26 protein-coding genes (1 of these 26 running past the window's edge) are annotated in these 57671 nt (G+C 51.1%); 21 read left to right on the top strand and 5 right to left on the bottom strand.

Going from position 1 to position 57671, the window contains the following annotated elements; genetic code table 11:
• Positions 1–331: 331 nt before the first annotated feature.
• Positions 332–1318, bottom strand: coding sequence for an MATH domain-containing protein (locus E1189_RS26305; RefSeq protein ID WP_408014769.1), 987 nt, complete (start codon positions 1316–1318; stop codon positions 332–334).
• A gap of 234 nt (positions 1319–1552) precedes the next feature.
• Here E1189_RS26305 and E1189_RS18650 point away from each other — a divergent pair, with 234 nt between their 5' ends.
• The 9 genes from E1189_RS18650 (at position 1553) to E1189_RS18690 (ending at position 12198) form a co-directional block, all read left to right on the top strand.
• A complete protein-coding gene (locus E1189_RS18650) occupies positions 1553–1801 on the top strand; it encodes a hypothetical protein (protein WP_155162320.1) in 249 nt (82 codons plus the stop codon).
• 267 nt (positions 1802–2068) lie between these two features.
• Positions 2069–2557, top strand: coding sequence for a GspH/FimT family pseudopilin (locus tag E1189_RS18655; protein WP_155162390.1), 489 nt, complete (start codon positions 2069–2071; stop codon positions 2555–2557).
• Positions 2557–2949, top strand: a complete 393-nt coding sequence (locus E1189_RS18660; protein ID WP_155162322.1) for a type IV pilus modification PilV family protein — start codon at positions 2557–2559, stop codon at positions 2947–2949. Before E1189_RS18655 ends, E1189_RS18660 begins: the two co-directional genes overlap by 1 nt.
• Entirely contained in the window at positions 2946–3845 is a 900-nt protein-coding gene (locus tag E1189_RS18665) for a PilW family protein (RefSeq protein ID WP_155162324.1), read from the top strand. The genes E1189_RS18660 and E1189_RS18665 overlap by 4 nt, the downstream gene beginning before the upstream one ends.
• A complete protein-coding gene (locus E1189_RS18670; protein ID WP_155162326.1) occupies positions 3842–4276 on the top strand; it encodes a hypothetical protein in 435 nt (144 codons plus the stop codon). The genes E1189_RS18665 and E1189_RS18670 overlap by 4 nt, the downstream gene beginning before the upstream one ends.
• A 296-nt stretch (positions 4277–4572) precedes the next feature.
• Entirely contained in the window at positions 4573–8538 is a 3966-nt protein-coding gene (locus E1189_RS18675) for a pilus assembly protein (protein ID WP_196221518.1), read from the top strand.
• The gene (locus tag E1189_RS25610) at positions 8535–8927 is read left to right on the top strand and encodes a type IV pilin protein (protein WP_155162330.1); all 393 of its coding nucleotides are present in this window, start codon (positions 8535–8537) and stop codon (positions 8925–8927) included. Before E1189_RS18675 ends, E1189_RS25610 begins: the two co-directional genes overlap by 4 nt.
• Positions 8928–9167: 240 nt before the next feature.
• Positions 9168–10613, top strand: coding sequence for a hypothetical protein (locus tag E1189_RS18685; RefSeq protein ID WP_155162333.1), 1446 nt, complete (start codon positions 9168–9170; stop codon positions 10611–10613).
• A 37-nt stretch (positions 10614–10650) separates the two neighbouring features.
• Positions 10651–12198 carry a hypothetical protein gene (locus E1189_RS18690; protein WP_155162335.1) on the top strand — a complete coding sequence of 516 codons (1548 nt, stop codon included), beginning with the start codon at positions 10651–10653 and terminating at the stop codon, positions 12196–12198.
• Here E1189_RS18690 and katG read toward each other — a convergent pair whose 3' ends face one another.
• Entirely contained in the window at positions 12199–14418 is a 2220-nt protein-coding gene (gene katG, locus E1189_RS18695) for a catalase/peroxidase HPI (RefSeq protein ID WP_155162337.1), read from the bottom strand.
• A 372-nt stretch (positions 14419–14790) separates the two neighbouring features.
• Between katG and E1189_RS18700 the strand changes: the two genes are divergently transcribed.
• The 11 genes from E1189_RS18700 to E1189_RS24010 all read left to right on the top strand — a co-directional run bounded on the left by E1189_RS18700 (position 14791) and on the right by E1189_RS24010 (position 52925).
• Entirely contained in the window at positions 14791–16200 is a 1410-nt protein-coding gene (locus E1189_RS18700) for a TolC family outer membrane protein (RefSeq protein WP_155162340.1), read from the top strand.
• Positions 16201–16202: 2 nt separating this feature from the next.
• A complete protein-coding gene (locus E1189_RS18705; protein ID WP_155162342.1) occupies positions 16203–16988 on the top strand; it encodes a hypothetical protein in 786 nt (261 codons plus the stop codon).
• A gap of 1 nt (position 16989) precedes the next feature.
• Positions 16990–17838, top strand: coding sequence for a hypothetical protein (locus E1189_RS18710; RefSeq protein WP_155162343.1), 849 nt, complete (start codon positions 16990–16992; stop codon positions 17836–17838).
• Positions 17839–17860: 22 nt separating this feature from the next.
• Entirely contained in the window at positions 17861–18811 is a 951-nt protein-coding gene (locus E1189_RS18715) for a radical SAM protein (protein WP_155162345.1), read from the top strand.
• 4 nt (positions 18812–18815) lie between these two features.
• Positions 18816–19580: a SapC family protein gene (locus E1189_RS18720; protein WP_155162348.1), complete on the top strand. Its 765-nt coding sequence runs from the start codon at positions 18816–18818 to the stop codon at positions 19578–19580.
• A 235-nt stretch (positions 19581–19815) separates the two neighbouring features.
• Positions 19816–44409, top strand: a complete 24594-nt coding sequence (locus E1189_RS18725) for an LEPR-XLL domain-containing protein (protein ID WP_196221519.1) — start codon at positions 19816–19818, stop codon at positions 44407–44409.
• Between the two features lie 300 nt (positions 44410–44709).
• Entirely contained in the window at positions 44710–46341 is a 1632-nt protein-coding gene (locus E1189_RS18730; protein ID WP_196221520.1) for a GAF domain-containing protein, read from the top strand.
• A complete protein-coding gene (locus E1189_RS18735; protein ID WP_329602114.1) occupies positions 46305–48479 on the top strand; it encodes an efflux RND transporter periplasmic adaptor subunit in 2175 nt (724 codons plus the stop codon). Before E1189_RS18730 ends, E1189_RS18735 begins: the two co-directional genes overlap by 37 nt.
• The gene (locus tag E1189_RS18740) at positions 48472–50385 is read left to right on the top strand and encodes a preprotein translocase subunit SecA (protein WP_155162361.1); all 1914 of its coding nucleotides are present in this window, start codon (positions 48472–48474) and stop codon (positions 50383–50385) included. The genes E1189_RS18735 and E1189_RS18740 overlap by 8 nt, the downstream gene beginning before the upstream one ends.
• Before the next feature lie 12 nt (positions 50386–50397).
• Positions 50398–51138 carry an efflux RND transporter periplasmic adaptor subunit gene (locus E1189_RS18745; protein WP_155162364.1) on the top strand — a complete coding sequence of 247 codons (741 nt, stop codon included), beginning with the start codon at positions 50398–50400 and terminating at the stop codon, positions 51136–51138.
• 182 nt (positions 51139–51320) lie between these two features.
• Positions 51321–52925, top strand: a complete 1605-nt coding sequence (locus tag E1189_RS24010; protein ID WP_230460521.1) for a hypothetical protein — start codon at positions 51321–51323, stop codon at positions 52923–52925.
• A gap of 53 nt (positions 52926–52978) precedes the next feature.
• Here the strand turns inward: E1189_RS24010 and parE are convergent, their stop codons facing one another.
• A complete protein-coding gene (gene parE, locus E1189_RS18755; RefSeq protein WP_155162366.1) occupies positions 52979–54865 on the bottom strand; it encodes a DNA topoisomerase IV subunit B in 1887 nt (628 codons plus the stop codon).
• A gap of 180 nt (positions 54866–55045) precedes the next feature.
• A complete protein-coding gene (locus E1189_RS18760) occupies positions 55046–55672 on the bottom strand; it encodes a YqiA/YcfP family alpha/beta fold hydrolase (RefSeq protein WP_155162368.1) in 627 nt (208 codons plus the stop codon).
• 455 nt (positions 55673–56127) lie between these two features.
• Here E1189_RS18760 and E1189_RS18765 point away from each other — a divergent pair, with 455 nt between their 5' ends.
• The gene (locus E1189_RS18765) at positions 56128–57351 is read left to right on the top strand and encodes a hypothetical protein (protein ID WP_155162371.1); all 1224 of its coding nucleotides are present in this window, start codon (positions 56128–56130) and stop codon (positions 57349–57351) included.
• Between the two features lie 106 nt (positions 57352–57457).
• On the opposite strand, the gene grcA is transcribed toward E1189_RS18765, so the two are convergent.
• On the bottom strand, positions 57458–57671 hold the 3' portion of the coding sequence (gene grcA, locus E1189_RS18770) for an autonomous glycyl radical cofactor GrcA (protein ID WP_230460522.1). It continues 170 nt past the right edge of the window; the window shows 214 of its 384 coding nt (coding positions 171–384); its start codon lies beyond the right edge, outside the window; its stop codon occupies positions 57458–57460.

Raw genomic sequence — 57671 nt, forward strand, 5'->3', positions numbered from 1 at the left:
GCACCAGATGCTTGCTCCCTGAGCAGTAACGGCCACTAACGGAATGTGTCGCAGTGGTGGTTTTGCGTAGCCCCTCGGAATTATGGATAGCATGATGATAACGAATAATACTGTTAGAAGGACTTCTGTTGCGTACCTGTCACTCATCACTGGTCTCACATCCGCTTCAATAGGGAGGGTTATTGTAGTTCCCGTTCTAGAGGCTTGGGGGAGGCTTTGAGTGTTGCCGCCCGCTACGTGACCAGAGTTGTGACGCAAGCAAGAAAGACGCCGCCAGACTATGCGAAAGCAATGGTGCGGGTACTTATTGAAGCTCTGATGTATGCCGAAGCTACCGGAGTCGTTCATCGTGACAGATGCGAAGGCTATGTAATGTGGGTGGATCCTGGATTACCACCTCAAAAAACATCTGATCGTCCACAACATACCATGGTTGATCATCATCGGCGTGAATGACATCAACGTCATCAACGTCATCACTGCTTTTTTTGAATCTTAATGCCGAAAGGGGAATAAACAATGGTATGCCGGCGGCTATATTCATTTCCGTCACCGGCCGTTGAAACGCACAACTTTTCAAGTTGGTAAGAAAAGTGGCCTGAAGGTTTTGACGGCCTGCGATATGGGGAGACTGATCCAGTAACCTTATGGTAATCATCTTATTGATAGGCCACTCCAACAGTTGATCGTAGTCATGTCGCATAATGACAACAAAGATAGAAAGATGAGTGCCCTTTCCCATACCTTCGCCGTTCATGTAAAGCCGCAGGCTAAGTTTGTAACCATAATCATCGGTATAAAACGGGGCGCTACGGATAGAGGTCACCCGCCCTGCTTTGGACTTCTCCATAGCGTCACTCACATTTGGAACAGGCCATATAAAGCGGCCATTGGTCGTCTTTACTTGCAGGCTTTCTAGCTCATTGTCACGGTCGGCCCGATACGGCCAAAGATTTTTCGTTTGTAGCAGGGCACTGTTTGGCCAAGATAATTGTAACGGTAAAGAAAGTTTGGGTACTGTGAATGCTGGAGTCATGCCATGGGGCGTGGGCTGGAGTGGCGTGTTTGGTTTAGGGTGATGCATTTCACTGGTTAGAAAAGACGAAGTCCCTTTGATGAACCTGTTGGCTGCCTGAATCCTCTGCTTTGATATTATCGGTTTTCCGTACCAGCTGCTGACCCCCTGTACGGCAGCGGCAGCCAACGCAATGTGGAGGAACCGGACTGGTGGTTTTGCGTAAGTCGGTGGAGAGGTAAATAACACAACGAGAGCATATAAAACGGTGAGAAAGGACTTTATTACGCACCTGTCGTTCATGGCGGGCTCACATCGCTCATTGTTGCTCAATAGGGAGGGGGGTAGTGTAGTCTCAGTACAAGAGCTGTGAGGGACATTCGGAATTCTGTCTATACCCTGCAGGGCATAAAGTGCACTATTTAACGAGTAGTCATTTGTTGTACTTGACAAGGATTAACAAAAAAGAAGACGATGTACGCATAAATACGTACGACACTGCCTGGCTATAGCAGGCAGCGCGCGGGGAGAAGAATAATGAATAAGCCGTTCATCAAGCCTCAGCCTGACATGGAATACACTCCTGCAACGGACAGCATCGCTATCAACACATCGGTGAAACGCCTTGAAAGCATTATTGCCGATGCTCAGGCGGCTGGGGAAAGTGTGAACAAGCATCTGGCCGCACAGCTTCGTGATAAGAAAATTACCAAGGTTGAAGCCATCGAAACCCTGATGTATGCCGTCGCGCTTGGCGAATCCTCAGGGAATGCAACCTTCCACTGATTTACCTGAATCGGGTCACTCTGTGGGGGCAGGGTGATTTGATACTGGCCTGAACGCCAGGTGTGTGTGGAGCCCGGACGGGAAACTGTCCGGGCTTTTTGTTGCTTCCGACACCACGCTGTTTTGTTCTTCATGGCCATTTCATAACTGTTCTTGTAGTTATCCAAAAGCAACAGGATAAGCGGTTCCATATACACGACAGGTGGGGCTTATAGTGCCATTGTTCTTCGGTATAGTGACAGCAAACAAAAAGTAGAACACATCATAATGAAAAGTGGTTTTCGGGGGTGGCGGGCCAGCGTTGGCTTTACCCTTGTCGAGTTGATGGTGGTGATGGCGGTTCTTGCGATTTTAGCAGGCGTCGTTACGCCATCGTTCACCGACATGGTTGTGCGCAACGGTGTGTCCACCCACACCAATAAGATGATTTCTTTGTTACGGTATGCCCGTTCCGAGGCGATTTCCCGGCAAAACAGCGTTGTCTTGTGTAATGGCAATACCGACGGCTCGGCCTGCGGCAACTCCACAGATATTGTTCTTGTGGTGGATGAAGCTGATGGCACTGTGCTTCTGGTCTCCCCTCCCATTCCCCGGCAGGTGGTTACTCAACCCGCCAACCTGAACATTCGCTTTGAGCCAAATGGTTCAACCTCAAACAGCGGTGAGATCAATTTTCAGAATAAGGGTGGAGACTCCATCGCCACGTTGAGCGTAACCAGAGCAGGCTTGGTAATGAACATGGGGGAGGGCTCGTAATGAAGGCACACTCCGGTTTTTCCCTGATTGAACTACTGGTCAGCCTTTTGATTCTGGCCATAGGCGTATTAGGCATGCTGCGGCTGCAAACCATGTCTGTGCAATCCAACATCGCTTCCGACCAGCGCACTATGGCGCTGCTGATACTGGATTCTGTTGAGCAGCAAATTCTTGATGGGGATGATGTCTGTAAAGATGACGGGCTGGATGAAGCCCGTGCCAACCTCGCTCTTATAGAACCCGGCGCTACCCTCGAAATTGCTGACAACTGCCCGACCGATAAGGATGGCAATATCTCCCTGTATACGATTCAGATTCAGTTTTCGGAAGTAGGCGGTTTCAATATGGGCGGTCAGGATGTTGTGGTTCTTGAGCGGAGGGTACAGATATGAAAACCACTCAGTTTGGTCTCTCCCTTATTGAATTAATGATTGTTCTGGCTCTCAGTACTTTATTTATGCTGGGCATTACCCGGTACTCTGTTGATTCTGTGCAAACTGACCGGGTTGCATTTGCCATGTCTGAAAATCAGGACAGCGTGCGCACTGCTATGGATATGCTGCGTCAGGATGTGATGATGGGCGGTTTTAAAGGCTGTAATTCCAGTGCGATTGCAATTGAAGAGACGATACCTGCCTCTAATGATTCTGAAGATGGCTCTAACTCTATCGACTGGCAGGATCGCATGGCTCGTTTGGAATCGGGCGTAGTGGCAGTGGACGGCGGTATTGATACAGCACGCTTGATTCCGTTCCTTAATCCTAACCCTGATATCATCCTGTCTGATGATCTGTTGACAATAAGTTTGCCTAAGAAGCATGAAAAGTCCGGTTTTCCAAAGCATGATGATACTGACGATAATCAACTGATATTGGCGAACTGCAATAATTTTCAGCTGATAGATCCTCCTGCCATTAAAAACGGTGCTAAACAGTTCACTCTACAGATTGCGGTTTCGCCTGAATTCTTCAATCGTGCGGAAGGTTCAACCATGCCGAGTACGCGCCTCTACAGCTATCAAGAATCGCGCTACAGATACTCCGATTTTATTTATGAAGATGAGGATGAAAATCACATCGGTGGGCCTTCTCTGTGGGTCAACGATGAAGCCCTGATTACAGGCCTGCAAGCCAACGGGCTTGCTATTGAACCCAATGCCACAACAACGCGGTTTTCTGTGCGGTTGAATATGCAGACGCCCATGCAAAAGGATAATGACGACAACCAACCAAAGGCCGGGGTGTATCAATCCAATATGACGGCCCTGAACCGGAGATTGACCCAATGACATCATCCCAGAATGGCGCCATTTTGATGATTTCTCTGGTGATGCTGTTGGTGGTCTCCATGATCGGTATCGGCGGTGTCTATAACTCCAAACTGGGTCTGGCCCAGATGAATACCATGAGGGATTCAAGGGAGCTGTTTGCCGGAGGCAATAACCTGATTAACCGGGGGCTGAAATCACTGATGGCGTCTGCAACCATTGATGATGAACCTGCCCTCACACCGTCTGATAACTCCCATGTCTCTGGCCATCTCACATACGAAGATTTGGGCAAATGCCTTGGCCGGAACAACAGCTTTGAATTTACATTCCGCTGCAAAGCCATGAGTGCGGAAGTGGGGTTTGATACCGAGGGTCACGGTAAAATTGATGATGACAGCCCTCGCCGTGAAGTTTCCCTTATGTATCAGTACATCGAATTTGCGCAGTAGGCAGGAACATAATGAAAATATTAAATCGGGGGCTGATGTCGTTTGTCTCAGCTGCTTTTTTCAGCTGTACGCTGATTGCTGCCCATGCTGATGATACGGAGATTTTCTTTGGGGGAGCTGCGTCTGATAATCAGGTTATACTGCCGAATATTCTTTTTATTATCGACAATAGCGGGTCTATGACCTGGCCAATAGGAGATGGTTCGAGACGGTCGAGGATGCAGGTGCTTAAGTCATCGTTCGAGACCCTTATGAATTCAACTTCTGAAATTCCCATGAGGGCCGGGCTGCTGCGAATGCATAACAATAATCGTCGCTCGGATATGCAGCCGGGTGTTTATCATACAGTTCAGGATATTCACGATCCTTTGAGTGAAGGTATTACGACCGTTCCTTACATTGCCCAGTCATCCGATGATGGCTTTCAGTGGCCTGGAGGAGGTGTTGATCGGGGCTCATCTTATCTGAGAGTTGCCATAGATGACGATAAAGTCAGCCAGGCAGGTATTCGCTTTTCAAATGTGCTCGTTCCCCATGGTGCCGTCATTAAATCGGCAAAGCTTGAGTTCTCTTCTGAGACAGATGAAACATCTACGCCGACTTTTGATGTGTACGGAATTAGTCATGTGAATCCAGATACATTCTTACCTCACCTCAACAGCATAGGTTCTCGCCCTTTAACCCGTGCCTCAACGGCATGGACACTGTCCCCCTGGAACAAACGGGATGAGTTCGGCGATGAAATGAGGTATGCCGTTGATGTCAAAGATATTGTTTCTGAAGTCACTGCAAAAGCCGGTTGGTGTGGTGGCAACGCTATGGGGTTTGTTATTAAAGGCAACACCGGGGGAGATGAGGGTAAGCGGCTCATCTCCTCCTATAACTCCGATAGGACGGAACCGTCGTTAATTATTGATTATGAGTATGACTGGGAGAATCCTTCTGCGTTCCCGGGCACCGGTTGCCAGCTGATTACAGTCAATCGTACGTTGGCCACAGGAGACGAAGATGCTCAGGAGTTTTCTTACGATACCCGGCTTAACGAGAATTATCTGTATCTGGCTAATGGTGACGTTGGTCTCAGATACCTGAATCTTCCTCTGGCTAAAGGCGCCTCTATTGAGGAAGCCTATATTGAATTTACGGCATCAGAGAACAGTAGCCAACGTTTTGCTACCCATATCAGAGCTCATGATGTGGGGAATTCGGAAGGTTTTACAAGGCATAAAGATTCCATTGTTTCAAGACAAAGAACACCGGCGGGTGCCTGGTGGCCCATTTATGATGACTGGTGGGGGAAAGGGAAAGTATACCGTACACCAAATCTTGCACGGGTGATTCAGGAGGTTGTGGCAAGAGCAGACTGGAAGCCCGGCAACCCTCTGTCATTGATAGTTACCCGCGCGGGTGATCATAGTAAGGATAGAGTTCACCCAAATCAGCGAGGCGTTTATTCCCGGAACAATTCTATTGTTCATAGCCCCCGACTTGTTCTCAAAGTTCAACACCAGAGTTTAGATGACACCAATGGGATTACAGTAAAAGACCGGCTGGTTTCCCATGTGAGTGCGCTATCGTCTCGAAGTGGTACACCAACAGTTTATATGCTGACGAAAGCTCAGGAATATTTCTCCAGTCAGGCAACTACCCCTATTACCAATAGTTGTCAGGCAAACCATATTATCCTGTTGTCTGATGGTGAGCCGAACTCCATGAATAAGACCATTGCTGACAGAGTGACAGGCCTGACTGGGAAGGCGTGCACAAACAGCCGGGACATGGCTGACCATATGCAGTGTGGCAGGAATCTGACTGAGTACATGGAAACAACCAATCAGCGCCCTTCTTTAGGTGGTGACACAACCATTACCACTCACACCATAGCCTACGCCAGTGGTGGTGATGCAAAAGACTTCCTGAAAGGCATCGCGTCCCCCAGAGGGAAAGACGGAAAGCGTTTCTATGAGGCCAACAATGCCAATGATCTGCTAAAGGCCTTTGACTCGATTATTCAGGAAATTCTTTCCAATGAAGCCAGCTTTGTAGCACCAAGTGTGTCTGTAAACCAGTACCGCAGCTACCAGCACAATAATGAGCTGTATTACGCGCTCTTTACACCTGAAAAAACGACAAACTGGAGCGGAAATCTCAAGAAATACCAACTGGCCGCCCGGCAGGATAAAACGTCGGGGCAGGTGACCTATTACCTTGCCGATGCGAACGGGAAAGAGGCCGTCAATCCTGAAACCGGCAGTTTCATCAGTTCATCCCGGTCCTTCTGGTCCGCCAACGATGATGGTGGCAGCACCCGGGCGGGTGGTGCTGCCTTTCAGTTGCCCCTACCTGAGGAACGTTTGCTCGTAACCGATATCGGAGCCTCCAGGGATTCTGTGTTAAAGGAGCAACGCGTTGAACCAGGTAACACGTCTATTACCAAAGCTGTTTTGGGGCATACGGGAATGGACGATGCAGAAAGGCGCGAAATCATTCGCTGGGCCATGGGCTATAACGCGGCTGGTACCAAGCCAAGGAAGCAAATCGGAGACCCACTCCACTCCCAGCCTGCAATGATCTACTACGGCTGTAGAAATGGTCACTACAAAGATTCAGATAATAAAAAGGCAGGGTGCAGAACATCGGCTGATGACCTGATCTCCATTGTCTTTGGCACCAACCAGGGCATTTTTCACGCTATTAACGGTCAGAACGGTAAAGAACAGTTTGCTTTCTTCCCTGAGGAGTTGATGCCTAACCTGCGTCGTTTTAAGAATAATGACAGCCTTGAAAACTCCGTTACGCGCACCTATGGCATTGATGGCAGCCCAACTATCTGGCGCCACGATGCTGATAGTGATGGTGCGATTACAATCCCACCGAAACCCGGTAAAAAGCCTGATCACGTATATGCCTATTTCGGTTTACGCAGAGGCGGCAGCAGCTATTACGCGCTGGATATCACCGATATCAATAACCCTAAATATCTGTGGAGAATCGATTCCTCAAAGGCAGGGTTTGAAGAAATGGGGCAATCCTGGTCCAAGCCCAAACTGACTAGCTTAATGGTTGGTAAAACGCCCACAAAGGTTCTGATTTTTGGAGCAGGTTACGACACTACAAGTAATGACAAGGAAGGCGGTGTCCGTACCCCGGATTCAACGGCCAATGCCGTTTATATTGTGGATGCCAAAACAGGCAAATTACTGTGGAAGGCGACTGCTAATTCCAACGCTACTGCCGGTAATAAAGGCATGCTCGTCCTGCCCAAAATGAAGTACAGCATTCCCGGAGATATCGCGGCTATTGATCTGAATCTGGATGGTCAGGCCAACCAGCTGGTGTTTGCAGATATGGGCGGCCAGGTGTGGCGTTTATTTATCGATAATGAAGCTTCCTATCACTCTGGAAAGCTACATGTTGAGCCTTTTGGGGGTATCGGAAGGGACAAGAATGATATTGAAAAAGCTGGTGGTGTGGTTGCGGATATCAGTGGCACATACAATCGCAATAACCGCCGGTTCTACATGCGCCCGGTGATGGGCATTACCAAAGCCGGTGACCGGGATATGTTTACCATTGCCATTGGCTCCGGCCACCGTGCGAAGCCCTTGAGCACGGTTGTGAAAGATCGTATTTATGTACTGAAAAGCGCCGCGATCTTTAACAACCCAAAACCTGAAGAAAGGACGGTAACAACGTTGACAGAAAAGGATCTGTACGATGCCACATCCGACGATATCAGCAGCGACAATGAGATCAAGCGAGACGATGCAAAAATGCGACTCTCACTGTCCTCTCTGGGTGCGAACGGGAATCTTGATTTCCAGAGTGATGGTGGCTGGTACATCACCATGGAAGAACCCGGAGAAAAAATCCTCTCAGATATCTCCCTGATTAACGGAAATATCTCTTTCGTCAGCTACGAACCGAGAGCAGCGTCCAACAGCTGCAACCCTGTTATCGGCGTAAACCGTTTCTATCGGGTGAACGTATCCGATGCTTCGGCCGCCGGGGAATCCCGCTCGGAGGAAATCAAGAACACAGGCATTATCTCCTCCACCCGTTTTGTGGTGATGGACTCCAGTGAGCTGGCTGGTGACCTGGAAGATATCGAAGGGCTGGTGCCTGTTGAGTGTGTCGGAACCACCTGCATTGCTACAGATCAGGATTCCACTATTTTCCCAACAGGCTGGATGGACAGAGTGGTGAATCGCAAGGCATCAGCCAGCAAGGATTCCGGCACTGACACAGAGGACAGCCAATGAAAGGCTTTACACTGATTGAGCTGATGATAGTAGTGGCTATCATTGGCATCCTGTCGGCTATCGCCTATCCGTCCTATCAGAACTATGTGGTGCGTAATGCCTGCATTGATGGCAGGGGGACACTGGTTGCAGCGACTGCATCTCTGGAGCGTTACCGGGCCGAAACACGCACCTATGCCACAGCGGTTGCCGGTACCCACTTTCCAGATCAGTCTCCCATAGACAGCAACACTCCCAATTACACGATCGCGTTTGATGGCAATGCAACCGTAACAGCAACAGCCTATACCCTGAAAGCAACGCCACAGCGTAATGGCTTCCCGGAGATCACCATCAGTCAGAATGGCTTGGGTACAGTTCAGGGTCAGCCCGTTTTTGAGTGTGGGTAAAAAGAGGGCTGGGTTAATCTTTTGAAGAAGGGCCTTCTACAAGGGCCTGCATCATGAGCATGAGCTTTTCCGTAACCGCCATATAAATCTGATGGTTAGGATTGGATCAAAAAAGTATAGATGAAGTCACACCGCCACCCTGTTCAAGAGTATCCAGATTTTTTTGTTCTGTTACAAAATATTGGGAACTCTATCGGAGTGTGTCTGTCACAGTGCGTGACATTCAGCAGAGTCGGTATCATGAAAACATCCATTCCTGTGTTACTCGCTGCATTACTGGCAGCGCCTGTTTCCACTTATACCCTGAGTGCTCCCTCTAGTGAAAGAGAGCCGGTGGATAACGGCTACCTTGAATTTCCCGGCCGTGTGAATATCCGGTTGATGGATAAAGCTCTTCTGGAAGCAGAGTATCTATCTGTGTTGCGGGACAGAGATCAGCGTGCCCATGATTTCCTGTACTCCGCAACTGAAACTCTCCACGAAGGCTTTCTGGAGCTGCAGGAAACTCTGCAAACCCTGCAGCAACAATCCGATGAATCCTTAACGGGGGCTATTTCTGTTCAGGATTTTCTGGCTGCTGCGCGGGCCTGCAAGCAGCAAGTGGCCTTTCTGGAAGATCGCATCGCCGGGCTCAGTGCCTTTCCTGCTTTGAGAGAAGAGGCTGTCGCCGAACTCTCCGGGACTCTCCATATGGGAGCATTGAAAGATCATTATCTGCAACAACTGAAAAGCCTGGCTGAGAAAGCTCATAGCATGAGTTTTCGTCTGAAACTTCCCAGTGGTGTTCTGCAGGAACAGGTGGGAATTGAAACAGAAAAACTGCGGGGCATGAAACTGTTCAGCGCTGATCAGATTACTGACATGCAGCGGCAGGTGCTCAGAAAAAAAGCCATGAGCACCCGTGAACGGAACACTATAGATCAAAGTATCAATGCTTTCACCCGCGATGCATTGCAGACATTTGTCAGCACATTTGGCACTTCAGAGCGCTACAGATCAAGCTCCGACAGCCTTGGCCGTTATAACGCAGCCAATGCTTTGAGAGAGGCGTTCTGGGCACGTTTTTATATTCGTGCCACCTACGGTATCAAGATAGGCACGATTCCGGTGAACTATGGCAAGCAGATTCTTAACGCTGATTATCTGTTGAGCAGCATCACTATCGGGCCGGTTACTGTATGGGCTGAAAGCCATCTGGTTACCGCCCTCAATCTGGCCACCGAAGCCAGCGCCACACTGCACAATAAGGGTGCTCACTGGGCCACAGAAACCCTGCGCAGTTTCTTAACCACACTCACAGGTACAACCGCTTCCGAAGAGGCCAAACGCATTATCATCGACATGGTGCGTATGGATATCGAGCAGGAGCTGGCGCTGGGCAAAAGCGGCGGTTTGAAAAAGGTGCGGGCTGCTTATCGTGACCTGTACTACACCTCCGATGAACAAAAAGCTCAGGTGAAGGCGCGGGAAAACATCGTATTTGGTGACGAAGATGATGACGACCTCGAAGCTGATGTCGGTGTTGTGGAAGCCGGAACTCTCAAGGGTGTGATCAGCCAGTGCATCAATGTGCTTGAACAGATAGAAGTGCGGCTGGATGAAGCCAGAAAACTGCAGGCTTCACTGGCGCTTTTAAAAGCGGATAACCCGGTAGCTGCAAAGCGCAAGAAGCGCTCCTCTCTCTAACTCTACTCGCTGCTTTCAGGAAAGTCCGGAGTCCGTCATGAACATCTTTTTAAGAGCATGCCTGTGGCTGGCTCTGGGAATTGCTTTCAGGTCTTACGGGTATGACAACTTTTGTGTTGAGAAGCGCTGGGAAGCCAGTCGCCCCAGTGCATATTGTCAGGGCCTGGTGATACCCGCTCACAAAACCCGCAATTTCATCAGCGAACAGCTGCAATGCGACAGCGGCAGCAGTGCCTATACGCGAGGCCCCATTCCCTTTGATGAAGAGGAATGGCGAGATTTGCACAACACAGACCCTGCTGCCGCAAAAGAGATGCTGCGTTCACTGCCCGCTCCCCAGTGGAGCGGAACAGTGAAGTACAGCGCCTATTTACACTGGTCATGGGAGGACTGTCAGCTGGTGACCAGCTTTGCCTGTGGCTCCGATAAAGTGTGTCGTACAACGACAAACAAGGATGGCGAGTCAGAAGAATCTTGCCGCAAAGAGCCGCGCACCTGTTATCTCGATGTGACAGTCTCTGAAGTGGAGCACTGCAGCCATGAGGCTCTGACCTACAGCGTGGATTACCATCGTATTGATGCAGGCAACAATGAATACCTTGCCCGGCTCGCCAATGGCTTTGACTTATTGCCCGGTGAAGAGGAAGAGGTGACGGTGGATAATGGTGTGGGGTATTTCCACTCCGCACGTCTCTTGCCAAAGCTGTCGGTAGGAGAGCCTCGTAATAACTACGTAACCACAAACTCTGCAACAGATGGATTTGTGTGCCGTCAGCACAGCAACTACCACGTGGACTTTGTCCTGACCTCCAATGGTCGCGTTCAGTCCCGCTCCGGCAATGCCTTCTCACTACCGGAGTCGTTTGATGGGGAAAGGCTTCCACCACTGGAGTGGCAAGATAAAGCTTATCCTGCCGTTTTTCGGGTACAGGATTACTCCTCAGCCAGCCTGAATGAGTTTGCCCGCGACTCAAACGATATTTTCAAGAACATCCGGGTGCGTATTCAGCTTTACGATAAATCCGGCTTTGGCTGGCCTGTTGCACGCAATACGATCTATGTGGAACAAGACGGAGCTACCAGACAAACTCTGAATGCATTGTCAGAGAATCAAAGTGTTCGCCGTTCCCAATTATGGGAGTTGATGCTGGCAACAAACAGTGTAGATCCAAGAAAGAATCTTTATCGCAACTACATACCCTGGTTCGTTTATTACCCGGCGCGTCTGCTGCTTCCGGCTGAACAACTCAGTTATGAGAATATGCCCAGCCCGGGAACAGACTACGAGTTACGGCTAACGGTGTATCAGCGGGGATTGGCGATCTATCATCAGGCCTGTGAGGATGACCCCAAGGCCTGGGATTGCCGGTTTTACGCGGGAGGAGGATGGTTCAGCCCAAGCCGCTATGAAAGTGGGCACTATTCCAGCAAAAGCCTGAATGTGGGTTTCACAACCCCCGACAATGTGAATGTCAGAAGCTACTGGCCGATGTTCTGGAACACAGTAAATGCTATGGGAACATCAGCCTTTATTGGCGCAGCGGCCTATGGTGCACTACGCATAGCCGCTCGCCTCGCTCGCTAGTTAAACAGCCTGTGACTTCAGATCAAAACGATCCAGGTTCATCACCTTGGTCCAGGCTTTCACAAAGTCATGCACCAGCATCTGTTCACCGTCGGCGCTGCCGTAAACTTCTGCCAGAGCACGCAGTTCAGAGTTGGAGCCAAAGACCAGATCGGCACGGGTTGCTGTCCACTTGTGGGCACCTGTCGTGCGGTCTGTGCCTTCGAAGGTTTGACTGTGCTCATCCACTGGTTTCCAGGCAGTGCTTATATCCAGCAGATTGACAAAGAAATCATTGGAGAGGGTGTCTTTCTTCTCAGTGAACACGCCGTGCTTGCTGTTATCAGCGTTTGTGTCCAGCATCCGCAGGCCACCGATCAGTGCTGTCATTTCCGGAGCGCTGAGGGTGAGCAGCTGGGCTTTATCCACAAGCAGATCTTCGGTGGATACGGTGTAACGGGTTTTCTGGTAGTTACGGAAACCATCGGCGGCAGGTTCAAGCACAGCGAAGGACACTACGTCGGTTTGTTCCTGAGTCGCATCGGTACGTCCGGCGCTGAATGGCACCTCTACAGCGTAACCGGCATTCTTCGCTGCCACTTCCACGGCCGCAGAACCACCAAGCACGATCATATCCGCAAGGGAAATCCGCTTGCCGTCGGTTTGTGAGTCGTTGAACTCTTTCGCGATGTTCTCCAGCGCCTCCAGAGTGTTTGCCAGCTGCAGAGGCTGGTTAACTTCCCAGTCTTTCTGAGGAGCCAGGCGAATGCGTGCACCGTTAGCACCACCACGCTTGTCGGAACCACGGAAAGTGGAAGCGGAAGCCCATGCTGTAGACACCAGCTGGGAAACCGTCAGGCCTGCTGCGAATACTTCTTTCTTCAGCTTTTCAATGTCCTGCTCATCAACCAGAGAATGGTCAACGGCTGGAACCGGGTCTTGCCAGATCAGCTCTTCGCTGGGCACTTCTTCACCGAGGTAAAGTGCACGGGGGCCCATATCTCTGTGGGTCAGCTTGAACCAGGCGCGGGCAAAGGCCTTTTCAAAGGCATCAGGGTTGGCCAGGAAGTGGCGGGAGATTTTTTCATAAGCCGGGTCAACCCACAGTGCGATGTCGGTTGTCGCCATCATGGGGGCGTGGCTTTTGGATGGGTCGTGGGCATCGGGTACCGTGTTGTCTGCGGAGGTGCCTACAGGCTTCCACTGAACAGCGCCAGCAGGGCTGGTGGTCTTTTCCCACATGTAACCAAACAGCGTTTCGAAGAAGCTGTTATCCCACTTGGTGGGAGTCGGAGTCCAGGCACCTTCCAGGCCACTGGTTATGGTGTCACCACCTTTGCCACTGCCCATGGTGTTCTTCCACCCCAGGCCCTGTTCCTCCATGGGCGCACCTTCCGGCTCGCGGCCAACGTGCTGGTCGGGGTCGCCTGCACCGTGGGTTTTACCAAAGGTGTGGCCACCGGCAATCAGGGCTACAGTTTCTTCGTCGTCCATTGCCATGCGGGCGAAGGTTTCACGGATATCTTTGGCGGCTGCCATTGGATCAGGCACACCATTAGGGCCTTCAGGGTTTACGTAGATCAGACCCATCTGCACAGCAGCCAGGGGGTTTTCCAGATCACGGTCGCCGCTGTAGCGCTTGTCTCCCAGCCACTCGGTTTCTGTGCCCCAGTAAATATCCTGTTCAGTTTCCCACACATCAGTACGGCCACCGCCAAAGCCAAAGGTTTTCATACCCATGGATTCCAGCGCACAGTTACCTGCGAGAATCATCAGGTCTGCCCAGGAAATTTTCTTGCCGTACTTTTGTTTGATGGGCCACAGCAGACGACGGGCTTTGTCCAGGTTGCCGTTATCAGGCCAGCTGTTAAGTGGCGCAAAACGTTGCGTACCTGTGGATGCGCCGCCACGGCCATCGCCTGTACGGTAAGTGCCGGCACTGTGCCAGGCCATGCGGATAAACAGCGGGCCGTAGTGGCCATAGTCCGCAGGCCACCAGTCCTGGGAATCGGTCATCAGGGCATAGAGGTCTTCTTTGATTGCTTTGAGATCGAGGCTCTGGAACTCTTTGGCGTAATCAAAGCTGTCGCCCATCGGATCGGACAAAGATGAATGCTGTCGTAGAATATTCAGATTGAGAAGGTTAGGCCACCAGTCACGGTTGTTGGTGCCTTTGCCGGTCGTGGTATTGCTGTTGCTACTTCCACCATTATGGAAGGGGCATTTGCTTTCAGTTGTCATACACAATTCTCTATATACGTAGTGGTTAGGTGGAAACCCTGCTAGTTATACCTAAACGACTGTTGATTGAAGAATAAGATTTTTATATCGGGTTGATAGGCATATTAGACCGAAAGCTATCTTGTTGGCGGTTGTATTGAACATGGCATAATTGTCACTGTATTTCGTAAAGGCTTATGCTCTGGTCGGAATAAATTGCATTTGGCTTTCTGGGCTTTGTATCTTCTTCCTCTGTCTGTATGACCATGAAGCCCGTAATTATAGGACGTGCGTACTTGTATTTGTTGTTAAAGGATTTTATAAAAGTGAAATGACAGGTCTAAAGATAATTAAACAGTAAATTTTACTGCCACAGAAAAGGCTGGGTTACTAATGATAATTACAAAAAAGCCTGAGTTTGCAGTTTATGTGAAAGCGTTAGGCTTTTGTCTGATGAGTTCAGGCATCGCTCAAGCCGACAGTCTTATTGATATATATCAGCTTGCCTTAAAAAATGATCCCGCTTATTTAGCCGGTGTTCATAAATATGGTGCAGATCAGGAAGGCTATATTCAGGCACGTGCCAACCTTCTTCCTACCATCTCGTTTGATGCCAGCCGTACCGAAAACCAGCAAGAAATTAAAAGCTCTGATAATCAGGTGTTTGGTTCCGGCTCAACCAAATATCCCACCACGGAATACACACTTTCCATTGATCAGTCTGTATACAGTTACGCCAACTGGGCACGGTTGCGTCAGGCAGAGTCTCGTAATGAAAGTTATAAAGCAGAGTTGAATGTTGTAGAGCAGGGGTTATTGTTGCGCACTGCTGAGGCGTATTTTGCGGCTCTCGCCGTTTATGAAGAGCACAGTTATATCCAGGCTGAAGAAAAATCTGTTCAGCAACACTTTGAACTTATCGAAGCTAAGCGCAAAGATGGCCTGGCGCGGCAAACCGACTTCCTTGATGCCCAAGCGCGCTATCTGCAAACCAAAGCCCGGGGGCTGGAAATCCGCAGTCGATTGAAAGACAGTCTGGAAATGATCGGAGAAATGACTGGGGAAACTCCAGCCTCTCTGGCTCTGCTTAAGAAGGATATGGCCATGCCCGGCCCTCAACCTGCACAATCATCCGAATGGATTGCAACCGCGCTGGAATACAATCCGGAGATTAAAATCCGCATCAGCAATGTGGATGCTGCCCGTGAAGAGGTGAAGAGCCTGAAGGGCGGCCATTACCCTACACTGGACCTCAACCTCAGTTACAACAATAACGCGACGGAAGGTTCTCTCTATGGTGGTGGTAGTGAAGTGAGTTCCACCACGGCAACGCTGTCGCTTAATGTACCGATCTATTCCGGTGGCCTTGTATCGTCTCGGGTAAGAGCAGCCACTGACCTTCTCAGCCGTACTATGCAAGAGTTGTCGTTAGAACAGCGGGCTGTGAAGCGCAGAACGCTCTCGGCCTTTGACGGAGTGAACACAGATATTGCCAAGGTGAACTCTCTGGCAAAGTCTGTGGAATCCTACGAGCTGGCAGTACAGGCAAAGCGTATTGGTTTTGAGTCCGGCATTACGACCAGTTTAGCGGTGCTGGATGCAGAGCGTGATCTGTTTCTGGCTCGCAGTGAATATTCACGGGCCCGTTACGGTTATATCCTCAACACCTTGCGGTTGAAACGTGCGGTGGGTGTGCTTTCTGCCGCCGATCTCGAGCAGGTGAATGGTTTTCTGGGCAAAATCAGCGGCGGTGTAACGCTGTTGTCTGATTTTCAGGATGCCGAATTACTGGCCGTGGAGTAAGTATGCTCGCCGCTCCCGTGATCGAGCAGTTCGTTACCTCTCTTGAGGAACCTTATGGGTTTGAGCGTTCTATGAAATTACGCTCAGGTCAGCTGGTGGACGATCGCTGGCTGATGAGTCTTCATAAACTCTCTCTCGGTTCCGATCCTGAACAAGGGTTGCTCCGCCTTGGTGAGCAGTTGCAGGCCCCAGCCGAGGCGTTGCAGTCATGTCTGAATGCTCTGCCTGAAACGGATGTTGTTCATTTTGGCTATGAAGGCGGAGAGAAGACGGTCTGTAAACTCTATCTGGAGTTCGCTTCGCAGATACGGGAATTGATGGAGGCAGGCCCTCTGCTTCAAGCTGCGAAAGTTCACCATTCGCTGAAGTGGAACCCTTACGACTCCAGTCAGCATGCATTTAACGACTATTGGCTTCTTCCTGAATCTTCCCCCGAATCGCTGACTGAAAACCTCCTTCGTGTTTTTAAAGGCTTCAGCTCTCCCGCTGTGATATTTGTTGATCGTGTACTTAAACGGGCAGCACTCAAAAATATTATGTGCCTGAAGGTCACAGAGCCTGATACCGGCAGACACTCTTATGATTTCAATCTTTATGACGCGGAATTAACGCTGGCAGATATTGCTGATGATGTGTACCAGCTTGGCTCTGCCTTTCATATTCACAGTTCACGGCTGAAAAATTGGCTGGTGGATAATCAGAGCTGCGAGCTGGGGCATATTTCAACTGGCCTGGAAAGCGACGGCAAGCCCTTTGTGACGCTCTATTTTGGTATTGAGGCGCGATAGTATGGAATACGCTCAGGCTGATGACCCCTGTCTTGATTTTTGCCTGTGGCCTTATGAGCCACTGGTGCCGCAGAGTGCTCGGCTGCGTTCCGTTAATCTGTTGTATAACTCCTTTCGTCTTGCCGGTGCTGAACACCTGATCGAACTTTGTCAGGTTATTCGTAAGGAGATTGGTGATTTCCAGACGGTGTGGGGTATCAAGCAGTCAGAGCAGGGATTGAGCTGGGAACTGTATTTTTATGATTATCAGCGCCTTGAACGTGCCGTGTCTGCCTCCCGGCTCATTGAGATTCTTTCTCCCTGGTTTCGTTGTGATTTGAAAGTGAATGAAAGTAGCCCCTACTTTATGTTCTCCATTGACCTTGAGCGAGACACTTTGGTGAATCGTCACACTCTGGAAGAAGTGAATATTTATATTGGCAATGCTGGCAGTCAGGTGTCGTCGGGTATGAGTTACTGTTTGAATGCCAATGGCCTGCGCTTCGATAATCTCTACAGCTTTTTTGATATGAAAAACGAGCGGGATGATGTTTACGCCAAGCTCACCAGCTCGGTGCATCTTGATTGGCAGCACTTTCGCCCGGAGCAAGTATTGTGGCCGGAGCTCATGGATTGTCAGACGGCGGTGATCGCTAATAAGCGTTTAAGCGACGGTGTTTACTTTTCCCGAATTACTGTCGAGCAGCTGTTGTTTTTCTTAAGTGTGGTGAAGTTTTCAGCAAATCATGTTGCTTATGTTTATCTTAATAGAGAATTTTTCCGTCATTTGTTGTTCGATGTGGGATTCGATTATACGATGACAGACAACAGAATAATAATTACAAAGTGCGCCTACTACGGTGTTTTTTAGAAGCGGGGTGCTCTAAAGGAACATGAAAACAGGGCAGTTCAATAATAACGATTATGTCTCCGTGACCATGGAGTTTCGGTGCAACCTCAAGTGTGAACACTGCATGATTGAGGGCACAATGGATCGTCTTGTTCCCCAAACCCTGCAACGCTTTCACGAGATTCTCACTTTTAACCGTGAACACAAACAATGGAAAGGGCTGATTCTTACAGGCTCGGAAATTACTCTTCGTAAGGATTTGCCAGAACTGGCCCGCCAGGCCAAAGAGGCTGGCTTTCAGCATGTGCGCATTCAAACCCACGGCATGCACCTTCATCAGAAAAGCTATTGCGACACTTTGCTGGATGCCGGGATTGATGAGTTCTTCGTCAGTGTGGCTGGCAGCGATGCCGAGAGTCATGACCGTATAACCGGCATGATTGGTGCGTTTGACCGGATGATGCAAGGGCTGCGTTATCTGGACTCGTTTGGTCATGTATCACTACTGACCAATACTGTGGTTACTGCCAGCAGTTATCAGTTGCTGCCAGAACTGGTTGCCAGTCTGAGCCACCTTAAACGGCTGCAGCAAATGGAATTCTGGGCGTATTGGCCAATGCAGGAAACCGATGAAAAAGATTTGTTGGTGCCCCATGCTCAAACCCTGCCTTACCTGAAAGCGGCTATCGCTAAAGCCTGGGAGCAGGGGCGCAGTGTTGAGGTAAAGAACTTCCCGGAGTGTATGTTGGGAGATATGTCAGACGTGCTGATGAATGATCAGCCAGAATTGCATATCGACCCGGCCTTTTGGGATGAGTTTATGCGCAATGGTTTTTACCAGTGCACTTACCAGGAGCAGTGCCACTCTAAGCAGTGCCTTGGTTTGAACAGTGCCTATATCAAGAAATACGGCTGGGAAAAGTCACTTCTCAGCCCTGTCGGTGCAGCAATAGCTCCAACAAACCTACCCTGGGAAGAGCAGAAAGAGGTATAACAGCATGGCCAAACAGTTATTGATTTACAGCCAGGTTCAGCCTGTATCCAGCCAGCGTCATAAAAACTGGTCTATCAAACGGCTGACCGATTTCGAATTTTGCCGGGATGTAAACTCCCTGCCACTGATGGCGGTGGAATTCCCCAACGCTGCCAGTGATATGAGTATTGTTTTCACCGGTCAGGATGATCAGATTATGCCGGTGGTGATTCTCGGAGTGCGGGAGCAGGAAAATCTCTACCTGAACGACGAAGGTCAGATGACGTCACGCTATGTGCCAGCCTTCCTGCGTCGTTATCCCTTTGTTTTCTCCAGCTCCGACGATGGTGCGAACTTTACCCTGTGTCTGGATGAGTCTTATACCGGTTGTAACGAAGAGGGCGCAGGGGAGCGTCTGTTCGATGCTGAGGGTGAAAAGACCCAGTACCTCGATAACGTGCTGGCCTTCCTGAAGGAGTATCAGGTGCACTTCAATCGTACCCGTAACTTCTGTGCCAAGTTGAAAGAGCTGGATTTGCTGGAACCCATGGGCGCCCAGTTTACTCAGCCTGACGGTGAAAAAATGACCCTGACCGGCTTTATGGCGGTCAACCGTGAAAAACTGAAGGCGCTGCCCGCTGAGCAGCTGGAAGAGCTGCACAACACAGATGCTCTGGAGCTGATTTATATCCATCTGCAATCCATGCGGAACTTCAATCGCATGTTGGAGATGGTGGCTGATAAAACCAAGGATGAAGGCTACGTTAAGTCAGAAGACGTACCTGCTTAGTACGCGATCTATCAGACTCCTGATGATACGTAGAGAGTCGGTGTCGCAGTAGGGAAGTTGCCTGACGCTAATAATAAATCGAATAAAAGAACACGGAAGCGCATATATGGCCTACCCATTTCCGGCAGCAGCCCAGAGCACACTGTCACGCTTTAAGCACAGTGTATTGGCAGCAGGAAGAGGGATGTTGAATCGGTCTCGAGCCGACTCTCGATTAGCTCACCGGCAACCGCCCGTGAGCCGCTCGGGCCTGCCTGCGCAACACCGGTTTACCTTTGAAACCCTTGAGCCGAGACTGCTGTTCTCGGCTGACCCAATGACGGCTGCCATGCAGCCTCAGGAACTGAATCATAACGTTCAGGATGGCGCCAATGAACTGTTGCTGCGGGTAATTCAGCAAGATCAAACCTCTGTGCTGCAGGTTGTGGATAATGCCAAATCCGGTGCACCCGTCGTTTACGAAGCCAATCTGGATGCAAAAAACCACATCACCATAACGGGTACCTCCGGCGACGACACTCTTATTCTGGATAAGAGCGTAACGGCTCTGGCGGATGACACTCTTCTCATTACTTTTATTGGCGAAGGTGGCACCGATACGGTGGTTGGCCCTGAGGATGATACTCAATGGGAGCTGACCGGCAGTAAGGCTGGTGCTGCCGGTGATCTGACCTTCAGCGGCGTTGAGAATGTTCTCGGCGGTAATGGTGATGACACACTGTCGTCCACTATCAGTGACGAAAACACCTGGACGATTTCTGACAATAACTCGCTGAATCTCGCGGGCATCTCATTCACAGGCATCGAAAACATAATCGGTGGCGCTGAAGGTGTACTGGATTTCTCTGGTTACAGCATTGGCGTGACTGTTGATCTGGACGCTGGCATAGCTACGGGTTTTGAAAGCGCAAGTGGCTTTAAATCCATTACCGGTTCTGATCACGATGATTATCTTGCCGGTAATAGCGGAGATAACACCATTGATGGCCGTGGGGGGGACGATGCGATCAGCGGTAGTCTTGGTGCCGATAACCTGATTGGTGGCACGGGCGTTGACACAGTGTTCGAAACCCGCGATGCCAACTTCATTCTCGAAGACGACAAACTCACCATTGATTCGGAAGAAAACACTCTATCCGGTTTTGAAACCGCATCCCTCACCGGTGGCGCGGGTGATAACTCCCTTGATGCGTCCAAATTCACTCTGGGCGGCGTTACGCTGGATGGTGGTGCGGGCGCTGATTCGCTCAAGGGTACGGCCGCAGACGATACGCTGACCGGTGGCCTTGGGGTTGATGCGATTGATGGGCTTGGTGGCACTGACACCCTGTGGGAACAGCAGGATGCCAACTTCGTATTAGCCGATGTTTCTGCCGACGATTTTACCGCTGAACTGACGGTCACCTATGCTGACATGACCAGCGACAAAGACAGTCTGGTAAATATTGAAACCGCTTACCTCGCTGGTGGCTTAAGCAACAACATCCTCGATACTTCGGCCTTTACGCTGGGCGGCGTAACTCTCGCTGGTGGAGCAGGCAACGATACCCTGAAGGGCACTGATAAAGACGATCTCTTAAATGGTGGCACCGGTGCTGATGATATTCAGGGTAATGGTGGCGTTGATACTTTGATTGAGAGTGGCAACACTCGTTATATTCTTACGGATACCAGCCTCGACTCCGCCACCGGTGTGGATGCGATCCAAACCATTACTCTTACAGGTGTCAGTGATGGCTCCTTTACCGTCACCTTCCGTGGAGAAACCTCCGAAGCCATTGCCTATGATGCCTCCACGGAACAGATTGCTGATATCCTTGGTCTGATCACTGGCCTTCACAGAGAAAATATTCAGGTAACCGGCACACCCGGTGCATGGCAGATTCAGTTTATTGGTGACCTTGGCTCACAGGATATTGAAGAGCTGGTCGTGACTGAAACTTTCTCAGCAGGCAGTGCAGCTGTCGCCACTGTTCAGAAAGGCGACAGCAACAGTGAAGTTCAGACAATCACTTTAGAGAATGTCTCTGACGGTACCTTCACTCTTTCATTTGATAGTCACACGACAGACAACCTGAATTACAATGCAACAGCTGATGAAGTGTCCTTAGCCTTACGTCAGCTCAGCAATATTGGCCACGAAGACGTAATCGTAACCAGCTTCGTCGATGGCTGGATTGTGACGTTTACCAATAACCTTGCCGCAATGGACATCAATGCGCTGACGGTGAATGGTGATTTCAACACTGGAGGCACGGCAACAGTCACCAGTGTTGATGGCGTTACCCATCTCGATACCCTCAGTGAAATCGAGAAAGCTGAACTTACCGGCGGTGCCAGCGGCAACCTGATGGACGCTTCTGGCTTCTCAGGCACAGTTAAGCTCTATGGCGGCGAGGGTATGGATACCCTGATAGGCGGCAGTGGTGCCGATGAACTCTACGGTGGCGGTGAAGCGGATACCCTCACCGGAGGTGGTGGTTCCGACATCATCGACGGTGGCGACGGCATCGATACCCTGATCGAAACCCACGATCAGGATATGGTTCTTACCAACCTCACTCTGACCCACGGTTCAGAGACTGACACCCTTTCCCAGATCGAACTCGCACAACTCACGGGCGGGGCTAGCGCAAACACCATTGATGCCTCCGGCTTTACCGGCCTGGGAATAGATACCTTTGTGCAGTACCTCGGCAATCAGTCTGGCCTTGGAACTATTGGTGGCACAGACTTCACTGTGACACTGGCCGATGGCTCCGCGGTGAATGTGAATCTCACCCATGCAGTCACTTTGCAGGATGTGCTGGATACCATTGCTGCAGCAGATACTTCAGGCAATCTCACAGCTTCTTTGAATAATGCACAAACCGGCATAAACCTGACTGATACATCAACCGGAACAGGAGCGCTGACTGTTGCTGACGTGGGCACTTCCCAAGCCGCCTCTGTGCTCGGCATTCTGAAAACAGGCTCTGCGGGTTCACTTTCTGGCAATGCCATTATCTCTGGTTTCGTGAAGCTGGATGGTGGTGCCGGTAAAGATACCCTGAAAGGCACTATCGGTAACGACTTCCTGACCGGCGGCGCAGGCGATGACGCCATCGATGGAGGCAGCGGCAACGACACACTGGTAGAAAGCCGGGATGCTAATATCACCCTGACAGACACCAGTCTGGTAACTGTAATTGGTTCACTCACAGAAACTGACACCCTGACGTCTATTGAAGGCGCCGACCTTTCCGGTGGCGCAGGCGCCAACACTCTTGATGCCAGCGCCTTTACTTTAGGCAGTGTGATTCTGCGCACCGGCGGCGGTGTGGATACCCTGAAAGGTTCCGCCAGTCACGACGACAAGTTTTATGTGGATGTCACAGGCCTGACAGCAGGAACCGACAAGGTCACTGTTAATGTGGGCGGTGGTCTGGATAACGAGATTATTGTCTCTGGCATGGATTCCAGCATCACCCAGCAGGATTTTGAGTGGGTCACGTTCACCGGTGATGCAACGTACACTGTCAACACCGGAGCTACCGCCAAGCTTGAAGGGAATGTTGATGTCGGTGGCATGAATATCAAGATTGCTGCCAGTAAAGTTGTGATTAAGGGTTACACCATAGATACCAGCCATGGGGACAAGGCTGGCGATATCACCATCAAGGGTAAGGAAATTATCATTGATGACGGGGCGCAGCTTATTGCTCTGGCCTCTTCCGATATCAGTAACTCAGTACACGGTGATATCACAATTCTTGCTGAATCCCGCCTGCTGCCATGGACCTCCGGCTGGTACAACTACGATCATCTCACTGCCAAAATTACCATCGGTAAAACAGGCGATACCTTGTTGCAAGGCGGCAATGTCACTGTTGCCTCTGTAGTCAACAGCCAAAACTATCTGTCGCAAAGCAATTCCAATAATAACAACTGGTTCCAGGAAAACGGCCTGCAATTAGCGGAAAGCCTGATTGAGTTCAGTGAAAGTCTGGCGCTGCTGGCTGCGGTGTCCCGTGCTGTGTCCGTAGCGAAGGTGGATATCGGGGCCTTTGCCCATATCGAAGCGAAAGCCTCAAACGATACCACTCAAAACACCGGCAATATCTCTGTTGCGTCGTCTTCTCTGGCTCAGGCCAGCGCCAAGCCTTACTCGTGGGGCTTTGCTGCTTCAGTGGGCATTATCGAAAACACCTCCAAGGTCACTATCAGTGGAGAGCTGGTTGCAGACAAAGATGTCTACATCCATGCCGATGCCAAGAATGTGATGGACGTGGAAGCCAACCCCACCAAACTCTCCAAGATGGCAGGCTCGGTGGCGGTGAGCGTGCTTCAGTCTACGGCAGAAGCCAATCTGGAAGGCAGTGGCAGTATAGATGCCGGTGGCAATCTGAGCTTCACCAGCAATACCTCGGAAATTAACACCACGGTCGCCCGTTCCGTTGCTGGTGTGAAAGGCAAACTGGGTGTGGCTATTGCCGTTGCTGTGGATGAAACCAACACCCGTGCTTATCTCGATGGCACCGTCACGGTTAAAGGTAATATCGACGTAGACGCCAGTCAGGATGACAATATTCTGGATGACAATGGTGCACTGTCAGGTATCGGTGCCAACGGTAATATTGGTGCCGTGGCGGACAATATTGTGGGTGTTGGGTTGTTGTTCCTCTCTCCACCAACCAGCCCGGGCATTAAGGCCTTTGCCGGTGTAGGTACCGACTCTAAGGGTGATTACCTGACCGATGCCACCAAGTCCCAGAAGAGCCGCATGTCAGACCCAATCAAGGCCGCAGGTGCTGGTTGGCTCTCTGGCAAGTGGAACTGGTTTAATGAGTGGTGGAATGCCGACTCGAAAGTTAAAACCAAAGGTGATGCCTACGATATCGCGGCGGCCATTGCTGTGCATGTGGACACCAACAAAGTCGAAGCGCGGATTGGCGATGGCGATGTTGATTCAACGAACAGACAAACTGTGCAGGCGGATGGCAGCATAACGGTTAAAGCCAAGCTGGAATCCCGCCCCAGCCTGACCGCTGATTCCAAAGCTATCGACTACGGCGCAGCCACGGGTGATGAATCCCGCTTTACTACCGAAACCGGCGTGTCTGCCGCTTTCGCCACAGGCTTTTTTAATAGTCAGTCCAAGGCGTATATCAACACCGATGCGGTGGTTGATGCCGGTGGCAATTTAACGGTTGATGCCAAGACCCTGAATCAGATTGATCCCAACAGTCTGTGGGGCGCTAACCTGATTACGCCTTTGCTGGAAGACAATCCCAAGGCGGATTACAACCATAACGATACCAACGCCACTCTGAAAACTGGAACGTTGGTGAAAAGCCAGCAAGGTTCTTACTATGAGTACATTAGCGACGTTGTTAAGAGTGATGTCGATCTGAATGATGAAAATTTTGAGGATGCCCAATACTGGCAGGAAATTAACCCTGTTCAGAACAAAATCGGCGAGTTCATAACAACTGCGACCACCTATCTTGACTCTAATCTCGGCCTGGATGACCACTTGATTGATTCCTGGACAGCCTCCCGTGCTGATGGTCAGAAGAAAGCAGGGGCGGGTTCGGTCGCTGTGCTGCTCATGCACCAGAATGCCGATGCCACCATCAAAAGCGGCGCGTCCATCAACCAGAATCAGACCATTAAGGACCTTGCCACTGAGCAAAAGGTTACGGTGTCGGCCACCAATATTGCCCATATGGTAAACCTTGGTGGTAACTTCCAACCTCCCGGTATTACGGGCGATACAGATAAACCCGCCACCGATGATGATAAAGACAAGTCCTACACCGGCTGGAAGCCTAAAACGACAGCAGGCGGCTATGGCTCCAAATCTGCAGAGGATGGCAGTGCCGTAGGCCTGGCACTACTTGGTTATTACTTCGAGAATACCACCACCGCCAAGATAGAAGACGGCGTAACCCTGTATGCCGACAGCCTGAAGGTAGATGCCGACAGCACAATTATGTCAATCACCTTTGGCGCCTCCGGCGGGCAGGCCGACAATGTGGCCTTTAACGGTTCCATGGTCGGCACTATTGTTCAAAACACTACTGTTGCCCAGATTGAAGATGGAGCCACGATTACTGTTGGTCTGGGTGATGCCGATGGCAGCGGTAACTCTCTGCTGGTACAGGCGGAAGACACGGTTTATGTATTCAGCGTGGCGGGTGCCATTGCCAGTTCAGAAACCACCGGTGTCGGTGCGTCCGTCGCTATTAACTATATCGAGCGTGATACGGAAGCACTGATTGGCAGCCGTTATGGCGACAATGATCGCTTTAGCAGTGGCGGCCTGACGGTAGACGGCGATGTAAAACTGTTTGCCCAGAATGATGGTATTGCTGCCAGTGTGGCGCTGGCGGGTGCCAAAGTCTCCAAGAGCCCTGCGGCGGACCAGGATACGCCTCCTCAGGATACGAGCTCCGGCTATTCTGACGACAGCAGTGGTTTAAGCAACTCCGATGGCTCCAGCACAACCAGCCCGGAGCTGCTGAAAACCAGCCATGATCAGAGCTATCACGACAATATCTCTGAAATGAGTAAACGCTGGAACGAGGAAGATAAAGCCAAAGAAGCCGCTAAACCGGGACAAACCGGTATGGGCATTTCTGGCTCTGTCACCATCAATATCGGTAACGATGATGCTCAGGCCTATATCCGCAATGCTTATGCCGTGGATGTGGGTGATCTCACCATCAAGGCCAACGATGCCAGCATTTATGGCGGTCTATCCGGTGCTCTGACTTATGTAAAAGACGATAACGGCGGTGTTGCCAAAGGCATTGCCGGTGCTGCGTCGTTCAGTTTCATCACTGGTACCGTGAATGGTGCTGTTGCCAGCGCCGATTCCCTGAAAGCCAACAGTATTGATATTGATGCTACCCGCAACGGCTGGGTCGCTTCCCTGACCGCTGGCATTGCTGGCGCCACAGGTCGCAACGGTATGGCTATTGCCGGTTCCGTTGCCGTGACCCGCACCACCTTTACCACCAAAACCGCATTGTCGTCTGTTAATGGTGCAACCGAGGTGACTGGTTCAACTCATCTGAATGCTGACGACAAAACCCAGATTATTCTGTTAGCGGGTTCCGGTGGCTTTGGCGCTAAGTCCGGTATTGGCTCTGCAGTAGCCTTCAGCCAGATTCAAAATACCACTGAGTCCGTCATCAGCTCCCTGAGCAGTTTCAAGCACACCGGCGATGTGACGGTGGATGCCAAGTCGTCAGGTTTGATTGTTTCTATCACTGGTTCAGTTGGGTCGGCTGGTGGTGAAAGCACTGTGGGGTTGGGAGCTGCTGGCACCCTGTCCATGAACTTTATCAACAGCACTGTTTCGTCGAAGATTCTTGATACCACAACGGTTGCCGGTTCAACGGGGAATGTCAGACTGCTGGCGGATGATGCGTCGTCTATTTATGCCTTTGCCGGTGGTTTCGCCAAAGGCAAGTCTCTCGGTCTGGGCTTTGCCCTTGGCTTTAACTTTATTGATAACACAGTGATTGCCAAGGTTTCCGGTTCCACCTTGCGCACCACCGGTGGAGTGAGCGTTAAGGCGGAGCAAAACTCTGTGCTGGGTACACTGGTGGTTGGCGGAGCGGGTGCCGAAAAGCTGACCATATCCGGTGCCATTGCCGCGACGTCTACTAATAATGAGATCACCGCTGCTATCTCCGGCGACAGTGATATTGATGTGTCTGGCGCGGTGCTGGTATCGGCCTCTGATAAAACCACCAGTGTGAACCTGTCTGGCGGGCTGGCTTACTCCTCCCAGCAGGCTGCTGGCGGTGCGGCTATTGGTGTGAACCTGATTGATAACACAGTGCTGGCTGAGATTGACAGCTCCAGGGTAAAAACAGCTTCCACTCTTGATGTGCTGGCTTCAGCTGAAAGCCTGCTGGTGAGCGTGGCTGTGGGCGGTGCCGGAGGGCAGAACTTTGCACTGGGTGGTTCTATCTCGGTGAACGAGGTGGACAACACCATTCAGGCGCGCATGAAAGATGATTCTGATGCCACGGTTGAAACCGATATTGAAGCCGCTGGTGCTATCAGCGTTGGGGCTGTTGATTCCACGACCATGGTCGTGGTTGCCGGCGCAGGTGCTTATGCAGGAAGCGGTTCTGCAGTAGGTGCCTCTGCTTCAACTACCCACGTAAACAACATGGTTCAGGCATATATCGATAACGCCACGGTTAATTCTACCGGTGCCGGTGTCAACGTGCTGGCAGGCTTTACTCCTTCTGGCTCTGATGCGGATCTTGCCAGCCTGGGTGTGGATACCTCTGAACTGCCGTCTGAAACAGACCTTGGCTCTCAGGTGATAAACGTCACCGTTGCTGGTGCCTACGCGAGTAACTTTGCTGCAGGTGCAGCCATCTCCCTGAACTGGACCAATAACACCGTTGAGGCTTATATCAATGCCTCTGATGTGGATGCTAAAAACGATGTAACAGTGGGCGCGGAAGACGATGCCAATATGATCACGGTGGCTGTTGGTGCGGCCGGTTCCGGTGGCAGCACGGCAGTCGGCGCAGCCATCGCCTACAACTACATTGGTGGTGACCCCGGTGATCCCACTCGCAATGTGGCTGAGAATCGCGATGCTATCAACGAAGGCATTGTGCGTTCCTATATCAGTGGTAACTCCACGGTAGATTCCAGCGAAGGTGCGGTGAATGTACTGGCGGACTCTGCCGCCAGAATTATCAATGTCACCATAGGTGCGGCAGGTGCCAGCACAAATGGTGTAGCGGGTTCTATTTCCATCAACTTTATGCGCAACCTTGTGAATGCCTCGGTCAAAGGCGGCGCTAAAGTGACGGGTTACACCGATGTGAATGTACGTGCTACAGCCACACCCATCATGATTATTGTGGCCGGTGGTGCGGCTGGCTCAGGCTCCAATGCGGGAGCTATTGCCTCTGCAACTAACGATATGCGCAGTGATGTGCAGGCTCGTATTGAAGGTTCAGCCACACAGGTGACTGCCAATACAGGTGATATCGTGGTGTCTGCGGCCGTGCTGAATACTGACCAGCTGCCATCTGTAGCTCTGAATGATCAGGCAGATAATGACAGTCCTGATCCTTTCCTGGATGCACAGATATGGTCGTTTACTGTCAGTGGCTCCGGTGCGGGTAGCAATGCCGGTGCACTCTCCCTTTCTCTGAACTGGATTCGTAACTCCGTTGAAGCGCGTATTTCCGACAGTGCCACGGCTCAGGCCACAAGCGGCACCGTTCGTGTAGCCGCTTCCGATCAGGCAACTCTCAACGCTCTGGCCGGTGGTGGCAGTGGCGCAGGTACGGCCTCTGGCGGCGCGGCCATTGGCTATAACTATGTGGGCGGTAACCCTGATAAACCTGGCGATAACACCACAGCAAACACAGTTAAGGCTTATATTGATAACGCCACAGTTACGGCCAATGCCGTTGAAGTGACCGCGTTGTCCAACGCCAATATCAATGTGTTCAGTGTGTTTGGTGCCGGTGCGGGCACCTTTGCCGGTGCAGGAGCTTTGTCGCTTAACTGGATTCGCAAAACCGTTGATGCCCATGTGAGCAGCGGGGCTGTTGTTACGGCCACGGGTGATATCACAATCAAGGCGATTGATTCCTCCACCATTCGCTCCGGAGCCACACAGCTGACCGGCTCAGGCACTACAGCCATTGGTGCCGCGGTGGCCTATAACGAAATTGATAACACCATCAATGCCTTTATTGATGGCTCCACCGCCACTGTTACCAGTAGCTATTCCGGTGATGTGCAGGTGCTGGCGAAATCTGACGCAACGATCTGGACGCTCGCCGCAGGTATTTCCGGTTCCGGTACAGCCAGCGTTGCAGGTTCCGCTGCAAGCAACCTGATCAGTAACGATGTGCGGGCTTACCTGAGCGGAGCCACTGTTACCACAGACGACAATATTCTGGTTCAGGCAGAATCTGACGACACCATTAAATCCTATGCTGGGACGTTGAGTGGCTCTGGCACTGTAGGTGTTGGCGGCACGGTTGTGGTGAATCAGCTGAACAACACCACAGAGGCCTATGTGTCTGGCGATTCTACTGTGATTGCCAAAGGTTCTAGTGCACTCTCTATTAAAAAGTGGGCTGATGATAACGATGGAACAGAAAGCACCGAAAACCTGAACGGCCTCGCCGTTATCGCAACCAATGAAGCGGATATTGAAGCGATTGCTGTGACTGTTGCTGTGGCCGGTCAGGTGGGTGTGGGTGCCAATATCATTGTGAACAAGGTGACCAATACCACCCGTGCCTATATCAGCGATTCTTCGATAAATAACAGTAGTAACCGTGGCAAACAGGTGAAGGTGCGGGCGCACCAGAATACCACTATCTCCAGCTCTGGCGGCACCTTGGCTGTTGGCTTGGCCGCAGCCGGTGTGGGGGCCGCCATTGATACCGATATTGTCAGCAATACCACACAGGCGTATATCGCTGACGATGATGTGAACAGCGATGTTGATAACATCTATGCCGGTGAAAGTGTGGAAGTATCTGCGCTGAGCCGGGAAAGTATTCAGTCTACCAGCGTCGGTGCAGCCTTTGGCTTCTATGCCGGTGTTGCAGGTTCAGCCTCCGGTGTGAAGAGCACGTCTAATACAGATGCCTTTATCCGTCTGGCCAATGTGACCAGTGGCGGTGCAGTGACGGTTGATGCCGACAGTCGTGTTGACCTGAAACTCTATGATGGCGCGCTTGGGGGCGGTATTGGTGGCGCAGGTATCTCCGTTGCGGTTGGCCTGCTGGATGGAAATACCCGGTCGTATATCGTAGGTGCCACAGTGAATGCTGATGGCGCTGTGAACGTGAACAGCGAAGCGGAAGAGCAAATCACCGTTATCGCCGCTTCAGGCGGAGTGGGTATCGGTGCAGCCGCTGGTTCTGTCTCGGTTGTGGAAAGCCTCTCCTATACCGGTGCCTGGATTGGTGCCCATAACTCTACCAATGCTTCTATAACCAGTGGCTCCAACACGCGGGTGCATGCCAAAGCCACCACTCATTTTGATAATGATGCGGGTGCAGGTTCTATCAGCGGTGCCGGAGCGGGGGCATCTGTGAATGTTGCTACCATCAGGAATACCGTTGATGCCCATATCGGCACGGGTACGACAGTCGTCGCTGAAGGTGATGTCAGTGTTAAGGCGGATGCAGCCCGTACGGTGGATACTCTGGTTATCTCCTTCGCGGCGGCAGGTAGCTTTGCCCTGAATGGTGCCGTGTCCGTTGTGAATATTGGTACCGGACTGGATGCCACGGGCAGTAAACAGGCGACACCAGCCCAGAGTCAGATTAACTCAGCTTTCGACAGTGATAATGAAAATGGCCTGAGTGATGATGACACGGCCACAAAAGCCAGTGCGGTATCCGACAGCAGCCTGTTTACCGTTTCTGTCAGTGAGGATCCTGCAGTATCTGACACCACCGCTTATATCGGTGAAGGGGCCGATATCACGGCCGGAAGCCAGGGCGCTTCTGCGGATATTCTGGTGCAGGCGACAGATACTGTTGATGTTACCCAGACTGTTGGCGGCGCGGCTGTTGGCGGTATCGCCGGTGTTGGGGGCGCTGTTGGCATCCTCAACCTGTCGGGCGCAACTACGGCGTTTGTGGATAACAACACAGACCTGTCGGCGACCGATGATATCACCATCAAGTCCTCTCTTGATGCGACCAAGATTGATGTGAATGTGTATGGCGGTGCTGCTGGTGGCACTGTTGGACTGGGAGCACAGGTTGCCATTGTGAACGACACTGCGACCCAAAGTGCCTTTGTGGATCATGGTACCTCTGCTTCAAATGGCGCACGTATTACCAAAGCTGATGATCTGGTTATTACCGCTGAGGCGAATCGCAACTACAACCTGGAAGCCAAGGGTGTCGCCGTAGGTGGTCTGGCCGCTGGTGCCTCGGTAGGCGATGTGGATGTGGGCGGCTCAACCTTGGCCTATCTGGGCAATTACGCACAGGTCGGGCAGGGCAGTGACACGGTGAGTGATGTGCTGATTACGGCAACATCTGATGTCACCGTTGTAGAAAATATCTGGACTGTCACCGCTGGTATCGGCGCAGGTTCAGGCAATGATGCCAATGTTCGCATTGATCCGGCGGTGAAAGCCTTTATCGGCAGTCATGCGAAGGTTGATGTCAGCAATACTGTCGATATTGAAGCGACAATGACGCCTAAGGCAGATGTTACCGTTCATGGCGTTAATGCAGGATTAGCTGCGGTTGGCGTATCGCTGACAGATATTGTTATCGCCCCCGACGTGATTGCCTCCCTCGGCAACCCGGATGATGCAACCAGCGGCAGTGTGCAGATATCTGCCAGCAGTTTGAGCCTGAATGCGGAAACCAAGGTTCCAAGCAATAGTTATTCAGCCAAAGCCTACTCTCTCGGTGCTGCCGGTGCCTTGATTGGTGTGGATGCCACCATCGCTGAAATCAACAACAACAGCACTGTGAAGAGTTTTGTGGCAGACGGCTCCAGTCTTGTAATTACCGGTGCCACGTCCATTTCTGCCGCCAACAACACCAAACAGAAAGCGGAAGCGGACAGCTACTCCGGCGGCTTACTCGCTGCAGGTGGCAGTTCCGCAAAAGCGAAAACCGATACCAAAACCTTCGCCTTCCTGGGAGATGGTGTTGATCTGGATGGTGGAACGCTCGAAATCACCGCAGTAGGCACAGATAACAACTATGCCGAAGGCACTGCGGGTGCGGGTGGTCTGGCTGCTGGAACGGGTACAGAAGCGTTCACAGTCAATAAGAGCACGGTTACGGCAGAAATCCGTGACGGTGCAAGCGGTAAGAGTATCGACCTCACCAATCGTGGCGATGGCACAGTGGTGATCAAGGCGCAGCAGAACGCGACGTTCGACAGCAAGGTGAAAGTCGGCTCTGGTGGTGTATTAGGCGCGGTGGGTGCCAAAGCGGATCACACTGTGAATGCTAATGTCACTGCAGCTATTGGTGCGGACGCTGTGGTGAAAGCCACCGATCTGGATATGGATGCCATCACCAAGCTACGTAAGAACGTGGTGTCTGGTGACAATATTCGTGGCACAACTGGCGGTGTGGCCAGCGCAGCCGGTGCAGACAGCATTACTACTATCGATATGAATACCCGGGTGGTGATTGGTGACAGCGCAGATATCACTGTGATGGATGGTGCCACAGCAGCGGGCGATCTCACTCTGGATGCTCTGAACGACTTTGATATTCGGGATCAGGTCACGTTGATCTCCGGCGGTGCTCTGGCCGGTGCCGGTGCCACCTTGGAGATCAAGACCAATACTAATCTGGCAGAAATTGCCGTGGGCAACAGCGCAACACTGACCAGCGCTGGCGATGTGCAGATGTCGGCTCGTGGAACCGGCACAGCCATCGGTAAAGTGAGCGTGGATACCTACGGCGCCGCAACCGTTGCTGCCGCAGATACCCGGGTAGAAATCTATCCGGAGAACCGGGTGAGTTTTGCGGCGAACAGTCAGGTTTCAACGGATGGTGATTTGAATATCTCAACCGGAACGGACACCAGTTTCAACCGGGATCAATACAAGCTGGATGCCCAGACCGACAGTTTTGCAGGCAGCGCAATTCCCATTAGCAGCCTGGATGCGACTGCCAAACTGGTTCAGAACAACACCATTACCGTCGCCGCTGGCGCCTTGCTGGAAACCGCCCGTGATGCCCGCTTGCATGCGGAAAGGCTGGGCTTTGCGGATATGTATGCCAAGGCCAAAGGGGTGAACTGGGCCAGTGCCTTGGCGGATGCCATTAACGGTGGTACCGAACTCTATGACGGCACTATCAAAACAGAATCCCATGCTGCCGTTGATATAGATGGCACCGTGCGCACAGGTATTGATCGGCATCAGGAGCTGGTGCTGGATATAGAGGAGAGCTATGCCTATGAATATGATGATGAGCTAGAAGAGAATGTCCGTGTAAATACTAGTAAGGTAGTAAGCAGTAAGCAGACTGATGGCATTGATTTTCGTGTAACCACAGATGAGTTGGACTCCGAGCTGGTACAGGAGCTGAAATACGCTCAGGATCAGCTGAACCAGTACAAGGATTCCAACGCCAACCTGAAAGCTTTCTATGAGGGTGAAGTGGCTCGTATTACCGCAGAGCTGCAAGCGCAGGGACTGTGGACGTCAGACGGCAAGTATTCCGGTTACACCAAACAGGATATTCTTGTTGCCGAGATCAGCCCTGTCTGGGCTCAGGCGGGTGTGATTGATGTCCGTTCCGATGTGCTGGTGGGTGACGGTTCTCTGGACGCTCCCGGTGATGCCAAGGTTGAGATTACCAATAACACCGCAGCATTCCTGGATATCAAAGGGGTTGTGATTCCTGATTCCAACGGTGGCCTGTTCCTGAATGGTGTGGAAGTTGCCAGTAATTCGGATGTGGACACCTACAGTCAGGCGGATGAAGGTGTTTCTGTCGGTTCCGCGAACTTCTCTACGATTACGGCAGGTGGGAGCGTTAACCCTCCTGAGATCATTATCAGCAATACCTTTACTCCTGTTGGTGGTATTCCTACACCGGATATCACTATTTCTGGTGATGTTGAAAACTCGCAGGGTTCCCTGACAGTCAGTAACCCCAACGGCAAGGTCACCTTTAATGCGCAGGTGCGTGCGGAAAATATGAACGTAGTGGGTAGAAGCGTTTATATCAGCGGCCTGACGGATTACAGCGTTGGCGGTGAAACCTATTCCAAGCTGGATAGTTTGACAAATAATGGCCAGAAGGCAGCACTGGCTGACGCACTTGTTGTTAACGAATTAACCAAAAATCCAAACCGAGTCAGCCTCTACGGTGATCGCATTGTGATCAGTGCGGAATACCTGAACCTGAACGGCATCATGCAAAGTGGTAAGCCGGATTACAGCCTGACCCTCGGCACAGCGACAGCCAATGAGATTGCCAGTATTGGCAATTCAAAAACCGGCCTGGTGAAACTGACTACGGCATCCACCGACGATTACACCGTTTACTACAACACCACCACCGGCAAGATTGAGGTGGAGGAAATTCGGGTAAGTGGTGGTTATATCGAGCTGGAAGGTCACCTGCTCAATACTGGTTACGGTGAGATTGAACTCTTGGGTGGCTACGGCAAAATCAGTGTCACCAACAACACGTCTTATGATGTGGTTGTGAAGAGTCTGGATGCCTCCCAGCGTGGTGAAGGCACACTGGTTCTCAAGGATAAAGCCAAAGGCTCCAGCAACAACCCTCATGTGACTATCTACACCAAGGATGAGAACGGGGTCAGCATTGTTGAGGATGGTAAGACTGACCGTACCAGCAGCAGTAATTCTTACTCCTATGGCATCAGGGAAGGCTGGCGTTATGGCTGGTCTGTGGATGTGCTGGATGCAACCCGCCACTACAAAACAGAAAAGAAGAGTGCCTGGTTAGGGATTGATGATCTGGCCAAAGATCCCCCCAATGACTATTGGGATACTACAGAGCGTCTGGCAGGCCCAACCCTGACCGATGAAGGGCCGTACTTCTATCTGGATGCTGGCAAAAAGAATGATGCCTACATCCATACGCAGGTTGGCGATATTAATGAGGATAAAACCCGCACCTATATCGAAGACCGCTGGCAGACCAGTACTTGGTACGGCAAGAAAACCTACTACACCAAGTGGGTGAAGGAAGAGTACAAAACCACCACCCACACCCATACGGTGAAAGCCGACTACGGCGTGAATATCAACTTTATTGGTTACGAGGCTGGTGAGGTGAACCTGACCTCCACAGTGGCCGGAGCCGATATTCTGATAGACGGCAGTATCCGTAACAGCTCCGGTACCACCACGATCACCTCCAGGGGGGATATTCGCCAGACCAGTGATAGTTCCTACATCACTGGCAAGAACGTGGTGCTCTCTGCCACTAATGGCAATATCGGTAAGGTCATTGTTGATGCTGAAGGCAATCTGGTGGATTCCGGTGCACTGACTGTGAATCTGGCCAGTGTCGACAGTGCCAGTCTGAGTACCACTGCAGGCGGCGTTATTCATATAGCGTCCAGCTCTGGTGATCTGGTTATCGACGATGTGCAGGCAGGTAGCGGCAAGACTGTACGACTGGATGCCAAGGATTCCATCACAATTGCCACGGGTAAAACCGGCTCTATTTCAGGCGGTCGTGTTGAGCTGGTGGCGGAAGAAGGGGGGGTGGGTAACAGCGTATCCAAACCTCTGCAGGTGAACTCCGGTTCCGGGCTTGCTCACCATCTCACGGTCAACGCCAAGACTGATGTTTTTGTGAAAGAAACCAGTGGTGACCTGCGCCTGAAGGAAGTGATATCCGACAGTGGCAATGTTTATATCGAAGTCACCAACGGCCACCTGATTGATGCCAACGATAATGCCGAACGTGATGAGCGCACGGAACAGGAACTGCTGAATGGCCTGTGGACTGATCTCCAGCTGACCGATGGCACCGGTGCCCAGAGCAAGATCGACCAAACCATAGCGGAAGCGGAAAACAATCGGGTTCAGGAGTATAGAAGTTACTGGCAGTACCGTGCCATGCAGGCTGACCCCAACGTTTACGACAGCACATTCGTCGTATCTCTGACCGTTGCCGAAGATGAGTACTACACCACCGCAGGCTGGACGGATGCTGAGAAACAGGCTCTGGTTACCAAGCGCACGGATGAGTATCACAATCTCCACAAAACCTACGGCAGTGGTAATAACTACGATGAAAACTACAGCTATACCCTGAGCGATGTCGAGCGAGAGAGCTTGGTCGGCAGCATTAAGGTCTGGACAGAAGCTGAACTGCTCAACCTCTACAGTGCCGGATTGATTGAACCTATCACCGATACGCAAGTGACGGTAGAAGGGGCCAATATCGCCGCAGCGGGCACCGTGACCGTTAAGGTCATTGGCACCGATAAGAGCATCGGTTCGGCCACCGGATATTATGATATTGATTTCAGTGATCCGAACTTCGCTCTGACGGATGCGGATCGTATTGCTCTGTCTGCGGCAGAACGTGCCGATGTGACTTATCTGGCCGGTGATATCTCTTCTGCCTATGTGAACTTTATTCACAGCAACAGCACCAACGATAAAATTGTGCGCAAAGATAACGGCAGCTGGCTTGATGATGGTTTCCGGGCAGGCATGACCATTCAGGTTTTCGGCAATGCCGAAAATACCAATCAGAATGGTGAGTTCTTCACCATTGAATCTTTGACCGCGACAACCATTACCCTGTCGTCCAGTGACCAGCTGTCTACAGAATACCGGGTGAATATTGCCCTCGCTGAAATTGTGTTCGATCCTGCGAGCAATGGCGCATCCATAACCGGAATCCGCATCGACCTGCGGGATGATGTGGATGTAGATGCTGCAGACGCTATTTCCGCATCGGCAGACGGGGATGTGTTCCTGGGCTCTGAACAGGATATCAAGCTGGGTGAAGTTCGTGCTGGTGATACTGCACGAATCAAGACCAGCCAGTCTATTGTCAACCTGTCCGGTGGCAATGTGACCAATATCATCAGTAATGACCTGATACTGGAAGCGGCGGATGGTTCTATCGGCTCATCCTCTAGCCCACTGACTATTGATATTGCCAGTGATGCCGTTCTCACCGCCCGTGTGAGTGGCGATATTCACATTACCGAGCGCACCGGTAATATTAATGTTGGTACTCTCTATGCCCAGTCTGGTGGTATCTATCTCACCGCAGACAGCGGCGCCATTGTTGATGGTCTGAACCATGACTTTGCCAATATCAGCGCGGCAACTGAACTTGTACTGAATGCTTCAGCCGGTGTTGGTGAGTCTGGCGACTATCTGGAAACTGATCTGGGCGTAAATGCTGTACTTGATATCTCTGCCGGCTCCGACGTTCTTGTTCACGAAGTGCTGAACAATATGAACATCCGTCAGGTCGTAGCGGATGGCGGTGATATTGATCTGCGTGCCCATCAGGCGATTCTTGATGCTGATGATAATCCTGATGCGGACGTGATCGGCAACTCTATTACGCTAACGTCTGATCTCGATGCTATCGGTGTGTCCGGCAACGATCTGGATATTAACAGCGCTTGGCGCTCTGCAGGCACTGTCACCACATCCAGTGCTCGGGATACTTATCTGATTGAAACCGATGGTGATCTCTCGATTAACACCATTGGCACGGGCAACGGCTTTACCGCATTTATTTTAGGCCGTGACGACATTTACAACGGTAACAGCGATGCCAATGCTTCCAACGTAACCTCCGGCAAAACCCGCCTCTATGCTGAAGGCAATATTGGTACGGTCAATAAACGACTGCAAACCACTGTTGGTTATATGGAAGGCGCATCCATCAATGGCGATGTCTGGATTACCAATACCGGGCATCTCACCATTGGTGGTTTGGGTCAGGCGAATGGCATGGTGGCTTCCGGCGATGTGAACCTTGAAGCCCACAGCCCGATTACCATTGAAAAATCGATTGTAAGTAACGCCGGTGATATCTCTATAACCTCAGGAGATGAATCCGGTGCGAACGATGATTATCTGACTGTTGGCAGTGGCGTACTGATTCAGGCAGTTGCAGGCACCGTGACCCTGCAATCGGGCGATAATCTGACTATTGAAACCGGCGCAACGGTGTCTGCTTCGGGTGACCTGACCCTGCTGGGTGATTACGGCAATGCGGAAGCTGCCGGTGTCACTATCCATAGCCTGGGAACGCTAACCGGTGCCAATATCACCATCTCTGGTGAGTCCGATGCAGACATCATCATTCTGGATGGTGCTGTGACTACAGCAGGAAAGCTCGATGTCTCCGGTAAAGAGAGCAATGACCGCATCGAACTGCTGGGCTCAATTACCGGCTCTACACGCATAGATATTGGTGGTGGAAAAGGTAATGACATTCTCCTCATTGATGCCATATTACTGGCCGGTGACACCTATGTTGTGGGTGGCGAAGGAAACGATATCCTTGAGGTGAAAGAGTTGCACTCCCGCAGCGAAGTGCTCTCTCTGGATGGTAAAGGCGGTGGTGACCAGTACATCATCACCATGAGAGATGTGGACGCTGATGGCACGACACTGACCGACTACACCATTGATATCAACGATTCCGGTACTGCCGCTGATGGTGCTGATAGCCTGACCATTCATGGGCGTGGTTATGCCGGTGATGCGGGTGCCGAAACCGACGACATCTTCCTTGTAAGAGATAACTTCATAACCCGTTTTCACGGGGAGCTGGCAACCAATACCTTTGTAGACCAGATTGAGCGCATCAACTACAACGCCACCCTGAACGATGCAGGCGGCGGTGTATTCCTTAACGGTGGTGATGGAAGCGACAGCTTCTTCTTCGACAACACCAGCGCCATTATGACAGTAGACGGTGGCAGCGGTGTGGATAGCTTCCAGGTAGGCCAGATCTTTGGTGAAGCCCCTGTAACGGCTGTGGGAGATGAAGTGGAAGGTACAGCGGTCACCCGGGGCTTCCTGAGTTATGGCAATAGTGAAGCCCTGATCCTGAAGGGCGGTTCGGAAGGCGACAACTTTATTGTCTATAGCAACAAAGCCGACCTCGTGATGATGGGTGAAGACGGCAACGATGAGTTCGTTGTACGCGCCTTTGTTGCTGATGGTGACATTGATCTGCAAGGTGGTGACGACGATGACACCATTGATTACAACGTGAACGCGCCACTGAGCATTGATGGCGGAGCAGGTTTCGATACCCTGACGGCCATCGGCACCGAGAAAGACGACACATTTGTAGTGACCCGTGATTCCATCGTCGGTGCTGGTTTGACGATCACCTACGACAATCTGGAATCGGTGGATGTGGATGCTCTGGAAGGTAACGATACCTTCATTGTTGAAAGCACCCGCACCGGTGTTATCACCCGACTGATTGGTGGTCTGGGCAGCGATAACTTTATTGTCGGCTCCAAAGGCTTAACGGCTGATATCCAGGGCTCGCTTATTATTGAGGGCAGCCTCACCACTGTTGACCGCTCCCTGAGAACACCGGTTGTACTGCCCAGCGAACAGGCGGAGTCGGCACTGGATATTCCATCCATCACCGATGAAACCATTCAGACCGATACCCTGACAGTGTTTAATGATGCCAGCACTACGAACGACCGTGGTGTACTGACAACAACCTCTCTGACCGGCTTGAATATGGACGACAAGGCACTGGTTGTGGATGGCGAAAATGGTGAGCCGGATCTAACCATTGCCGGTGGTATCAGCTATTACGGTATTGATGCGTTTGAGCTGGTGATGGGACAAGGGGATGACTCGCTGGATATTGATGTCACCTCTGTCTCGGCCAGCGGCGCTATGGCTTTTGCCCATAACGCAGCCTTGAATAGCAGCACAATCACCCGTCAGGATGGCGGCAACTGGTATGACGAAGGCTACCGGGTTGGGGATACCATTGAAATCAGCGGCACGGCCAATAATAACGGTCTGTTTACGATTGCTTCTATCTCCCCTGATGGCGTCCAGCTGTTGTTGGCGGCTGGTGAACTGGTGGATGAATCGGTAGCGGCCACTGTTAAGCGACAAAGCCCGATTACCGTAGTGCACGGTGGTGGTAACCAGAGCAGCGATGGTGCTGATACCTTCAATGTTTACGGTGGTGAAGGTGCTACCACACCTCTGATCCTGTTTGGTGATACTGCCCAGAATGGCAGCCGCTATAGTGGGCTACGCGGTGATGGACTGGATGCGGTTATTACATTCAACACCGCTGGTAATGATGTGATTGATGCCAGTCGTGCATCCAATGGTATTACGGTTTACGGCGGTGCCGGTAACGATTCACTGACAGGTTCTTCTGGCGATGACCGCATCTACGGTGGCTCAGGGAACGACACCATCAACGGCCTTGGAGGTAATGACTTCCTCTATGGTGATTCCGGAATCAACATTGACATATCTTCCCGTCTGACACTGGCATCCCAGGTACTTACCGTTGTAACTGAGCCCGATTTGGTTAACGACTTTGCGAATAGCGATAACCTGCAAACGGGCAATGATGTTGTTGATGGTGGCTCCGGCGACGATGTGATTCTGGGTGATCATGGCGTGATTACCCAAACTCACGATGGTTCTGTGGAGCAACTGCGATTGATGTCTACCGGCCAGTTGGTGCATATCGAAACCAGTGAAGAAAGCCAGGGTGGTGATGACATCATTCGTGGCGGCGATCATGACGATAGGATTCTGGCGGGCTCTGGTGCTGATCAGGTTTCCGGCGGTGCAGGCAAGGATATTTTGCTGGGCGACAATGGTGAGATTGATCTGAATGCCGATGGTGATCTGCTGACCATTGATTTGGTGCAAAACCGGAACGTAGATTACGGTGGAAACGACACCCTGCAAGGCAACAGTGGTAATGACTGGTTACTGGGAGGCTTGGGTGACGACGCCATTTATGGTGCGAATGAAGATGGCAGCGCTCCAGGTTTGCTGGAAACAGACGACGATCTGATTCTGGGAGACTTTGGTGTTATTACTCTGGCGGCAGGGCAAGTGATTAGTCTGGCTTCTATACAGCTCCAGAAAGGCGGTAATGACACTATTCATGCTGCAGGTGGTAATAATATTGTCATTGCAGGTCACGGTGCGGATGACGTTACCACCACAGGTGGCGATGACATTGTGATTGGCGATAACGGCATTGCTGAATTCACTGATGGCAGCTTAATCACGCTTGCCAGCACTGATCTGAATGATACCACCGGCGGCGGTGATGTGCTCACAGTGGGCGATGGTTTTAATCGTGTAATTGGCGGAATAGGCGCTGACACCATCACCGGCGGCACTGGCGTTGATCACGTGCTCGGTGATCACGGCACCCTTACCTATGACGTAAACAACATCCTGCAAAAAGCCGAAAGCCGCCTGATTGATCAAGGTGGTGATGACACAATCGCTCTGGCAGAAGGCAATAACGTTGTAATTGCTGGCCAGGGTTCAGATGAAGTCACCACAACTGGCGGAGACGATATTGTTATCGGTGATAACGGTATTGCTGAATTCACCGATGGCAGCTTAATCACACTCTCCAGCACTGATCTGGACGATGCCACCGGCGGCGATGATGTGCTCACAGTGGGCGATGGTTTTAATCGTGTAATTGGCGGAACCGGTAATGACACAATCATCGGTGGTTCTGGGGTTGACCATGTGCTCGGCGATCACGGTACGCTCATCTATAACGTAAACAACATTCTACAGCGTGCTGAAAGTAGTCTGATTGACCAAGGTGGTGATGACACAATCACTCTGGCAGGCGGCAATAACGTTGTCATTGCTGGTCAAGGTGCCGATGAAGTCACCACAACCGGCGGAGATGATATTGTCATCGGCGATAACGGCACAGCTGAATTCACTGATGGCAGATTGATCACGCTCACCAGCACAGATTTGGATGACTCTACCGGTGGTGGTGATGTACTCACAACGGGTGATGGCTTTAACCGAGTCATCGGTGGTACAGGAAACGATATTATTACCGGCGGTACTGGTGTTGATCACGTGCTCGGCGATCACGGCACACTCACCTACGACGTAAACAACATCCTGCAGAAAGTTGAAAGCCGTCTGATTACTCAGGGTGGCAGTGACATTATTTCCCTGCTTGGTGGCGATAACCTTGTGATTGCCGGCCAGAGTGGGGATAACGTTTCAACATACGGCGGCGATGACATTGTTATCGGTGACAACGGAATTGCCGGGTTCGATAACGGGCGCCTGGTCACCCTGATCAGTACCGACCTTGATGACGCCACAGGCGGCAGCGATGCCCTCTTTGTTGGTGGAGGCTTCAATCGCGTGATTGGTGGTACTGGCAGTGATGTGATTACCGGTGGTACAGGAAGTGATCATGTAATTGGTGACCACGGTCGGCTGATTTACGAGAACGATATTCTGCAAACCGCAACCAGTAACCTCATTGCAGAAGGCGGAAATGATGTAGTCACTTTGGCCGGTGGCGATAATGTTGTGATTGCCGGGCAGGGCTCCGACAATGTCACCACAACTGGCGGGGACGACATTGTTGTTGGTGATAATGGCACAGCCCAGTTTACCAACGGCAAACTGATAACACTGAAGAGTACCGATCTTGATGACACAACCGGCGGTAACGATGTTCTGACAGCAGGCAACGGCTTTAATCGTGTGATTGGTGGTACGGGGAATGACACCATTACTGGTGGCACCGGTGTCGACCACGTGATTGGCGATCATGGTCGTATGACCTGGGATGAGTCCGGTATTCTCCGTGAAGCTATAAGTCTGCTGCCTTCCCAGGGTGGCAACGACGCTATCTTTGTATCCAATGGGCAAAATGTTGTTATTGCCGGTATGGCCGATGACCGGCTTGTCACCGGTCGTGATGATGACCACATTCTCGGCGACAACGGCATTGTTCAGTATGATTCCGCAGGCGTTATTACCCTGATTGAAACGCGGGATTTTGCCCTCGGCGGCAATAATAACCTGCAAGCCGGTGATGGCGATAATCTAGTGCTGGCTGGCTTTGGCAATGATAATGCAGGCACAGGCTCAGGCAACGATACCGTGATTGGCGACAACGGCCGAATAACCTTTGTCGATGGCGTACGTGCTCGAGTTGACACTCTGGATAGATCCGCAATCACCGGTGGCAACGACACTGTAACTCTTGGAGCTGGTGAAGATCAGGCACTCGGTGGCGTGGGTGGTGATAACATCACAAATACCAGCGGTGAAACTATTATCCTTGGTGATAACGGTTATATCGAGAGCGATGCTTCTGGCCGTTATGTGAAAGTGACTACGGGCAGTATTACCCTTGGTGGCAGCGATAACCTCATCGGCGGCTCAGGCAGAGATATTCTGTTTGGTGGTGTTGGAGGTGATGAGCTGACAGGTAATGATGGTGATGACCTGCTGGGCGGTGATGGAAGTCAGGTAACCAGAACCGCTACCAGTCTGATCTTTGAGGCCATCGATTTCTTTACCGGTGGGGATGACATTCTCAACGGTGGCGAGGGGCTGGATCGCATGATCGGTGCCTTCGGTAATGATCTGTTCTACGGAAATCTGTCTGAAGATGTGATGGTAGGTGAATATGCCCGGATGACCTTCGATGAATCTGGCCCCAATGCGCGAGCAACAACGATTGTCACGTTGTCACCGGGGCGCCTCGATCTGTTAAGACTCACAGAGCAAGACCTCTACACCAAGGTAAATGAAGTCTTCTCTACGGATTACATAGATCTGCGCCCAATCCGCGCCTTCGGCGAGCAGGCAGCCTTAACTGATAATCCAGGCCTCACCAGCTTGCTAAAAAGCATGGGCGGTGCCGGTATGATTAGCAGTTCTGGAGAACAGGCTGCAGGTATTGATTACCCACTGCCAACAGAGCCCACGGCTGCAGGTGAGGAGGATGATAGCGTAGGCTCCGCGGATGAGTGTGCAGAGAGTGAGTTAGTCTCTGTAGATGACTATGGTCGCCTTATCTGTGAGCCTGAGTCTTCTGACGCAGAAGAGTCGGAAGACGCTGTTGAGCCGGAAGGTGAAATGGAAGTTGATGGCATGACTGATGAGTTTGAGGAAGCTCCTCTTGATACGGAAGCTGCTGCAGGCTCAATGATTCTGGCCTCTGCTGCACTGATGCGTAGCAGGAAGAAAACAGAACGTTTTGATTCCGGCGCTATCAATAACCTCAGTAAACACCCTCAACAAAGTAAAAAGCGTTTTATCCCTTGGGATAAAGTCGCGCTTTAAGGTATGTTGTTCAGGAGGGCCTGAGGAGAGGGTCTCCTCAGGCTGAATCTGCCTGAATGAAGTTTCAGCATGCAAAAAACAATAAATAAAAAAGAAAAACAAAGTTCAAATGAAACAGTAGCCTCCAAAGTAGGGTGGCACTCTCTTTCTACACTCTTGTCCTCGCAGGGAGACGAGGCCTTTTATCAAACCTGGTTGCACCAGCAGTGTGAATCTGTCCCCGACACTCGTGCGGGCATACTTGCGATTAAATCCCCTGAACATGGCATTTTTCAACCAGTAGCTCTCTGGCCCAGTGTAATGCCTGAAATAGAAACCATCTCTGTTTTAATTGAAGAGGTTATCGAGCAGTCGACCCCGCTTTTAACCCCTTTGGATGAAAGCATGGAAACGGGTTGGGCTGTGGCCTACCCCATTTTTGTTAACAGTGAGCTGGAAGCTGTGTCTGTCTTAATTGTTGATACTGAACAGTCTTCCTTGCAGCCCGCTATGTCCCAACTGCGATGGGGATGTGGCTGGATTGAGCTGGCTCTTGTTCAAAAACGACAATGGGCTACTGATACGCAACAGCGACAACTGAGTACTGCCGTTGATCTGCTGGCCAAGGTGCTTGCGGAAACCAGCTATGATGCTGCTGCCATGCGGCTGGTATCAGAACTGGCAGCGGCCATGGGCTGTGATCTGGTCAGCGTTGGCTCTTATAAAAATAACTCAACCACTGTTCACCATCTTTCCCACAGTGCTGAGTTCACCAAACGCATGAACCTTGTGCGCTGCATTGAATCAGCAATGGATGAAGCTATTGATCAGGCTCGTATCATCAGCCTGCCTGCTGCCAGAGGGGAAGGGGTAATTACTTTTTCCCACGAAGCTTTATCTCGCCAGCACCAGGGAGAATCTATTCTCACGATTCCTCTCTATCGCGACTCCAAATGTGTCGGAGCAGTAACCCTGCAGCGCAGTCTGGAGCAGCCTTTCACCCAGCAGGAAACTGAGTTGTGCGAAAGTGCTGTGACACTGGTTGCCTCTGCCCTGGAAGAGAAACGGTTAAATGATCGCCCTTTGTGGCAAAAGGCCATTGATGCAGGGCGACAGCAGTTACAGCGATTGCTGGGTGCTGGCTATTTAGGCCGTAAGCTCACAGGTATCGGTCTTCTGGCCGTATCAGCCTATCTCTCTGTTGCCACCGGGGAAAACAGGCTCTCAGCCGATGCAGCTCTCACAACCGCGATACAACGGGTTGTTGTCGCTCCTTTCGATGGTTACGTGCGCAATGCATCTGTACGAGCCGGTGATAAGGTCAACGAAGGTGAGTTGCTGGTCGCGTTAGACGACAGAGACCTGCAACTGGAAAAGCTACGCTGGAACAGTCACCAAAAGAAACTTGATCGCCAGTATCAGGAAGCCGCTGCCGCGTATGATCGCGCCAAAGTTAATATCATCGCAGCACAGCAGGATCAGGCCAAAGCCCAGCTGGAACTGGTGGAAAGCCAGATCACACGTTCACAACAAAAAGCCCCTTTTGATGGTCTTGTGATTCGAGGGGATCTCAGCCAGCGTCTCGGTGGGCAGGTGAATAAAGGGGAAGTGTTGTTTGAAGTTTCACCGTTGGATGCCTATCGGGTTGATCTGAAAATACCGGAAAGCCGCATAGCGGATATTCAGGAAGGGCAGAGCGGCAGCCTGCTTCTATCGGCTCTGCCTGATGAGCCTTTCTCCTTTGTGGTCGATAAGATTACCCCCAAAACTCTCTCGGAAGATGGGGCCACCTGGTTTGTGGTGGAGGCGAGCCTGAAGTCCGGCGGGGCGCAACTGCGCCCCGGTATGGAAGGCATTGGTAAAGTCTCTCTGGGGGAAGATAAGCGTATAGCCATCTGGACCCGTGGTTTAACAGAGTGGATGAGATTGCAGCTTTGGAGCTGGTGGGCCTGATGTCCGTCTCGTTGTTTAGCCAGCAGTGGTATCGCGTGGCAGAATTACAGGTGCATCTGCGCCGCCATGCGGATGTGCACCGGCATACTTATCGGGAGCAGGTGTGGTTTGTTCTGCAGGATCATGCCACCGGGCAGTTTCACCGTTTTACCCCCGAAGCCTGGCACATTATCGCTCTGATGGATGGTGAACGCTCTCTGCAAACCATCTGGGAGCAGGCATCTATGGAGCTGGGCGATGCCATGCCCTCTCAGGATGAAGTGATTGATCTGGTATCCCGCCTGTTTAACGCCAATCTGCTCCATTCCGACAGCGTGCCGGATATCGAACTGCTCAATCAACGTTACCGCAACCAGAAACGTAAACGACAGTTGCAGAAGGTGAAGTCTCCCCTCGCCATCCGCATTCCACTAATGGACCCTGAACGCTTTCTCAGGCGCACGGAACCCTTTGTTCGCCCGCTGATTTCACGGTGGGGAATGCTGTTCTGGCTGGGTGTGGTGGTTGCCGGAATTGTGCTGGCCGGACTGCACTGGGAAGTGCTGACTAAAAACGTCAGTGACCGCATTCTTTCTCTGGAAAATGTGCTGCTAATCGCTCTGATCTATCCATTTGTGAAAACCATTCACGAGCTGGGCCACGCCTACATCGTCAAACGCTGGGGCGGTGAGGTCCACGAGATTGGTATTATGCTGCTGGTGTTCTTTCCGGTGCCCTATGTGGATGCGTCGGCGGCCTCCGCCTTCCACAGTAAATACCAGCGTATGCTCACGGGGGCTGCAGGTATTCTGGTTGAGTCGTTGATTGCGGCACTGGCAATGATTGTCTGGACGCTGGTTGAGCCGGGAGCTGTGCGGGCGATAGCTTTTAACACTATGTTGGTTGCCGGAGTCTCAACGCTGTTATTTAACGGCAATCCTCTCCTGCGTTTTGATGCCTACTATGTACTGGCCGACTGGCTGGAGATTCCCAATCTTGCTACGCGTGGTAATCAGTATCTGGGGTATCTGGTCAAGCGTTATATTCTCAATATTCCCAATCAGGAATCTCAGGTAACAACTCGGAAAGAAGGTCTCTGGCTGGCGGGTTATGTCACAGTTTCTTATGTGTATCGCCTGTTTATTATGGTGGCCATTGCTTTGTTTATTGCTGGTCAGTATTTCTTTATTGGCACACTGCTGGCTATTTGGTTAATGGTGATGACATTGGTTATGCCGCTGATGAAAATAATAAAGAAAGCGATGGGTGAACCTTCCATTGAAGAGCATTCCAGTCGTTTGTGGGGACTGGTGACTGGTGTAGTGGTAACGGTTGTTGCTGCATTCGGAATGATTCCGTTCCCACTATCAACGGTTGCCGAAGGTGTCATTTTACCGCCAGAGCAATCCATGGTGCGGGTGCGTACTGGTGGTTTTGTGCAACAGCTGGCTATTGGAAGTGGTGATACGGTGGAAGAGGGGCAGCTGCTGGCACAACTGGCTGACCCGGAGCTTGTGGCCCAGCAAGCCGTGCTGGAAGCAAATTATCAAGAGGCACTGGTTCAGTATCAGGCCAGTGTAGATGATCGTACGGCTGCAGAGTTAAATCGGGAAGTGGTGCGTTTTCGTAAAGAAGAGCTGGAAAACAAAAAGCAGAAAACGCAGCGTATGACTGTCAATAGTCCTCAGACAGGCGTCTTCTATCTCGACGCTGGTGATTCTCTGAATGGGCGCTTTCTCCCCCGTGGTGAACTGCTGGGTTATGTTATTGCTGATAACACCGCTCTCACGGTGATGGTGCCAGAAGATGCTATTGAGCTGGTGCGCAATAATACCAGAGCGGTTGAAGCGCGCTTTGTTTCAGCCCGGGATGTCTCCCTCAGTGCTGAGGTCGTGCGTATTGCTCCGGCGTCTACACGACAACTACCCAGCCGTATTTTAACGCTGGCCGGTGGTGGCAAGATCGCTTCTAACCCTGATGAGAGTGAAGGCGTTCACTCCTTTGGTCGCTACTTCCAGCTGGAGTTGGCTCTCGACGATAAATCCTCTACTCGCCTGAATGAACGGGTGTATGTACGTTTCAGTCATGACCCTGAACCTCTGGTCTTTCGCTGGGTGCGGGATCTTCGTCGTCTATTCCTGAGGCAGTTGGATGTCTAAGCGCCCGCAACGGCAGGCGGTGGGCCGACTGTTGCGGCCTGAGCGTCGTCACCAGCCGAAAGAGACTTTGGAGAAGCTCTGTCATCGGGCAAAAGGTGTTGGGCAGAGCGTGGGTGTCGTACGCCGAATACGATACCAGCAACTTATAAAAAAGATTCACCAACAGCCTGAACTTGCACTTTGTGAGAACACCCTCGAAGCATTCAAACAAAAACTGCGAAGCAATGGTTTAATCGATGATTTGCTCATTCAAGCTTTTGCTATGGTGCGTCAGGTGGCAGGCCGTGAATTGGGAATGCTTCACTTCGACTCCCAGCTACTGGCAGGGCTGGCTTTGCTTGAAGGTAATATTGCTGAAATGCAGACTGGTGAAGGCAAAACCCTGACTGCGACTCTCCCGGCTGCCGCTGCAGGCCATAGCGGAATTCCCGTGCATGTGGTTACAGTGAACGAGTATTTAGCTCGGCGGGATGCCGAGCTTATGGAGCCTGTGTATCGTTCTCTCGGCTTAACAGTGGGCTGTATTGTACCCAGGATGTCCTTTGTGGAGCGCCATGCTGCTTACAGTTGTGATGTCGTGTACTGCACCAATAAAGATCTTGTATTTGATTACCTGCGTGATCAGTTGGTTTTGAAGCAGAACAGCAATCCGTTGCATTTGCATAGTGAACGGCTGCGGGGCAACAGTGAGCTGGAAGCATCTCTCCTGTTAAGAGGGCTGCACTTTGCAGTTGTGGATGAAGCGGACAGCGTGTTGCTGGATGAAGCCCGCAGCCCGTTGGTGATTTCAGGAGGGCATGGCCTGTCAGAGGATCAGGTTCAGGTGTATCAGCAGGCACTGAAATATGCCGCACAATTGAAAGCGGATGAGGATTACCTGCTCGACAGGCAGAAGCGCAGTATTCAGTTCACGGGTCTGGGTGAAGAGCGGCTGAAGGTGATAAGTCGGAATGCAGGGAACTACTGGGCCAGTAAGGTGCGGCGGGAAGATATTGTTTATAAAGCACTGACTGCAATGGGATTGCTGGATCGGAATCATCATTATCTTATACGGGATGGCAAGGTACAGATTATTGATGAGCACACCGGTCGGATAATGGAAGATCGAAGCTGGGAGCAAGGCTTACATCAGCTGGTAGAGCTGAAAGAAGACTGTGAGCTGACATCTCCCAGAGACACCTTGGCTCGGATGACGTATCAACGGTTTTTCCGCCAATACCTCCATCTTGGGGGGATGACGGGCACAGCCTGCGAAGTGCGTGGCGAACTGTGGAATATCTACGGTTTGCCTGTAGTGAAAATTCCTACCCACAAGCCCAGTAAACGACAGTACTTCTCTCCACAGTTTCATACGACAGCCAACCAGAAATGGCAGGCTGTAGTTGATCGAATAAAAGCTATGCATCAGCAAGGGCGGCCCGTGCTTGTAGGCGTTGCCAGTGTAGGGCAAGCCCAACATCTGCATCAAATGTTAGAAAACGAAAAGATCGTTCACAGGGTTCTCAGCGCCAGCCATGACGATGAAGAGGCCGATATCGTTGCCTGTGCCGGTGAACGTGGGCAGGTCACAGTGGCTACGCAGATGGCAGGGCGGGGCACAGATATCAGCCTCTCCGATGAGGTGGAAGCCATGGGCGGGCTGCATGTGATTCTCACGGAGTACCATGACTCATCCCGCATTGACCGACAGCTGGCAGGGCGCTGTGCCCGGCAGGGAGATGCGGGAAGTTTTGAGGTGATAGTTTCTGGTGAAGATTCTTCCATAACGCGCGCCTTACCACAGCAATACAGTTTGTGGCGATTAAGGCGGGCACAAAAAAAGGTTGAGCGCCGTCATGCCGTGATCAGGCGTCAGGTATTTAGAATTGATGAACGTCAGGATGAGCGACTGGCCTTTGTCGGGTAGAGGGAGTTAATAATGAATAAAGTGTTTCAGATGCTGCCCTTGCAACTGTTTTTATGGGCAGGCTCTGCTACAGCACAAACGCCAGACGATATGCAGTTGAGTTGTTTACTTGAGCCCAGTCGTGAGATAAAAGTCAGCAGTCATGTATCGGGTATTGTCAGTGCCGTAAATACAGAGCGTGGCTCTCAGGTGAATAAAGGGCAGGTGCTGGTGAAGCTGGAAAGTGGTTTAGAGCAGGCCGCGCTGGACAGCGTAAAAGCACGGGCGGAGTTTTCATCCCGAAAGCTGGAACGTAATAAAGATCTGCTGCGCAAAGGGCTGCTCTCTGACTTTGAGCAGGATGAACTGCTGACTGATAAACAGCTGGCACAACTGGCTATCAAGGAAGCGGAAGCGCGGCTAAAGCAGCGAACAATTTATAGCCCAGCTGATGCTATTGTTGTGAAACGCAGCGTGTCCATTGGTGAATATGTGGGCACAGAGCCGGTTCTGGAGTTGGTGTCGTTAAACCCGCTGCATGCGGAAATTGTTTTGCGAGCAGAGCACTATGGTCAGGTTCAGCCGGGTACGCCTGTGAGTGTAGCTATTGGTGGGCAGGAGGATGTTTTTCAGGGCACAGTCAAAATTGTGGATAAAGTGATTGATGCCGCCAGTGGTACCTATGGCGTGCGAGTGGAGCTACCCAACCCAGACTCAAAACTGCCTGCAGGTTTGAAGTGTCGGGCCATATTTGAACTTACTTCTGTGCAGTAATCAGGAAAAATGGCGTTTCCAGGTGGATGGTTTGTGCCTCTACAGTGTGGAACCCGATAGCCTTGTGTGACATTTCTCTATGGCTTTGTTACGTGTTCTACCAGCCTTGTCAGTAGGTTTTTAAACTTGTTGCTCATGGGAAGGTCAATATGGAAATCTCACTCTCATTATAGGGCTTATGTATGAATATTGACTCCAGCTCACCAGCGATACTGGGCGCTCAAGCTTCCAAAGAACCACAGCTCGACTCGGATGAACTACGTGTCTCTATACCTATCAAGTCTTTAAAGAGATCTCCATTTCGGGCAGTAATAGTAAACTTGCCCTGTAAAGCTGTGAGAGCAGATGAGGTTGGATACAGAGCTACAAGCATGGGGCTGCCCAGACGTATTGTGAGCACTATTGATCGAGTCCAGTCGTTACTGCTTTTAGAAGGTGAAGATGAAAGCGTTGCCCTCACACCTTACGAGAAAGATTCTAAACAAAAAACCACGAGGTGGTTGAAGGCTTTCCGAGTGACAAGGCCTCAATGGGAGAGTTGCCGGCAAAAATACAACCAGATTGTCCGGCAGCTTGAGGCTTTTCACCGGGAGCTTCAGGAGAATAAGCGTGATTTACCCACATTAGACGATATAAAAAGCAATGTTGATCTTTATACAAATCTAAGAGCATTTGCACTGCTTGAATGGCATCGCGATCCATGTGCCTTGCTGTTAGGGTTGGCATTAGATTGTAAACTTGTAACGTTACAGGGGGTAGGGGAGTTTCGGGAGCCTTCATTTGACTGGAGGGAAAGCTATACAGAGGTTGATAAGTCGGTAAAAAAAATAGGGTGGCATAAAAAACCTGCAGATAAAAAACCTGCAGCTAAGAAACCTGCAGCTAAGAAACCTGATGAGGTGGATGTAGCAAAAACACCATCTGCATACCAGCTTCTGAAACATAGAGTCGCACAAAAGGCAGAACGCTGGAATATAGCTCACGTTGTGTACGCACCTGCTAGCTATTACGACAACGGAACAGTTTTGTTCCCTAAAAGAGTGAGAGATGTTACAGCGCGAAAAAGATTTTCGAAGGTTCTTAGTAAGAAGTTACAAGAATTTGAGTCAAGGCTAAAGAAAACAGGCTGCTCGTCAAGGTACTATACGACTCACTGGGGTATTTTTTGCGAGTATACCCACCAATTGGCTGATGAATTAGATAAACTGTCTGCCTCCAAGAAAAAACGTGATAAAGAGATGTCGCCTTTTGAGTGTGTCGATGATGATACGAGAAAGTGGCTTTCCTGGGTTTGGCTAAACTCCGAAAATAATCTTTTAGCACAACTTTTTTTCCTTATGGTTGAGAACATCAATACTGTGCTCTACCAAAACGAAGTTATTAAATATGTTGACTGGATTCCTTTGGTAAAGGATATAGAGCCTTTTGAATCTAAACAGGATTTTTACGATACGTTTCCAGATAGTGAATCATATATGAGTTCTGAGCAAAGTGATGATCCAGAAGATGATCCAGAAGATGATCCAGAAGATGACGGATCTTTGTCAGATGATATGGATGAAAGCTCGGCATATTTTGAAGCCTGGCGTGCTAATGTCCTTCAAGCCATGGTATCCACTATGGAGGCAAAACAGAAATATATTCACATTCTACAACGCCATGGCCAGCCCGAGGTAAAAGTTGAGGTGGCATTGAAAAACAGTGAGTTCAGAGCGATACGTAAGCGTATTAGAAGCATGTATCCACCCGATGAGCCCAAAAGGGTGAGATGGGCTAAAAACACATAAGTACCCAAACCATTGTTTTCGCAGGTCTGGGTACTCAGGGTGTGGTGTGCCGGTCAAATCTCAACAAGATTCCCTTTCGTCTCCAGCCATTTCTTACGATCCGATGCTCTCTTCTTAGCCAGCATCATATCCAACACCTGTTGTGTCGTGAGCGGCTCGTCAATGGTCAGCTGAACCAGACGACGCGTGTCTGGTGCCATGGTGGTTTCACGGAGCTGGAGCGGGTTCATTTCACCCAATCCCTTAAAGCGCTGTACGCCGACTTTACCGCGCTTCTTTTCTGCCTTCAGGCGATCCAGAACACCCTCCTTCTCCGCTTCGTCGAGGGCATAGTAAACCTCTTTACCAATGTCGATGCGATACAGTGGCGGCATGGCCACATACACATGACCAGCTTCCACCAGTTTGCGGAAGTGTTGCACAAACAGAGCACAGAGCAGAGTAGCGATATGAAGGCCATCGGAGTCCGCATCGGCGAGAATGCAGACTTTACCGTAGCGCAGGCCGTCGAGCTTGTCGGATCCTGGGTCTACACCCAGTGCTACGGAGATGTCGTGTATTTCCTGAGAGCCGAGCACTTCGGAGGAGTCCACTTCCCAAGTGTTCAGAATCTTGCCCCGCAGAGGCATGATGGCCTGATGTTCACGGTCACGGGCTTGCTTGGCAGAGCCGCCAGCAGAGTCACCTTCCACCAGAAAGATTTCGGTGTAGTTGAGATCCTGACTGGTGCAGTCGGCCAGCTTACCGGGCAGGGCCGGGCCTTGGGTGATTTTTTTGCGTACAACCTTTTTGGCTTTGCGCATACGACGCTGGGCGGTTGATATACACAGGTCAGCCAGCACTTCAGCCTGATCAGTGTGCTGATTCAGCCACAGGCTGAAGGCATCTTTGACAACGCCGGACACAAAGGCCGCACACTCGCGGGATGAAAGGCGTTCTTTGGTCTGACCGGAGAACTGTGGGTCAGCCAGTTTGGCAGAGAGTACATAGGCACAGCGTTCCCAGATGTCATCGGGAGTCAGCTTTACACCACGGGGTAGCAGGTTGCGGAATTCGCAGAACTCACGCATGGCTTCCAGCAAACCGGTGCGCAGGCCATTGACATGGGTACCGCCCTGAGCAGTGGGAATCAGGTTTACGTAGGATTCGGTAATCAGCTCGCCGCCTTCGGGCAGCCAGATCACGGCCCAGTCTACAGCTTCCTTTTCACCCCGCAGGCTGCCTGTAAAGGCCTCCTTTGGCAGCAGTTCATAACCATCAACGGCGTTGTGCAGATAGTCTTTCAGGCCATCCTGGTAGTGCCAGGTTTCCGTTTCTTTGGTAGCGACATTCTGAAAAGTCACTTTCAAACCGGGGCAGAGAACGGCTTTGGCCCGCAGAGTATGCTTCAGGCGCAGGGCTGCGAATTTGGGAGAATCGAAGTATTGGGCATCTGGCCAGAAATGGATAGACGTACCAGTGTTGCGCTTACCGCAGGTGTCGACGACTTCCAGCTCAGAGGCTTTGAAACCATCTTTAAAACCGATGTTGTACACCTGTCCGCCACGACGAATCCGGATATCCAGCTTAGTGGATAGGGCGTTCACAACCGATACACCCACACCGTGCAAACCACCGGAGAACTGATAGTTTTTGTTGGAGAATTTACCGCCAGCGTGGAGACGGGTGAGAATCAGTTCCACCCCAGACACTTTGTGTTTGGGGTGAATGTCTACCGGCATGCCTCGTCCGTTATCGATCACTTCCAGAGAGTTATCCGGGTACAGGATCACCTTCAACTCTGTGGCGTGGCCGGCCAGAGCTTCGTCCACACTGTTATCAATCACCTCTCGGGCAAGGTGGTTCGGGCGAGTGGTGTCTGTGTACATGCCCGGACGCTTACGCACCGGATCAAGCCCTGAGAGTACTTCGATAGCTTCGGCAGTGTATTCGTTCTGCATGTTTCCCTTCTGAAGCGGAGGCGAGCTGTGCTCGGCGAATAAATGAATTGGACAAGTGTAAAACGTCTTGGGGGCTTTGTTCAAAAACTGTTTTATAACTGCTTTTTATGGGGGTGGGTTCTGATCTGTCGGGTTATCTGAGGGAAATAGTCCCAGATAACCCGTTTTTAGATTCGAGGGTTATGTAGCAGGAAGTAAAAGCGGGCCGAAGAAACTCAGAATCACAGGAATACAGTCTTCAAAACCCTGAAAAGCATGATCGCCGCCTTCATCGATGCGCTGGGGGCAATCCTGATAGCGTACAATGGCGTGCCGGTAGTCAAGGGTTTCGTCGCCGGTCTGGGCGAGCAGGAGAATGTTGTCTGGATGGTGGAGAGTGGCGACTTCCAGATGAGCGAGCTGGTCAATATGCTTCTGGGTCAGTTCATATTCTTCGCCGTTGTAATAATTCTTTTGGGGGCCGAGGTAATCGGCAAACAGTTCATAAGGGCGAACGGCAGGGTTGATAACAACAAGCTTCACCGGATACTTAAACTCTTCCTCCAGTAAACGCTGCATCAGCCAGGTGCCGTAAAAACCACCGAGTGAACTGCCAACAATGTAAACCGGCCTTTGCTGCAAAGCCTCTGCTGCGAGGGTGAACAGCATGCGGGCGTTTTCCCCCGGCCACTGACTCAGTTGTGGTACTTGATAGTCACAGTGGATTTTGTGCTTTTCCAGATAAGCTCCCAGAACATTGCATTTTCTGGATTGGGGTGAGCTGTTAAAGCCGTGGATATAAAGAAGTAATGGACGCACCTTCCCCATAAAAGCTCCTGTTTATTCGGCGTAAGCTGGCAAACTATCAGACTTGGAGGGTGGAAGTCACTCCCCAAAAAACAGGCCCTGACTTCCGCTTAACATTTAAGCAGTGAAGAACAAGGCTGTACCTTCGAGAGCAGAGTACAATTTTCCTATATTTCACACTCTGATTTGCAGTATCAGCCTGTGCTCATCTTCCTGACAGAGGTGTTCATCTTCCTGACAGAGGTGTTCACCTTCCGGAACCAGTTCACCGGAAATCCACTCTATAAGCACTGAATTCACTGCATACTATCAAGGAGAAAATGACTATGCACGGCGTTAACAATTCAGCACAAAAACCTTTAATCAGTGCAGACGAACAGCTTCCATGTCCTAATCCACAGGAAGATCTGCCAAGTGTGGCGAGCGGGGCTGGCACTCATGTAGCACACACACAACTGCCAGAGCGGTCCATTTCCTTGAGTGTTGAAAGAGAGATAACAGAAGCTATTGAAAAGCAGTTTCCAGAAGCTCTAACCAAGGTGAAAATGTTTAATACAAAAGTACTGCTTGCAGCAGGCTTAGCAATAGCCGAGGTGAAGAACTTTCAACCTAAAAAGCCCTGTGATATGGAAAGGTCCAAGGAAAAACTGATCCGGGAGGTTCAACAAAGAATCTGCTCAGAGCCTGGCAGAATACATAAGGTCTGCCAGGCTCTGGGTCTGAAAGCTCCCGAAGCAGTTCAGCCTATGGATACCGCACCTCCACCAGAAACACGCGTAGAGTATCCTGTATCCGATGAGATCAGTGAATTTGTAAAAAGATTTGAGCACAGTGAGGGCTATTATAGTCAGGAAAGTGGCGCCGTCTTCTACACGAATGCCACCTCTCGCAGGGAGGCTCGCACTCATATGAGATCTATGATACGTATTAACGATGAAGCTCTGGAAATATTCAGGGATCAGGGAGGTTTGAAGATAGAGCAATGGGATGCCGGTCGTCAGCCGCTGCCTGTTCAGAGCGATGAGGCCACTGGCTCCGAGAGTAGAACAACGGCCGAATGGTGGGAGAAAGCATCGGAAACTCTGTACCTCAGCACGAAAGACGCTCGCAAAGCTATCGAAGGCAATCATCTCAGGCCTGGTGAAACCGTCACCCTTGTAGGTATGGTAAGGCCTGACCCGTGCGCCAACAGGATGGAAGCACTGGCAGACTACTTCTTCGACAATAGCAAGGACGTGCTAACGAAAGAACATAGCTTTGTATCTATCGTATTTGAGGTCGGTGGCTATATGGCCAAAAGAACCCTGCACATGTTCAGGGAGCCAAACGGTTTGGTAGGTTCTAATATTTTTCAGGGCAATTGCCCATTGGTAAGCGCAAAGCAAGGTTCAAAAGACAAAGAAACAAATACAGTAACACTCCGGTTTGAGAGTGAAATGGCCCTGAAGGCACTGTTCTCAGTTTCTGCCCGGACAGAAGCCTCTGACGTGGATCCTGCTGATACAGTAACGTATACGACTGACAGCACCTTTTCCCAAGAGTACCAGACAAAGCAGGTGGAATATCTGAAGGGATTACTGAGTCACAGAGGACGTCAATTACCTGCCTACGAAGAAACGTTGAGAATGAAGAGAACGGAAAACAATGAGAATCACATGGGCTCTTCTCTTACTGCTGCTGACGAGGAGAATATGTACTAATAAGCAGGAAAGAGAGGGCAGATCAAATCTGTTCTTATCCCTTTAAACGGGACTTAAAAAAAGGCTGCCTTACTGGCAGCCTTTTTTCATCTCACTTAACTGAATCTTACATGGAATCAGTAAAGGTGCGGGTAATAACGTCGCGCTGCTGCTCTGGAGTCAGAGAGTTGAAGCGTACGGCGTAACCGGACACACGGATGGTCAGAGAAGGGTAGTTCTCAGGATGAGCCGCAGCGTCTTCCAGCATTTCGCGGGACATTACGTTCACGTTCAGGTGCTGGCCACCTTCACGGACAGGAGCTGCCTGCATGTTCACTTCC

The sequence above is a fragment of the Parendozoicomonas verongulae genome, from assembly GCF_009711465.1.
Lineage (GTDB): Bacteria > Pseudomonadota > Gammaproteobacteria > Pseudomonadales > Endozoicomonadaceae > Sansalvadorimonas > Sansalvadorimonas verongulae.

Coding starts and splice junctions, on each gene's coding strand:
- E1189_RS18720 (WP_155162348.1), top strand. CDS start 18,816: ATGGCCAAACAGTTATTGATTTACAGCCAGGTTCAGCCTGTATCCAGC.
- E1189_RS18655 (WP_155162390.1), top strand. CDS start 2,069: ATGAAAAGTGGTTTTCGGGGGTGGCGGGCCAGCGTTGGCTTTACCCTT.
- E1189_RS18705 (WP_155162342.1), top strand. CDS start 16,203: ATGCTCGCCGCTCCCGTGATCGAGCAGTTCGTTACCTCTCTTGAGGAA.
- E1189_RS18660 (WP_155162322.1), top strand. CDS start 2,557: ATGAAGGCACACTCCGGTTTTTCCCTGATTGAACTACTGGTCAGCCTT.
- E1189_RS18710 (WP_155162343.1), top strand. CDS start 16,990: ATGGAATACGCTCAGGCTGATGACCCCTGTCTTGATTTTTGCCTGTGG.
- E1189_RS26305 (WP_408014769.1), bottom strand. CDS start 1,318: ATGAACGACAGGTGCGTAATAAAGTCCTTTCTCACCGTTTTATATGCT.
- E1189_RS18730 (WP_196221520.1), top strand. CDS start 44,710: ATGCCTGAAATAGAAACCATCTCTGTTTTAATTGAAGAGGTTATCGAG.
- E1189_RS18650 (WP_155162320.1), top strand. CDS start 1,553: ATGAATAAGCCGTTCATCAAGCCTCAGCCTGACATGGAATACACTCCT.
- E1189_RS18685 (WP_155162333.1), top strand. CDS start 9,168: ATGAAAACATCCATTCCTGTGTTACTCGCTGCATTACTGGCAGCGCCT.
- E1189_RS18665 (WP_155162324.1), top strand. CDS start 2,946: ATGAAAACCACTCAGTTTGGTCTCTCCCTTATTGAATTAATGATTGTT.
- E1189_RS18670 (WP_155162326.1), top strand. CDS start 3,842: ATGACATCATCCCAGAATGGCGCCATTTTGATGATTTCTCTGGTGATG.
- E1189_RS18745 (WP_155162364.1), top strand. CDS start 50,398: ATGAATAAAGTGTTTCAGATGCTGCCCTTGCAACTGTTTTTATGGGCA.
- parE (WP_155162366.1), bottom strand. CDS start 54,865: ATGCAGAACGAATACACTGCCGAAGCTATCGAAGTACTCTCAGGGCTT.
- E1189_RS25610 (WP_155162330.1), top strand. CDS start 8,535: ATGAAAGGCTTTACACTGATTGAGCTGATGATAGTAGTGGCTATCATT.
- E1189_RS18760 (WP_155162368.1), bottom strand. CDS start 55,672: ATGGGGAAGGTGCGTCCATTACTTCTTTATATCCACGGCTTTAACAGC.
- E1189_RS18700 (WP_155162340.1), top strand. CDS start 14,791: ATGATAATTACAAAAAAGCCTGAGTTTGCAGTTTATGTGAAAGCGTTA.
- E1189_RS18690 (WP_155162335.1), top strand. CDS start 10,651: ATGAACATCTTTTTAAGAGCATGCCTGTGGCTGGCTCTGGGAATTGCT.
- E1189_RS18740 (WP_155162361.1), top strand. CDS start 48,472: ATGTCTAAGCGCCCGCAACGGCAGGCGGTGGGCCGACTGTTGCGGCCT.
- E1189_RS18715 (WP_155162345.1), top strand. CDS start 17,861: ATGAAAACAGGGCAGTTCAATAATAACGATTATGTCTCCGTGACCATG.
- katG (WP_155162337.1), bottom strand. CDS start 14,418: ATGACAACTGAAAGCAAATGCCCCTTCCATAATGGTGGAAGTAGCAAC.
- E1189_RS24010 (WP_230460521.1), top strand. CDS start 51,321: ATGAATATTGACTCCAGCTCACCAGCGATACTGGGCGCTCAAGCTTCC.
- E1189_RS18675 (WP_196221518.1), top strand. CDS start 4,573: ATGCATAACAATAATCGTCGCTCGGATATGCAGCCGGGTGTTTATCAT.